Here is a 52,743-nt window from a genome sequence, read left to right as displayed (position 1 = left end):
ATTTTTTTTACATATCTTTTTTATGATTTTCAGGTAATTTACTGCGAGTGATTACTTGGTCGATCAAACCATATTCAAGTGCACGTTCAGCTGTCATAAAGTTATCGCGGTCTGTATCTTTCGCAATAACGTCAATTGGTTGACCAGTACGTTCAGAAAGAATTTGGTTTAACTTCTCACGAAGGTGTAGAATGCGTTTTGCTGCAATCTCAATTTCAGTTGCTTGTCCTTGTGCACCACCAAGAGGTTGGTGAATCATGACTTCAGCATTTGGAAGAGCTAGGCGTTTACCTTTTGTTCCGGCTGCAAGTAAGAAAGCGCCCATTGAAGCGGCCATACCGATACAGATTGTTTGAACATCTGGACGGATAAATTGCATTGTATCGTAAATTGCCATACCGGCTGTGATGCTACCGCCTGGGCTGTTAATATAGATCGAAATATCTTTATCTGGATCTTCTGCTTCTAGGAACAGAAGCTGTGCAACAATTGAGTTCGCAACATTATCGTCAATCGCGCTACCCAGCATAATGACACGGTCTTTTAACAAACGTGAGTAAATATCATAAGCACGCTCGCCTCGGCTAGTTTGTTCAATTACTGTAGGAATTAAGTTCATAGAATAGTTCCTCCTCGATTAAGTGATTTGCAAACATTGCTGAAAGTTCTCTCAGCTGTACTATTATCATACACATCATGGTCAATGAAGGTCAAATCTAACGAATTAAAAAAAGCAGCTTGATTAAGTTACAATATTTTCGTATAATAGAAAAGTCGCGAATAGCGAAAACGCCCTCGTAGTGTAATGGATCACACGTAAGATTCCGGTTCTTAAAATGGAGGTTCGATTCCTTCCGAGGGCATTTTAAAACTAACAGACTCTGCTCACCTAAATAGGTGGACAGAGTCATTTTTGTATAGAAGAACATATGCTGTGATTGTTGTTTACTGCAATAGGCATGGGGAATAGACAGTAAAGTAAAAGCCGAAAGGATGACAACTATGTTTACTTTATATACGCGTGCCAACTGTCCACTTTGTGAGGAAGCTAAATTGATGATTCAACTTGTTAATGAAGATATTCCGCTTTCTTATAAAGAAGTAGATATCGAAAGTGATGAGGTTCTGCATGAAAAGTACATGCTAATGATTCCCGTCTTAGAAAAAGATAAGGAAATATTATTATACGGCAATATCGGTTATATAGAATTAGTGGAAGCGTTAGAAAATTAACGCTTCTTTTTATTTGCAATTAAAAGAAAGATTGGGTAGAATGATTTTAGTGGGACGCAAAATTATTTAGTGGGACGAAAATTGTCCAATTAGAACGGAGTGAAAATATGGATGCATTATCTGTCGCTCAGCAAAAGCTGATGCCGGAAATGTCCGAACTCCTAAAAAAACGTTATCAAATTTTACAAATAATAAGTTTAGAACAGCCAATCGGCAGACGAACATTGTGTGAGGTTGCCGGCGGTACAGAACGTGAAATCAGAAAAGAAACAGACTTGCTGAGGAATCAGCAGTTGATTGAGATGAAGACGGCAGGTATGAAAGTTACTTCGCAAGGATTGGAAGTACTAGACAGACTGAAAGTGTTTATCCGCGAAATTTCTGGACTGACAGACATGGAAGTACAGCTGCAATCGATTTTAGGAATCTCAAAAGTGGTGATCTTGCCGCAAAATTCCGATGAAATTCCAGCTGTAAAATCCCACATCGGCAAAGAAGCAGCCAAATTACTTGAAACTGTATTTGGTCGCTACAAGAAAATTGCCGTAACAGGCGGTAGTACGATGGCCGCCATTTCTAAAGAATTATCGATTGGGAAATCTGATCGAGCGCTTCAATTTATCGCAGCACGTGGTGGACTTGGAGAAGATGTTTTGCACCAAGCCAATACCATCGCAGCAGCATTTGCTGAAAAAACAGGTGGTTCTTTTAAAACACTTTATTTGCCGGATCACTTAAGTGCAGAGGCATTTGAAATGATGATGAAAGAACCTGTCATCAAGGAAATGATGGACTTGTATGATCAAACGGATGTTGTTGTGCACGGAATTGGCGATGCAGAAGAAATGGCGGTTCGCCGTCATTCTTCTTTAGAAGAAGTGAAAATGATTCGTTCAGGCGGAGCGGTGAGTGAGGCTTTCGGCTATTATTTCGATAAAGACGGAAAAATTGTTTATCGCATCCGCACAGCGGGCATTCAGTTAGAGCAGGTGCAAAAAGCAAAAACGGTGTTGGCAGTTGCTGGTGGTGAATCAAAAGCAAGAGCGATTTTGTCTTATGCTAAAAATGCAGCCGGTCCGACAGTGTTGATCACAGACGAGGGTGCTGCACGAAGAATTATCGAACTAACTAAAAAATTGGAGGAATTATAAATGACTTTAAAATTAGCAATTAACGGATTTGGACGTATTGGACGTATTGTATTTCGTCAAGCTTTAACAAATGACGAAGTAGAAGTGGTAGCAGTAAACGATTTAACAGATGCAAAAATGCTTGCACATCTTTTGAAATACGATTCAGTTCACGGAATTTTAGATGCTGAAGTTTCAGTTGACGGAGACAACATTGTTGTTAACGGCAAAACAATCCGCGTATTCTCTGAAAAAGATCCAGCAAACCTTCCTTGGGGCGAGCACGGCGTAGACATCGTTGTTGAATCTACTGGATTCTTCACAGATCCTGCTTCTGCTTCTAAACACATCGAAGCTGGCGCGAAAAAAGTTATCGTATCTGCTCCTGGTAAAAACGGCATGAAGACACTTGTTATGGGTGTAAACCATGAATCTTATGACCCAGCAGAACATGATGTTATTTCTAACGCTTCATGTACTACAAACGGACTTGCAGGAATGGCAAAAGTATTGAATGAACGTTTTGGCATCAAGCACGCTATGATGACAACAATTCATTCTTATACAAATGACCAAATTCTTTTAGACTCTCCGCACAGTGACTTCCGTCGTGCGCGTGCAGCTGCAGAATCAATGATTCCAACAACAACTGGAGCAGCTTTAGCAGTTGCAAAAGTATTGCCTGAATTAGAAGGCAAAATTGATGGGATGGCAATCCGCGTTCCAACACCAAACGTTTCTCTTATCGATTTAGTTGCTCACCTTGAAAAAGATGTAACTGTCGAAGACGTAAACAATGCGTTAAAAGAAGCATCAGAAAACGAATTAAAAGGGTTAATGGATTACAGCGATCTACCGCTTGTTTCTAGAGACTATAACGGCAACACAGCATCAGCTACAATCGATGGCCAGTCTACAATGATGGTTGGCGATAACATGGTTAAAGTTCTTTCTTGGTACGATAACGAGTCTGGTTACTCTAGCCGTTGTGTTGACCTTGCGCTTCATATGTACAAAACGGGATTGTAATCTCGAAATTATAGCTTAATTACCAATGAACCTCTATAATAAAAGAGGGTAATAGGGGCGGGGAACTTACCCCGCTCCTTATTTTTTTGAATACAAATAGGAGGTATTTTCATGCAGCAGAAAATGACCATGAAAGATTTGGATTTAAAAGGGAAACGCGTATTTTGCCGAGTCGATTTCAACGTACCGATGTCAGAAGGTAAAGTCACGGATGATACAAGAATTCGTGCAGCAGTGCCAACAATCGAATACTTAGTCGAACAAGGTGCAAAAGTAATTTTGGCTAGCCATTTAGGTCGTCCAAAGGGTGAAGTCAATGAAGAAATGAGAATTGCTGCAACAGGCGTCCGTTTAGGCGAATTGTTACATAAAGAAGTAAAGAGCCTAAACGAATCGATTGGTGAAGAAGTTGAAAAAGAAATTTCATCGATGCAAGAAGGCGACATTGTCTTACTAGAAAATGTTCGTTTCCATGCAGGCGAAGAAAAAAATGACGAAGAGCTTTCAAAAGCATTTGCATCGTTAGCAGATGTATTTGTCAATGACGCATTTGGTGCAGCTCACCGTGCCCATGCTTCAACAGCAGGCATTGCAAGCCATTTACCGTCCGTGTCAGGCTTATTGCTTGAAAAAGAGTTAGACGTATTAGGTAAAGCATTATCAGAGCCAGATCGTCCGTTTACGGCAATTATCGGTGGGGCGAAAGTTAAAGACAAAATTGGTGTCATTGATCACTTGTTAGACAAAGTGGATAATTTAATCATTGGCGGAGGGTTATCGTATACGTTTATCAAAGCGCAAGGCTATGAAATCGGAGATTCTCTTGTTGAAGAAGACAAGTTAGACTTAGCCAATTCGTTCATCGAAAAAGCAAAACAAAAAGGCGTTAAATTTTATTTGCCGGTAGATGCGACAGTAGCAAATGAATTTTCAAAAGACGCTGAAACAAAAAGCGTGAAAATCACAGAAATCCCAGCAGACTGGATGGGCTTAGACATTGGTCCTGAAACAGTGGCATTGTATTCAGATGTTATTAAAAATTCAAAATTGATCATTTGGAACGGACCAATGGGTGTGTTTGAAATGCCGGCATTTGAAAATGGCACAAAATCAGTGGCAAAAGCGATGGCTGAAACTTCAGGCTACACCGTAATTGGTGGGGGCGATTCTGCAGCAGCTGTTGAAAAATTTGATGTAGCTGAGAAAATGGATCATATCTCTACAGGCGGAGGCGCTTCGCTAGAGTTTATGGAAGGCAAGGATTTACCTGGCGTTAGCGCATTAACCGATAAATAAATCGATCAATTGAAAGGGAGTGCTTTTGTGAGAAAACCAATTATTGCAGGAAACTGGAAAATGTACAAAACAGCAACAGAGGCAAAAGAATTTGTCGAAGAAGTAAACGGCTTAGTGCCGAATGCTGAAAAACTGGATGCCGTTATTTGCGCACCAGCGTTATTTTTAGCGCAACTCGTCATTTCTTCAGAAAATAGCGCGCTTCAAATTGGCGCACAGACAATGTCTGAACAAGACGAAGGTGCTTTTACAGGAGAAATCAGTCCTGTCCAATTAGCGGATATTGGCGTGAAATACGTCATTATTGGTCACTCTGAACGCCGCCAATATTTCAATGAAACAGATGAATCGGTAAACCAAAAAGTCAAAGCGGCGTTTGCTCATGGACTAGTTCCGATCTTATGTGTCGGCGAAACACTTGAACAACGTGAAAATGGCGAAACAGGATCTGTTGTCGAAGCGCAAGTAGAAAAAGGAATATCTGGATTGTCAGAAGAGCAAATTACGCAATTAGTCATTGCCTATGAGCCTATTTGGGCAATCGGAACAGGTAAAACGGCTACTGCTGAAGATGCAAACGAGGTTTGCGGAATTGTACGCAAAAAAGTTGCATCGTTATATGAAGATCAAACAGCTGAACAACTTCGTATTCAATACGGCGGCAGTGTAAAACCTGCAAATGTCGATGAATTGATGGGCATGGAACATATTGACGGAGCATTAGTTGGCGGCGCCAGCTTAGAAGTCGAGTCTTTTGTGAAGTTGTTGGAGGCTGGTTCAAATGCGTAAAACCGAACATCCAGCGGCTCTCATCATTTTAGATGGATTTGGTTGTCGTGAAGAAACTTTCGGAAATGCAGTTGCACAAGCAAACAAGCCAAATTTTGACCGACTTTGGGAAACTTATCCGCATGAAATGCTGACAGCTTCAGGTGAAGCTGTCGGGTTACCAGATGGACAAATGGGAAATTCAGAAGTTGGCCATTTGAACATTGGTGCTGGACGTATTGTTTACCAAAATTTAACACGTATTAACAAAGCAATTCGTGAAGGTGATTTTTTCGAAAATCCTGCATTTCTTGAAGCAATTGCTAATGCTAAAAACAATGGCAAAGCACTTCACATTTTAGGCTTATTATCTGATGGTGGTGTACACAGTCATTACGCTCATCTTTTTGCTTTATTGGAACTTGCAAAACAACAAGGACTAACTGAAGTCTATGTACACGGTTTCCTTGATGGTCGAGATGTAGGACCAAAATCTGCGCTTGAATATGTAGAAGAAACTGAAAAGCAGATGAAAGAAATTGGTATTGGTAAATTTGCGTCAATTAGCGGACGATATTATGCAATGGACCGTGACAAGCGTTGGGAACGTGTAGAGTTAGCGTACCGAGTGTTAGTTGATGGAGTTGGCAAAACAGCAGAATCGGCAACAGCGGGCATTACGTCATCTTATGACGAAGACGTGGTGGATGAATTTGTAGTTCCGTTTGCAATTGAAGAAGACGGCAAACCGGTTGCAACAATTGATTCTGAAGACTCGTTAATTTTCTTCAACTTCCGACCAGATCGTTCAATTCAAATGACTTCGGCGTTTATTCGTGAAGATTTCAACGGATTTTCGTTAAGCGATAAACACCCTGAAAACTTAAGCTATATCACATTTACTTCTTATAGCGAAGAATTACCAACGCGTGTTGCGTTTGATACATTAAACTTAGAAAACACGATTGGTGAAGTTTTATCTTCAAATGGCTTAACTCAGTTGCGTATTGCAGAAACTGAGAAATATCCACACGTAACATTCTTTATGAGCGGCGGGCGCGAAGAAATTTTCCCAGGGGAAGATCGAATTTTAGTCGATTCACCAAAAGTAGCGACTTACGATTTGCAGCCAGAAATGAGTGCTTACGAAGTAACTGATCGTTTAGTTGAGCAAATTGAAGCGGGCGCACATGATGCGATCATCTTGAACTTTGCAAACCCAGACATGGTCGGTCACAGTGGTATGCTCGAACCGACAATGCGGGCTATTGAAGTAGTAGACGAATGTCTAGGTCGCATAGTAGATGCGCTACATGCGCAAGGCGGCTCGGCACTTATTACGGCTGACCATGGCAATGCTGACGAGGTTCGTACATTAGAAGGGCTACCAATGACGGCACATACTACGAACCAAGTACCGGTAATTTTGACGAAGTCAGGTCATGAACTTCGCAAAGGCGGCATTCTTGCCGACTTAGCACCAACTATTTTGAAAATGCTAGATGTTGAACAACCGGTTGAAATGACTGGAAAACCATTATATTAAAGGGAGCTGTTTTAATTGCCAATTATTACACACATTCAAGCACGCGAAATTTTAGATTCACGAGGAAACCCAACAATCGAAGTTGAAGTATTCACAGAAAGCGGCGCTTTTGGTCGCGCAATCGTACCATCAGGTGCGTCTACAGGTGAACACGAAGCAGTAGAACTACGTGATGGCGATAAGAGCCGCTACCTTGGTAAAGGTGTATTAAAAGCAGTAGAACACGTTGACGGTGAAATTGCTGAAGCATTAGAAGAAAAATACTCAGTGCTTGACCAAGTATCAATCGATAAAGCATTAATCGAATTAGATGGTACTGAAAACAAAGGTCGTTTAGGCGCTAACGCAATTCTTGGGGTTTCTCTAGCAGTTGCACACGCAGCAGCTAACTATTTAGATATTCCACTTTACCAATACTTGGGCGGTTTTAACGCTAAACAATTGCCAGTTCCAATGATGAATATCTTGAATGGCGGCGAACACGCTGATAACAACGTAGACATCCAAGAATTTATGGTAATGCCTGTTGGCGCAAAATCATTCCGTGAAGCCGTACAAATGGGCGCGGAAATTTTCCACAACTTAAAAGCTGTACTTAAAGAAAAAGGCTATAACACTTCTGTTGGGGACGAAGGCGGATTTGCTCCGAACTTAGGATCAAACGAAGAAGCATTAACAACAATTATGGAAGCAATCGAAAAAGCTGGATACAAACCAGGTTCAGATATCTTACTAGCAATGGACGTTGCGTCTTCTGAAATCTACGACAAAGAAAAAGGCGTTTACAACTTGCCAGGAGACAACACAGTAAAAACTTCTGCTGAAATGGTTGACTGGTACGAAGAGCTTTGCAACAAATACCCAATCATTTCGATTGAAGATGGCTTGGATGAAAACGACTGGGCTGGACATAAATTGTTAACAGAACGTATCGGCGACCGCGTGCAATTAGTAGGTGATGATTTATTCGTTACAAACACGAAGAAATTGTCTCAAGGAATTGAAGAAGGCGTCGCTAACTCAATCTTGATCAAAGTTAACCAAATCGGTACATTGACTGAAACGTTTGATGCAATCGAAATGGCGAAACGTGCTGGCTATACAGCAGTAATCAGCCACCGTTCAGGTGAGTCTGAAGATGTTACAATTGCAGACATTGCTGTTGCAACAAATGCTGGACAAATTAAAACAGGTGCACCATCTCGTACAGATCGCGTTGCGAAATACAACCAATTATTACGCATCGAAGATCAATTGTTCGAAACTGGCCAGTACCTAGGATTAAAAACTTTCTATAACTTGAAAAAATAAAGTAATTGAAAGTAGAATTTGATTGGGTTAAATAATTAGTAAGTCAAATTCTTTAATTTATCTTTTAGAAAATAGAAGGCAAATGCCTTCTATTTTCTATTTCTGTTGTCACCGGTCGCAATGTTTGGTAAACTTAATTTTGTTGTGAATGTTCGTTTCAGGAGGTGGAATTTATGCATACGTTGTTAATGACATTACTCGTCATCGTATCGCTCGCATTAATCGTAGTCGTTTTATTGCAATCTGGAAAAAGTGCAGGTCTTTCAGGAGCCATCTCCGGTGGAGCAGAGCAACTTTTCGGTAAGCAAAAAGCTCGTGGCTTGGACTTAGTCTTACATCGAGTAACGATTGTACTTGCTGCCTTATTCTTTATTCTGGCTATTGCCGTAACGAAAGTTTAATGTAGATGATTAAATCGCCTGACCATACATGGTTAGGCGTTTTCTTTTAGTATTAGAATGGAGGAGTTTTCATGCGAGTTTCGCAACCAAAACCATTTTTCTTTAAAAAAGGCCCACGGGCAGTAATTCTTTTGCATGGCTTTACAGGAAATTCAGCAGATGTTCGGATGTTGGGACGCTTTCTTGAAACTAATGGATATACAAGCATAGCACCGCATTACGCAGGGCACGGCGTGGCACCAGAAGAATTGGTTGGCACAGGGCCAGCGGATTGGTGGAAAGACGTAGAGCAAGCGTATGACACGTTAATCGAAGAAGGCTACTCTGAAATTGCAGTAGCTGGTTTGTCGCTTGGCGGCGTATTTAGCTTGAAATTAGGGTATACAAAGCCTATCAAGGGCATTGTTTCGATGTGTGCACCAATGAATATGAAATCTACAGATTTAATGTATCAAGGTGTATTGAAATATGCGCGCGATTATAAGAACTATGAAGGAAAAAGCGATGAACTTATCGAAAAAGAAATAGAGGCTTTTCAAGAAAAGCCGATGGAATCATTGGCTGATTTGCGTGCCTTGGTTGCAGATGTAAAAGAGCATGTAGATCACATTTATGCGCCTTTATTCGTTGTTCAAGGTAGATTAGATACCGTAATTGATACAGATTCAGCTAATGTCATTTACGACAATTCAGAATCGACCGATAAACACATAAAATGGTATGAAAATTCGGGTCATGTTATTACGCTCGATAAAGAAAAAAAGCAATTGCACGAAGACATTTTCACATTTCTTGAATCATTAGATTGGAGTGTGTGAACTGTTATAAAGGAGGAGTTAGATTTGGGGAATCCCGAAAAATCATTAGAGCAGCGCTTATTGGTTTTCATGCGTGAAGAAGCTTATAAACCGCTGACTGTACAAGAAATAGAAGAACAATTTGGTTTTGAAGATGCTGATGAATTTACAGAGTTAGTAAAGACGTTAGTAAGACTAGAAGAATCTGGAACACTTATCCGTTCAAGATCTAACCGATATGGCGTGCCAGAACGAATGAATGTTATGCGCGGCAAATTCATCGGACATCCAAAAGGATTTGGCTTTGTTGCACCTGAAGAAGCAGGATTAGACGATGTCTTTATCCCGCCAACTGAAGTGAATGGCGCAATTAATGGAGACACTGTATTAATCCGCATATCCGAAGGTTCTTCAGGAGATCGCCGTGAAGGCGCAATTATTCGGATTATTGAACGTGGAACGACTAAAGCTGTCGGAACGTTCCAAGAAAACAAAGGATTTGGCTTTGTTGTAACAGATGACAAGAAAATGAATATGGATATCTTTATCGCAAAAGACGACACCTTAGGCGCAGTAGATGGTCATAAAGTTGTGGTAGAAATTACTGGATGGCCAGAAGGCAGAATGTCAGCAACCGGCATGGTAACGCAAATTCTTGGGCACAAAAACGATCCAGGTGTTGATATTCTTTCCATTATTCATAAATATGGCATCGAAACGGAATTTCCGCCAGATGTATTAGAACAAGCAAATAATGTGCCAGATCAAATTGATCCGGCAGATTTAAACGACCGTCGCGACTTACGCAACGAACAAATTGTAACAATTGATGGAGCTGACGCTAAAGATTTAGATGATGCCGTTCAAGTTGTAAAATACGAAGACGGTACTTATAAATTAGGCGTTCACATCGCTGACGTTAGTCATTACGTAACGGAAGGCTCTCCAATTGACCGTGAAGCTTATGATCGTGCTACAAGTATTTATTTGACGGATCGCGTGATCCCAATGATTCCACATCGCTTGTCGAATGGGATTTGCTCGTTAAATCCACAAGTAGACCGTTTGACATTGTCTTGTGAAATGATTTTCAATGATCAAGGCGAAGTGCAATCACATGAAATTTTCCAAAGTGTTATTAACACGTCCGCTCGTATGACATACACGGATGTTTACGAAATTTTAGAGCAAGACAATCAAGAACTGAAAGAACAATATAGCGAATTAGTGCCTATGTTTGAATTGATGAAAGAATTAGCAGAAGTTCTTCGCACAAAACGCATGCGCCGCGGAGCTATTGATTTTGACTTTAAAGAGTCGAAAGTATTAGTTGATGAAAACGGTTATCCAGTAGATGTTGTGATTCGCGAACGTACAGTTTCGGAACGTTTAATCGAAGAATTTATGCTAGCTGCCAATGAAACAGTAGCTGAGCATTTTCATAACATGGAAGTTCCAGCAATTTACCGCATTCACGAAGATCCAAAACCAGAAAAATTACAACGCTTTTTCGAATTTGTTACGAACTTTGGAATTGTGGTAAAAGGGTCTGGTACACAAATTCATCCGCGTGCTTTGCAAGAAATTGTTGAATCAATTGCAGGAACACCAGAAGAACCGGTTATTTCCACAATGATGTTGCGTTCAATGCAACAAGCAAAATACTCTGCTGAAAGTTTAGGGCATTTTGGCTTATCAACCGAATTTTATACACATTTCACATCACCGATTCGTCGTTACCCCGATTTAATCGTGCATCGCTTGATCCGCACATATTTAATCGAAAAAGACTTGTCGAAAAAAACAATCGCTTATTGGGATGCCAATATGGATGATATTGCAACGCATACGTCAGAACGTGAACGCCGCGCAGTAGAAGCAGAACGCGACACGGATGCATTGAAAAAATCTCAATTTATGGCTGATAAAATTGGTGAACAGTTTACAGGAATTATTTCTTCAGTGACGAATTTCGGTTTGTTTATCGAACTGCCGAATACGATTGAAGGCTTGGTGCACGTCTCTAATATGACGGACGATTATTACCGTTTTGACGATCGCAGCATGATGATGATAGGTGAACGTTCAAACCGCCAATTCCGTATTGGTGACGAAATAGAAATCAAAGTCATCGGTGTTAAACCTGAGGAATCATCAATTGATTTTGAAATTGTCGGCATGGTGCAAACGCCTCGTCGCACAAGAAAAGATCAACCCAAAGTAATTCGTGCGAACAAAAAAGATGGCGCTGGGAAACCAGGACGCGATGGCAAAAAGCCCGAAGGCGGCGGTCCAACACGCAAGCCGAAAAACAAAAAGAAAAAGTTTTACGAAAATGTAGCAAAACAAGGACGCAAAAAGAAAAAATAAAAAGCGGCGCACATGCCGCTTTTTGAATCTAGTTGAGGTGAAACCACATGGCCAAAGGAGAAGGCAAAGTAATTGCCCAAAACAAGAAAGCCGGTTTCGATTTCTTTATTGAAGAAACAATCGAAGCAGGTATCGTCTTGCAAGGAACCGAGATTAAGTCCGCACGAAACGGCAAAGTCCAATTAAAAGATTCGTTTGTTCGAATTCGTAATGGCGAAGCTTGGATTTCAAATATGCACATCAGCCCTTATGATCAAGGCAATCAGTTTAACCACGACCCTACACGGTCGCGTAAACTGTTATTGCACAAAAAGCAAATTGCGAATTTATTGGCACATTCAAAAGTGCAAGGTTCTGCGATTATTCCACTGAAAATGTACTTGAAGGACGGATTTGCTAAAGTATTGCTTGGTGTCGGTAAGGGTAAGAAAAACTACGACAAACGAGAAGACTTGAAGAAAAAAGACGCAAAACGAGAAATCGACCGTGCGATGAAAGAACGTAACCGCTAAGACTTGATGTCTGACCATTGGTACTTTATAATGGGTTTATAGCACATGAAGCTGTTTATACATCTTCCGTGTCTCTTTTAATGAGGGGACGTTACGGATTCGACAGGGATGATCTGGGCTTGAGTTGCGCGTCGGAGGGTCGTCTTCGTCACAAACGCATTTATAACAACTGGCAAAACAAACCAAAACCTAGCATTCGCAGCGTAAGCTCGGATCTGCTTTATCTATCCATCGCCCATGTGGCTAGGTAAAGCTCAACTTTAGTGGGATACACCGGTTGCTACCATCTGAGGCAACCGGGAGAGATTCTCAGATTAGTGCCCAGGACGCCTGCTTATCGGCAGAATGGCGCATGAAACCTTAATAGATGAGCTACACGCGTAGATGCTTAAGTAGCGGAGTTTCTGGACGCGGGTTCGACTCCCGCCGTCTCCATAGTGAGATAAAAAACGTCAAAACCTTAACTGGTTTTGGCGTTTTTTTGTGGGGTTAAGACTTTTTAATATGCTTGTAGCCATTAATTTTAGTATTCATCGAACCTTTATCAATCATGTACGTCCTATTACCGTATGACTTCGAAAGAGGGTGACCGGATGGGTTTTTGGTATTTCTTAATTTTATTGCTTGGACTATGTTTATTCATTTCTGGGCTATTAATGACAAAGCGACTTCAGGTACCAATTCGGATTGGATTACTGATCGTAGGAACCCTCTTTATAGCACTTTCCTTGTTTATGTTTTCACCCGGAAGTGCTGAAATCATTGCGGATTTATTTAATTTGAATAGATCTTAACAATTCAAAACGTGCTCTTTTTACGAACTAACATAGCAAACTCGTGTAGCTTATTGAAAAACAAGTAAGTACCCCAAAAAGGTTATTGTTTTTACAGCTCCGCACAATGTGCTACAATAACCGACATTATGTTTGAAGGGAGAATAACCCATGATTAAAAAATGGTTTTTAACAATTGTACTTGGAGGATCCATGGTAGCATTAGCTGCTTGTGGTGATGATACAGCTAAAGAAACAGAAGGTGAAGAAACACCGCAAGAAGAGGTTGCAACAGATCAAGAAAGCGGCGAACAACCAGAGATGCCAGAAGCTGATTTAGAAGGTATTCCAGAAGTTGTCGCAGAAGTAAATGGTGAAGAAATCACAAAAGAGGATTTTGAGTCTATTTATACCGGACAGTTTGAACAAATGGCGATGCAATCTCAGCTGTCTGGTCAAGAAGTTGACCAAAGTCAGTTAAAAGAGCAAGTGGCAGATAGCTTAGTTGCGCAGGAATTGCTTGTTCAAGAAACAGAAAAGCAAAAACTGACTGCCTCTGAAGAACAGACGAATACAGCGCTAGAAGAGTTAGCTCAGCAAAATGGTTTGACCTCTTCAGATGAATTATTGGCAGCTTTAAAAGAGCAAGGGATTTCTGAAGAAGAAGTCATGAAACAAATTGAAACGCAAGTGAAGATCGAGCAGTTGATTGCCGCAGAAACTGGTGAAATCAAGTTGACTGATGAAGAACTACAAACTTACTATGATGAAGCAAAAGCTCAGCAAGAAGAAGCTGGCGGCGAAGAAATTCCAGCTTTTGAAGATGTAAAACCGCAAATTGAAGAACAATTGAAAGTACAAAAAGAAAGCGAAGCAACACAAGCTTTAATCGCAAAACTTCGTGAACAAGCAGAAGTTACAATTAACCTCTAAATAAAAAACCAGATTCCTTGTGAATCTGGTTTTTTATTTAGAAGAATATAAAGAGAGAAACATAGATTTAATAGGGTTTCTGTTGTCAAATCCCCAGGGTTTTATAGCCAATTGTCAATGAGTGGATTTGACAGGACCGGAAATTTTCCGTATCCTATAGACTTGTGATAAAGAGAAACTTCAATCAGCGGGGGCTCTTTTTCCTCCGCTGATTTTTAGTTGATCAGTACGGACTTTGGCGGTCAGAAGATTGCTATTTAGAATAATAGGATTTACTGAGCGTTAAAGCAGAAAAAAAAGAGGAGAGATAGTATATGAAGAAAGTAACCAATGTTTTTTGGATTGCTCTTGCACTGGCATTACTGGCCATTGGCTTCGGCGCATTTGCACCCGATAGTTTTGCAGAAGTTACAGGAAATATAAAATCATTCCTAACAACTTCGTTTGGGTGGTATTACCTATTAATCGTTTCAGTGATGGTTTTATTCTGTTTGTTTTTCCTGATCAGTCCGATGGGGCAAATCAAACTGGGGAAAGACTCAGATAAACCCGAATTTTCATTCGGCACATGGATTGCCATGCTGTTTTCAGCAGGAATGGGAATTGGTCTAGTTTTCTGGGGAGCTGCAGAACCGTTATCGCATTTCGCGATTGGTCCAGCAACCGCAGAAGCTGGCACCGCTGAAGCAATGCGCGAATCAATGCGTTTCAGCTTTTTCCACTGGGGAATTCATGCGTGGGCTATTTATGCCGTAGTGGCATTAGCACTCGCATATGCTCAGTTCCGAAAAGGGGAACCTGGATTGATCTCGGCAACTTTAAAGCCGTTGTTTGGCGATAAAATGAAGGGGCCATGGGGTACTTTTGTAGACGTCATCGCTGTTTTTGCAACAGTTGTCGGCGTTGCTACTACTCTTGGATTTGGAGCGATTCAAATCAATGGTGGTCTTGCTTATTTATTTGATAGAATACCAGGAGATAGCTTTGGTGTTCAATTAGTTATCATTGGAGTTGTTACTGTATTATTCATGATCTCTGCTTGGTCTGGATTAAGCAAAGGGATCAAATACCTTTCCAATGCTAACATGGTATTGGCAGTTGCATTACTGGCTGCAATGATTATTTTAGGACCGACTTTACTGATTATGAATATGTTCACCGACACAATCGGCACATACTTCCAAAATTTTGTGGAAATGAGTTTCCGAGCAGCACCTATTGATGGTGAAAATCGTGCTTGGATTGATGGTTGGACAATCTTCTATTGGGCTTGGTGGATTTCATGGGCACCATTTGTTGGTATTTTTATCGCTCGTGTATCTAGAGGACGGACAATCCGTCAGTTCCTTTTAGGCGTCTTGTTACTTCCAACGTTTATCAGCTTCCTTTGGTTTGCTGCTTTTGGAACGACTGCTATTGATGTGCAAAACAGTGGCGTAGACTTAACTAGCTTACTGACAGAAGAAACATTGTTCGCAGTGTTTAATGAGTTGCCGTTTGGTGTCTTGTTATCAGTAATTGCAGTATTCTTGATTACAACGTTCTTCGTTACTTCTGCCGATTCGGCGACATTCGTTCTTGGGATGCAAACTACAGGCGGTTCGTTATATCCACAGAACTCTGTAAAACTGACGTGGGGAGTGGCCCAATCGTCTATCGCTGTAATTCTTTTGTCTACAGGTGGACTGGGTACATTGCAAACGGTATTGATTATAGTAGCGTTCCCATTCTCGGTCATTATGCTGTTAATGATGGCTTCTTTCTATAAGGCATTAAGCATCGAATACAAAGCTATAAAACGTAAACGTTAAAACCGCCGCTTCGGCGGTTTTTTCATTACATAAGCTTTATAATGGAATGTAAGCAATAAAAAGATGGAGGATTTATAGTATGGAAAAACCACATGTATTATTAATAGATGGCATGGCGTTGTTGTTTCGCTCATTTTTCGCGACTTCTGCTGTGAATCAATATTTTAGAACAACTGAAGGCTTGGCCACAAACGGCGTACAAGGATTTACGCGTCACGTTTTAACGGCGAAAACAATGATGAAGCCAACACATATGGCAGTTTGTTGGGACATGGGTTCTAAAACATTCCGCACCGATTTGTTTGATGGCTATAAAGCAAATCGACCAGCTCCTCCAGAAGACATGGTGCATCAGTTTGACTGGGCACAAGAAATTTCAGAGCAGCTTGGCTGGAAAAATTATGGTGAAGCAGGAATTGAAGCAGATGATTTTATCGGCTCATTTACGAAGCAATGGCAAGATCAAGTAGACTTTACCATCATCACGGGGGATAAAGACATGTTGCAATTGTTAACGCCTTCGGTCAATATTGCATTCATGAAAAAAGGGTTTCACGTTTATGACGTTTACACAGAAGCACGGTTTATAGAAGAGTACGGTATTCAACCATCCCAGTTTGCAGACGTAAAAGCGTTTATGGGCGATCCGAGTGATGGTTACCCAGGGGTAAAAGGGATTGGACCGAAAACGGCTCTTCAACTTATTCAAAACTATGGTTCAACAAATGGTGTATTAGAAGCAATTGAAGAATTAAAGCCGGCACAGAAAAAGAAAATTGATGAACACAAGGATATGTTGTTGCTATCAAAAAAACTGGCTGTCATCAAATGTGACATCCAGTTGGACGTGTCGCTAGAAGAAATTACGGTTCCTAACTACACGAATGACCATATTCAATTATGTCGCGACCAACAATTGACTCTGCTCGCTAAACAGCTCGAGAAAAACGTTGGCGCTACAACCGATCCTTGGGTATGATTTTAACAAAAGTTAATACGTTCTGATTTTCTCGATAAGAAACCGTCCGCATTTTACTGGGACGGTTTTTTTGTCCGTTATCATGAATATAAAGAATGAGATCATTTGTCTTTTGTTCAAAGCCAATTAACGGTACCCAGTGATAATTGTATAGCGGTTTTGAAAACCAATGAAACGTGAAATAACGGTCAAATTTCATCGCAAGCGGTCGTTCAGAGAGTAATTCTTCTTTTACTTCTTCAATAGCAGTGATTTTTTTGACTTCATAACGTATACCACCGATTTTATGAAAGTTTTTTACGAGTCTCCAAGTAAACAACCCAATAGGGGTTGAACCTAGTAAACGGTAAACTTGGTTAACAGCAACTTCAAGTTTTTCGTAATGTTGCAAAATAGCTGCTACAGTTACTGGGCCGCATGCAGAAGCTCGGTATTTTTTCGAAATGTGTTTATCGTATTGAGAAAGACCTTGAAAAGCAATCAGTTTTTTCATGGACTTGACCTCCAAATCGTCACTTGCGATTAATCACATCAAATTTTCGGTACTGATTTCTTACTTTCATTCAGTACATGTTCAAGTGCTACTTTAAAAGTTGTATAAACTTCTAATTCAACTTGAATGCCGGCATGGACAATTTCACGAACGAATAGCGGGTTAAAGCCGACATAAATAGCGCGTAAGCCCATTAATCCAAGTGCAGAGTTTAATTGACTAAGTTCACTTGCCAAGCCATTATAGTCAAACTCCATTAAGTCATCGGTAGTTACTCCTGTAAAATCAAAGATAACCCGTTCTGTATCGCGGTATTTTTCTGCATACTCTAATACTGCAGTACGAATCATCTCAAAACGATCCGTAAAAATAAAGCCTGCGATGGGTACTAAAATCGTTTTAGGCACGACCGATGGAATAATCGGGGCCGACATATTTTTTATCAGCTTTTTAAAATAAACTAGCTGTTCTTGTAATTGTTGTATTTCTTGTTGTGGATCCATTCCTATACCTCCGAAAATTGTAATAAGTGTCAATCATATAGCTGTTCACACTATACCATTTTATATATAAATTGTTACTCCTTATAGTATAGCGAAAAAAACGAGTAGGCGGGAGCCTACTCGTTTTGATCGTTTAAAAAGTTTGTAACTGATTCAGGTGATTTAGCGTTTGCGCTATGAAGGTGAGCTGTTTTTTCTCCACCTTTGAAAATTAGCAAACTCGGAATACCCATTACATCATATTTTTCAGCAATGTCTGGAAGTTCGTCGCGATTAACATCCAACCATTGGTATTGGTTATATTCTTCAACGATTGGGTCGATAAACATATCCATTCTTCTGCAGTCTGGGCACCAACCAGCTTGGAATTTTACGATGACAGGTTGTTCACCGTTAATTGCTTCGTTAAATTGTTCAGTTGTAGTAAGTGATTTCATTTCGAGTGCCTCCTTATAGGTTCTCTTCTAGTTTACCGTGCTTTTAGTAAATCGCAAATTATTTGTCTTTGAAAAATCTAGGGAAATTTTAACGATTAAATATTGCGAAAATAAGGAAAATAACTTACACTAAGAGACATAGAAGAACGTTCTATTTTTTTAAACTAAAAATGAATGAGTATTCATTCAAAAATTCAAGGAGGGTTTGCTAGTGGCTTACCAAATTAGAAAAGCGGCTGTACTCGGTTCAGGTGTTATGGGTTCAGGAATTGCAGCGCACCTTGCAAATATAGGGATTCCAGTTATGTTACTTGATATTGTTCCGCGTGAATTGTCGAAAGAAGAACAAGCAAAAGGATTAACGCTTGAAGACAAAGTGGTACGTAATCGTATGGCAACAGGTTCCATTCAAAAGCTACTAAAACAAAAACCAGCTCCATTAACAGCAAAAAAGAATCTTCAATTGATCACACCAGGTAACCTAGAAGATGATTTGGAGAAACTAAAAGATGTGGATTGGATTATAGAAGTCATTGTTGAAAACCTTGATATAAAGAAATCTTTATATGAAAAAATTGATGGAGTAAGAAAAGAAGGAACAATTATTTCTTCAAATACTTCCGGTATTAGCATCAATGCCATGGTTGAAGGACGTTCAGAAGATTTCGGGAAACATTTCTTAGGAACGCATTTCTTTAATCCGCCGCGTTACTTGAAATTGCTAGAAATCATTCCAGCGAAAACGACAGCTCCAGAAGTACTGGAATTTATGTCGACATTCGGAGAAGACCAGTTAGGAAAAGGCGTTGTTGTCGCAAAAGATACACCAAACTTTATCGCTAACCGAATTGGCACTTACGGCTTACTTGTCACGTTACGTGAAATGATGGCACGCAATTATTCAATCGGTGAAGTAGACTCTGTTACTGGACCGCTAATCGGTCGTCCGAAATCAGCTACGTTTAGAACATTAGATGTTGTCGGTCTGGATACATTCATGCATGTTTCTAAAAATGTATACGATCAAACTTCAGGTGAAGAACAGAAAGTGTTTGATGCTCCAGAATTTATGAAAAAGATGGTTGAAAATGGCTGGTTAGGAGCTAAATCTGGTCAAGGTTTCTTCTTGAAAAAAGATAAAGAGATTTTAGAACTTGATCCAGAAACATTGGAATATCGACCAGCCGGCAAATTGAAAACGCCTTCACAAGAAATGGCTAAACAACAAAAAGGCCTCGCAGCCAAAATGAAAAAGCTTGTTTATGCAGAAGATCGTACGGGCGAATTATTGTGGAGTATACTTTCTCCGACATTGCGCTATTCGGCTGAATTGAATGGAGAAATTGCAGACGATATCGTGGCTATTGATAATGCTATGAAATGGGGCTTTGGTTGGCAACAAGGACCATTTGAAACATGGGATGCAATTGGCGTAAAAAAATCAGTAGAAAAAATGACACAAGAAGGCCATGCAGTTCCTGCATTTGTACAAGCTTTAATAGATAGTGGGAATGAAAACTTCTATAAAGAACAAGATGGCGATCTTCATTTCTTTGATGGCACAACCTATCAGCCAGTACCAGCGAATGAAAAAGTCATAGATTTAAAACGCTATAAGAAAAAACACGGGGTCATCAAATCTAATTCAGGTGCCAGCTTAATTGATTTAGGAGACGGGATTGCTTTATTAGAATTCCATTCGCGTTCAAATGCTATTGGGTTAGACATTATGCAAATGATCAATTTCGCAGTAGATGAAGTTGATAAAAATTACAAAGGACTTGTTATTGGTAACCAAGGCAAAAATTTCTGTGTTGGTGCTAACCTAGGTATGATCTTGATGGAAGCACAAGACGATAATATTTTTGAACTTGATTTCACAATCAAAACTTTCCAAAATGCCATGATGAAACTAAAATACAGCAATAAACCAGTTGTTGCAGCACCATTTGGCATGTCTCTTGGCGGAGGTGCAGAAGTTACGTTGCCAGCTGCGCACATACAAGCTTCGATGGAAACATACATGGGTCTTGTCGAAGTCGGTGTTGGGTTAATTCCAGGCGGTGGCGGAAACAAAGAGCTGTATATGAAACAATTGAAAGGTTTGCCAAACGGCGTAACGATAGATTACTTGAATATCGCCACAAAAGTATTTGAATCTATCGCGATGGCGAAAGTGTCAACTTCAGCAGAAGAAGCACGTGAAAACAACTTCTTAAACTTTGTGGATGGCATTAGCGTTAATAGCGACCATCTTCTATACGATGCAAAGCAAGCGGCTCTTTCATTATATGAAAATGGCTACCAAGCGCCGCTACGCGAAAAAGTTCCAGTTCCAGGTGAGCCAGGTTATGCAACGCTTCTTTTAGGTGCGGAAGGCATGTTCATTTCTGGTTATATTAGTGAACACGACTTGAAAATTGCTAAAAAACTAGCGTTTGTTCTAGCAGGCGGCAAAGTTCCATACGGCACAAAAGTAGATGAGCAATACTTGCTTGATCTTGAGCGCCAAGCGTTCTTAAGCCTAGTCGCAGAACCAAAAACCCAGCAACGTATGCAACATATGCTGGTTAAAGGAAAACCATTACGTAATTAATCGTTGATATAAAAGGAGGAAACACATATGCGTGAAGCAGTAATAGTGGCCAGTGCTCGAACACCGGTCGGAAAAGCGACAAAAGGTTCGTTAGCAACTGTGCGACCGGATGATTTCGGTGCATTAGTTGTGCGAGAAGCGCTACAACGAGCAGGTGGCTACGACGGACCCATCGATGATTTAATCATGGGTTGCGCAATGCCAGAAGCAGAACAGGGCATGAACATTGCTCGTAACATTGGAGCACTTGCAGGATTGCCGGATACAGTTCCAGCTGTCACTGTAAACCGTTTTTGTTCATCGGGCCTTCAAACAATCGCTTATGCAGCAGAACGAATTATGGTCGGATCAGCCGAAGCGATTATCGCAGGCGGCGTAGAATCGATGAGCATGGTGCCGATGATGGGGAACGTGATTCGTCCAAATTCTAAACTAGCGGAGACAGCTCCTCAATATTATATGAGTATGGGACATACAGCAGAGCAAGTTGCAACCAAATACGGCGTGAGCCGCGAGGACCAAGATGCATTTGCTGTTCGTTCTCATGAAAAAGCAGCAGCAGCCATAGCAGCTGGGCATTTTGATGATGAAATTGTACCCGTTGAAGTAACAAAACGTTACGTCGATGAAAATAACAAATACCAAGAAAAAACATCGATGTTCACAATGGACGAAGGCGTTCGTCACGGAACAAATTCAGATGGACTTGGCAAATTGCGTCCAGCTTTCTCAGCGCGTGGATCGGTTACGGCTGGAAACTCATCGCAAACTTCTGACGGTGCTGGGGCATTGCTGGTCATGGACCGGGAAAAAGCTGAAGCGCTTGGACTCAAGCCAATCGCGAAATTCCGTTCATTCGCTACAGGTGGCGTTCCACCAGAAATTATGGGGATCGGACCGATTGTCGCAATTCCAAAAGCATTAAAATTAGCTGGACTAACGATTGATGACATCGATGTTTGGGAACTAAACGAAGCATTCGCTTCGCAATCACTAGGTGTTATCCGGGAACTTGGTCTGGATATTGACAAAGTAAACTTTAACGGCGGTGCCATCGCACTCGGTCACCCACTTGGTGCAACAGGCTCAATTTTAACCATTCGCATGATGAGTGAGTTAAAACGCCAAGGCAAACAATTTGGTGTCGTAACAATGTGTATCGGCGGAGGAATGGGCGCAGCAGGCGTCTTTGAAATGCTGTAGAGAATTGAAAAGAAAGAAATCGCTCCAGACGGACGCTTTCCGCGGGCGAAGCGCTGAGCCTCCTCGTCGCAAGCTCCTGCGGGGTCTCATCACTCCGCTTTCCCGCAGGAGTCGCCGCCTTACGCTCTTTCTCAATAGTTAACTATTTGAAAATAAGATGAATGATATAAGCCATTCACTAAGATGTGAAGCAAATCAACGGAGACTCCAGCGGGATAGTGAAGTGTCGAAATCCACTCGGGCGTATAGCCCGAGTTAGTTCGGCGCAAGCCCGCAGGAAAGCGTAGTTGGTTTGCGTAACATCTGAGTAAAAAACAACTCAACCTAAAATACAATCTATATAAGCAAGTAAAAACTAGGAGGAATTCATCATGGAACAAGAAAAAACATTGATCAAAGGCGGAAGTTTTTTAATCGAAGATGCAGATTTGTCACGTGTGTTTACACCAGAAGACTTTACAGAAGAGCAAAAAATGATTGCGAAATCTACTGAGGATTATGTCAACACGGAAGTAATGCCAGTCGTTGAAAAATTAGAAAACCATGAATTTGAGCATTCGGTTCGTTTGTTAAAAACAGCTGGTGAGCTTGGCCTTTTAGGTGCAGACGTTCCTGAACAATACGGTGGTCTTGGGTTAGACAAAATTGCATCAGCTTTAATTGCTGAAAAAATGTCCAAAGCGGGTGGCTTCTCGATTACTCACGGAGCACACGTAGGAATTGGGTCATTGCCAATCGTTTTATTTGGTAACGAAGAACAAAAACAAAGCTATTTACCACGTCTAGCATCTGGTGAAATGATCGCAGCTTATGCCTTAACAGAGCCGAGTTCAGGATCTGACGCATTAGGTGCTAAAACGGTCGCGAAGTTAAACGAAGCAGGAACGCATTACGTATTAAACGGTGAAAAGCAATGGATCACGAATGCTGGCTTTGCGGATGTCTTTGTTGTTTATGCAAAAATTGATGGAGACAAATTCTCTGCCTTTATCGTTGAACGTGAATTCCCAGGCGTTTCGGTTGGACCGGAAGAAAAGAAAATGGGCATTAAATCTTCTTCTACACGTACATTGATTTTAGAAGATGCTGAAGTTCCTGTCGAAAACTTATTAGGCGAAGCAGGACGCGGACACATTATCGCGTTTAATATTTTGAACATTGGTCGTTACAAATTAGGAGTAGGCACAATCGGTGCATCTAAACGTGCGATGGAGTTGACGATTCCGTATACAAACCAACGTCAGCAGTTTAAAACACCAATTTCGTCATTCAACTTAACGCGTGAAAAACTAGCGACAATGGCTTCTAAATTGTACGCAGTAGAAAGTTCTGTTTACCGTACAGTTGGTTTATTCGAAGACCGCATGAGCGGATTTACAGATGAGCAACATGCAGATGGCAAATTAGTAGCGGATGCAATCGCAGAATTTGCGGTAGAATGTTCATTAAATAAATTCTTTGGTACAGAAACGTTAGACTATATCGTCGATGAAGGAGTTCAATTGCATGGTGGTTATGGTTTTATGCAAGAATATGAAATTGAACGCATTTACCGCGATTCACGCATTAACCGTATTTTCGAAGGCACAAACGAAATCAACCGCTTGCTCGTACCAGGTACATTATTGCGTAAAGCAATGAAAGGCGAGTTGCCATTATTGCAACATGCTCAAAAATTGCAAGAAGAGCTATTAATGATGATGCCAGAAGAAGTAGGGACAGATGCGTTAGACCAAGAAAAATACTTGGTGAAAAATGCGAAGAAAATTGCTCTACTGGCTGCTGGACTTGCAGCACAAACGTATGGTTCGAAACTAGAAGCAGAACAAGAAGTTCTTGTGAACATTGCTGATATCGTTAGCAACGTCTTTGCTATGGAGTCTGTTGTTCTTCGGACAGAAAAAGCAATTGCCGCTTCAGGTGAGGAAAAAGCAAAACAAAAACTTCTCTATACACAAATTTATTGCCAAGAAGCATTTGATCAAATTGAACGCGATGCAAAAGAAACATTAATCGCAGCTATCGAAGGAGATAACCAGCGCATGATGTTATCGGCTTTACGCAAGTTAACACGTTCTACGCCATATAATGTAATTGCGAAAAAACGTGAAGCAGCAGTGAAGTTGATCGATGTTGAAAAATACGTCGTATAAAAAAGAATAATCAGGCAATCCCATTTATAGTGGGATTGCCTATTTTTATACATCGACCAACGTTCTTCTTTTTGGTAAGCTAAGAAAAAAGGGAGGTTCTTACTTGATTACTTATTACGCATATCCAAAATGTATGACTTGCCGAAAAGCGAAAAGCTGGCTAGAGAAAAATGGTGTAAAGTACAATGAAATACATATCTCAGAAAACCCGCCTACAAAAGAACAACTTGCGGAAATTCATAAAGCTAGTGGCTTAGAATTAAAGAAGTTTTTCAATACGAGTGGATTGGTTTACCGTTCACTAAGTTTAAAAGACAAGTTATCGACTATGAGCGAAGATCAGCAGTTAGAGCTACTTGCTTCTAATGGGATGTTGATCAAACGTCCATTGGCATGGGATGGCGAAAAAGCACTTCTTGGCTTTAAAGAAGCAGAATATCAAAATACGTGGTTATAAGCGCATAGCGGCAGCTTGTATTTCACTGCTGTTTATGTCAAACTAAATTTGAATGAACTACATAATTTGGAGGGGTCAAGATGAGCACACCGGCAGAACTTCGTTATTCAAAAGAACATGAATGGGTTAAAATCGAAGATGGCAATGCACGTATCGGCATTACTCATTTCGCACAAGCTGAATTGGGAGACATCGTTTTCGTTGAACTTCCGCAAGTTGGAGACGAGCTGAAAAAAGATCAACCTTTTGGTAGCGTTGAATCAGTTAAAACGGTTTCAGAATTGTACGCACCAATTAGCGGTAAAGTGATTGAAGTTAACTCTGAGCTTGAAGACAGCCCGGAATTTGTTAACGAATCGCCATACGAACAGGCTTGGATGGTCGTTATCGAAGCCCCTTCTGAAGAAGAAGTCAATGAATTGATGACTGCAGATCAATACAAAGAAATGACGAACGAGTAATTTTGGAAAAGCGCCAGCATCTTGGCGCTTTTTTTATTGGGTTTCTTTAGCCTTACTTGTTCTGAGCTTGAAAATGGACGAAGCCCTCTAACATTGGTATTTTTAAAGTAAGCAAATTGATAAAGAAGTTTATTTCGCATCAATGGGTCTTGAAGCATTAATATGTGATGACTAGAAAGTCGGACTTATCATATTCTTGATTCGATGGGGTGAGGGTTATGAAGGTGATCGTTGTAGAGGGGATTAGCGATAAGTTAAGAATAGCACCACTCATTGCAGAACCCGTGACGATTCTTTGTACAAATGGTACAGTAAGTGCAACAAGACTTGAAGAACTTTTACTGCCATACGAAGGTCAGGACATCATCATATTGGTAGATGCTGACTCTTCCGGTGAGAAATTGCGCAAATTAGTAAAGCGTGAGTTTCCTGAAGCTAGTCATTTTTATATCGACCGGTGCTATAAAGAAGTCGCCACAACGCCGCTTAGGATATTGAAAGATGTACTCGTTACTGCAAATATTCAAGTTAAAAAGCTATTAATAGAGGGATGAAGAATATGAAAGAATGGACACATAAAGAATGGACAAAAGAAAAAAATACCCAAAATGTAACTGCCTATTATTTATACACGCCGATGTGTGGAACATGCCAAGTAGCATCTAAGATGTTGTCGGTCATCACGGAACTACTACCCGACTTGCCTATGGGCAAAGCAAACTTGAATTACGTTCAAGAAATTGCAGATCTTTATGAAGTGGAAAGTGTACCTTGTCTCTTAATTACAGAAGACGGCAAACTAAAAGAAAAAGTTTATGCATTTCATTCGGTCCCTTATTTATATAATAAGTTAAAAGCTGTTGACGAATACAGTCGGTCATGGTAAATTAGTTTTCTGATAAGAAAGCAAGAGCGCTTATTACAGGTTTAGTTATTAAATAATTTCATATCGAACTCTTATTAAGAGCGGTGGAGGGAAGTGCCCTATGAAGCCCGGCAACCGTCATGAAAATGAAATGGTGCCAAGTCACTCAAAGCGAAAGCTTTGACAGATGAGAGATTGGTTTCCGTATAATATACGTTTGCCCTTCTGCTCATTTATGCGCAGAAGGGCTTTTTATTTTAGGATTTAGGGGTGTTCGAAGAATGATTGAGTTAAAGAAAGTAACAAAGAAATTCGATACGGGTAAAGCAATTCTTACTGCCGTTGACGAAGTAGATTTATCTATTGCCGATGGAGAGGTTTTTGGGATCATTGGATATAGCGGAGCAGGAAAAAGTACATTGATCCGTTTGTTGAATGGGTTAGAAAAACCGACATCAGGAACTGTAGAAATCAACGGTCAAATGATCACCGCAATTAAAGGTGGAGAATTACGCAAAGCTCGCCAAAAAGTCAGTATGATTTTCCAACATTTTAACTTGCTTTGGTCTCGTACTGTAAAAGAAAATATTGAGTTTCCGCTAGAAATTGCCGGAGTAGCTAAATCACAACGAGGAAAACGAGTACAAGAACTCATTGAACTTGTTGGATTAACAGGTCGTGAAAACGCATATCCATCCGAACTGTCTGGTGGACAAAAGCAACGCGTTGGTATTGCTCGTGCGTTAGCAAATGACCCAGAAGTGTTGTTGTGTGATGAAGCAACATCAGCACTTGATCCAGAAACGACAGATGCTATTTTAGATTTACTAGTAGATATCAACAAACGTCTAGGATTAACTATTGTGTTAATCACCCATGAAATGCATGTTATTAGGAAGATATGTCATCGCGTAGCTGTAATGGAAGGCGGTCGAGTGGTTGAACTTGGAGATGTCTTAAATGTTTTCCAATCACCACAAGCTGAAATTACAAAGCGCTTTGTTGCACAAGTAACCGATAACGGAGATTCACAAGAGACCATTAAAAACTTGCGGGAATTATATCCTACAGGTGAATTAGTTAAATTGGTCTTTCTTGGTGAACAAACTGAGAAGCCTCTATTAACAAAATTGATTCGCAGCCATTCGATTGACGTCAATATTGTTCAAGGTAACATTTCACATACACAGCGAGGAGCGTACGGAACATTGATTTTGCAGTTAAAAGGTTCTCCAGCAGAAATTGAAGAAGCGTTGGCATTTCTTCGCGCAGAAGATATTCAAGCGGAGGTGATGCAAAATGATTGAGTCTTTATTTCCAAACGTTGATTGGGAAAGCATGTGGGAAGCAACACTTGAAACCTTATATATGACGACGATATCGACTTTATTTACATTTATTATTGGGTTAGCACTTGGGATTCTATTATTTTTGACAGCGCCAAAGCAGTTATGGGCAAACAAAGTGGTCAATTGGTTGACCGGCGCATTCGTCAACATATTCCGCTCGATTCCATTTATCATCTTGATCATTCTATTAATCCCATTAACATTATTACTTATGGGAACGATTCGTGGACCTAATGCGGCTTTACCGGCATTGATAATCGGTTCTGCTCCATTTTATGCACGAATGGTCTTGATCGCGTTAAAAGAAATCGATAAAGGCGTTATTGAAGCCGCTCGTTCCATGGGCGCAACGACAGGCACAATTATTTGGAAAGTCTTATTACCAGAATCGAAACCAGCTTTAATCTCTGGTATTACAGTTACGGCTATCGCATTAGTTGGCTATACAGCCATGGCAGGAATTATCGGCGCAGGTGGCCTTGGTACACTTGCTTTCCTAGATGGCTTCCAACGTAGTCGTGAAGACGTCACATTGATGGCAACAATCTTAATTTTAATTATTGTCTTTATCATTCAATATATTGGTGATTTAGTAACAATTAAAGCTGACAAACGGTAAAAACGGAATTTCCGTTCTATACACAAACACAACATAAGGGAGAGATTTAGATGAAGAAATTTGTAGTAGGAACAGCGTTAACAGCATTAGTATTAGCAGGATGCGGCAATGGAAATGGTGGAGCTAGCGAAGAAGAATCTGCAACATTACGCGTAGGAGCCTCTAACGTGCCTCACGCTGAAATTTTAGAAAAAGCGAAGCCTATGCTTGAAGAACAAGGAATTGACTTAGAAATCGAAACGTATCAGGATTATATCCTGCCAAATAAAGATTTAGATTCTGGTGAAATTGATGCTAACTATTTCCAAACTGTGCCTTACTTAGAGACTCAAATAGCTGATAATGGTTATGAGTTTGAAAATGCTGGAGGGATTCACATTGAACCAATCGGTGTTTATTCACAAAAATATGCTTCTCTTGATGAACTCCCACAAGATGCAACCATTTTGATGAGCAACTCGGTATCGGAGCAGGGGCGTATTTTATCACTGCTTGAGGTAGAAGGCTTAATCACATTGGCAGAAGGTGTAGATAAAACATCGGCTGAAGTGAGTGATATTGTTGATAACCCGAAAAATTTACAGCTTGAGCCAGACTATGAAGCAGCTTTACTTGTTCAGTTGTATGAATCAGGTGAAGGAGATGCAGTATTAATCAACTCCAACTATGCAATTGATGCTGGCATCAGCCCTCTAGAAGATTCAATTGCAATAGAATCATCTGATTCGCCATATGTAAATATTATTACTGTGCGTGCAGGTGATGAAGATAACGAAAATGTGAAAGCATTAGTTGAAGTGTTAACCTCACAGGAAATTCAAGATTTCATTTTGGAAGAATGGGGTGGCTCAGTAGTACCAGTAGATTGATAAGTAAAAAGCATCCGAAAGGGTGCTTTTTTTATTTTGTCGAAATAATAAAAATATTTCGTGTTTTATTATATGTCTTACAATTCAACAAGGTCTGTGCTACTTTTGAATAATAAAAAAGAAACAATTGTTCATATGAGGGGGACAGGTGGATGAAGTTCAATTTTGGTTTATTGCCGCGTATAGTTGTGGCGATTGTTTTAGGAGTTCTTGTAGGTTTAGTTGCACCAGAATGGTTAGTGCGTGTTTTTGCAACATTCACTTCGATTTTTGGCAATTTCTTAAACTTTGTTGTACCACTAATTATTCTTGGATTTATTGCTCCAGGAATTGCGAAATTAGGAAAAGGATCTGGTAAATTATTAGGAGTCGCTACTGGTATCGCTTATGCGTCAACAGTTACGGCTGGTGTGTTAGCATTTTTTGTAGCGACAACTGTATTGCCTAATTTTATGAAGCAAGGATCGTTGAGCAATTTGGAAGATCCGGAACATGCATTAGCATCTTCATTTATCGCACTTGAGATGACACCTTTATTTGGTGTAATGGCTGCCTTAATTTTGGCTTTTCTATTAGGTATCGGCATGGCATCAACAGGAAGCAAAACCATGGTAGCGTTTTTCGATGAATTCCAAGCAATTATCGAAAAAACAATTTCGTATATCATTATTCCACTTTTACCATTCCATATTTTTGGAATATTCGCCAATATGGCATATGGTGGAGCTGTATTTGAAATCTTGTCGTTATTCGGGATTGTTTTCTTAATGATTATCATTCTTCACTGGACAATGCTAATGCTACAGTATTCAACAGCAGGTGCGTTAAAAGGAAGAAACCCATTCTCAATTTTAAAAACAATGATGCCCGCCTATTTTACGGCATTAGGAACTCAGTCTTCAGCAGCAACGATTCCGGTTACTTTGCGTCAAGCGCGCAAATCTGGAGCTAACGAACGAGTAACGGATTTTACTGTTCCGTTATTTGCGACAATTCATTTATCAGGGAGTACCATCACGTTAGTTTCATGTGCAATTGGTGTTGTGCTATTAACAGGTGGAGTTCCGTCATTCGGTAGCTTCTTTCCATTTATTTTAATGCTAGGGGTTACAATGATTGCAGCACCAGGAGTTCCAGGTGGAGCTGTTATGGCAGCAATCGGTTTGCTACAAAGTATGCTCGGATTTGACGAGACGATGGTAGCGTTAATGATCGCACTGTATTTGGCACAAGACAGCTTTGGTACTGCTGCTAACGTTACAGGTGATGGTGCATTAGCGCATATTGTTGATCGTTTCACAAATGGTCGTAAAAGTTTGCAATAATTAATAAAATCTGATGATTACAACTTTTCCCATATACTGTTCTATTGGTAATTTTTGTGTTATTATAACGATGATAATACACAATAGGGGGAATTAGTATGAAGAAATTGTGGGCAATTGGACTTTCAGCAACATTTTTATTAACCGCTTGTTCTGAAGAAGAAGCAACTGAACCGAAAGAAACAGCTACTAGCACTGACACTTCTGACGACACTTCAGAAGTGAAAAAAGAAATGATGAAATTTTATATGTCTATTCCAAACACAATCAATGCTGTAGATGCAGACTTGAATAAGTTTGAAATGGACCAAGCAGAAGAAGCTTTACCAGAAGGCGAAGAACTGCAACAAATGAAAGATGCAGCAATTTCTGCTAGTAACGAAGCGGTTAATGCAGTTGATTCATTGGAAATTCCAGAAACATTAAAAGATCAAGAAGAACAAATCACTTCAGCATTTGCCTCTATGCGTGAATCATATGAACTAAAAGCTGAAGAATTATCAAAAGAAACACCTTCTTTTGAAGAAGCAAATGAGAAGTTTAATGAGGCAGATGCTCAGTTAAACGAAATACTTGAAGAACTAGGTCTAGCTGCTTCTAGTATTTATAACGAAGTATCACAGTAAACAAGGAACTCTTTGACGAGCAATCGTCAAAGAGCTTTTTTTTTTGAGAACTCTAAGACAATAGTTCTATTTTCAGATTAATTAGTCAATTTAGATGTTTATTTGGTATTAAATGGGGTACAATGATTAATGTAAATATTAAAAACCAAGATTGAAAGGAATGGTTCATTATTGAATCGAACGGAATAGATAAGACAGAGAAAATGGAACAGGCATTTAGAAATGCACATGGCTTTGGAATTGACGAGTACCAAAATGACACAGATAAAATTGTTGAAGTAGAACAGCGCCGCGAACAAGACTATCAGCTAGGCCAAAAAGTAGCCAGCCAGCTCGAACGGCAAATTCACCGAGATTAATTTAGTATATAAGAGTGTAAAACCAGCATCTTTGGATGCTGGTTTTTTATTGATATGAATTCTCAATTAGTATTCTTTTATTGAAAATATAAAAGCATGCGAGTTATAAGGTCTAGCTTTTGTAAATAAGTGAGAAATGCAGTAATCTAAATTGATTTACCTTCATTTTAGATGTGGTTTAATGATTTGCCAGTGAGGTGAATATGGGTTAAGATTAGAATGATACTAATTAAGGATGGTTCGCCATTCCACTATTAACTTTATGGAGGTATATACATGTCAACTTTGGTCATTAAAGATTTACACGTTAAAATCGAAGACAAAGAGATTTTAAAGGGTGTAGACTTAACAATTAATACAGGTGAAATTCACGCAATTATGGGACCTAACGGTACTGGTAAATCTACATTAGCATCAGCTATCATGGGTCATCCTAAATATGAAGTAACTCAAGGAACAATCACGCTAGATGGTGAAGATGTTCTTGAGATGGAAGTTGACGAACGCGCTCGTGCAGGTCTTTTCTTAGGAATGCAATATCCAAGCGAAATTTCTGGCGTAACAAATGCTGACTTTATGCGTTCTGCTATGAATGCTCGTCGCGAAGAAGGCGATGAAGTTTCATTAATGAAATTTATCCGCGAATTAGACAGCAAAATGGAAGTTCTAGATATGGAACAAGAAATGGCACAACGTTACTTGAACGAAGGTTTCTCAGGTGGAGAAAAGAAACGTAACGAAATTTTACAACTAATGATGATCAAACCAAAAATCGCTGTTCTAGACGAAATTGACTCTGGACTTGATATTGATGCATTAAAAGTTGTTTCAGAAGGTATCAACCAAATGAGAAGCGAAAACTTTGGTTGCTTAATCATCACTCATTACCAACGTTTACTAAACTACATCACACCTGACCACGTTCACGTAATGATGCAAGGACGTGTTGTTAAATCAGGCGGAGAAGAACTTTCTCATAAATTAGAAGCAGAAGGCTATGACTGGATCAAAGCTGAACTTGGTATTGAAGACGAGACTGTAGGACAAGCATAATTGAAGGGAGAGACTAGCATGACGGTTGAAACAAATTTAAAAATGACCGAGCAGGACGTGCGCTCCTTTTCAGAAATGAATGGTGAACCTTCATGGTTTACTGAGCTTCGTCTTCGTTCGTTTGGTGAAGCGCAAAGCTTGCCACTACCAAAACCAGATAAAACAAAAATTCTTAGCTGGAACTTTACTGATTTTCCAGTGCATGCGGTTGAAAGTGAAAAGTTCGAATCGCTTGAAGATTTAACAGAAGATGTTAAAGCTATCGTAGATTTAGAACAAAAAAACCTTTATATCCAACATAATAATACACCTGCATTTTCACGCATTTCTGAAGATCTTGCAGCACAAGGTGTTATTTTGACGGATATTTTTACAGCTCTACGTGAACATGGCGATTTAGTCAAAAAATACTTTATGACTAATGGCGTGAAAACAGACGAGCATAAATTGACGGCGCTAAACGCTGCATTGATGAATGGTGGAGCATTCCTTTACGTGCCAAAAAACGTCGTTGTAGAAGAGCCAGTACAAGTTGTCTTTTATCATGACGATGCAGAAGCGTCATTGTTTAACCACGTAATCGTTGTTGCAGATACAAGCAGTAAAGTAACGTATGTAGAAAACTATTATTCTACAGTGCCACATGCAAATGGTTTAGCAAATATCGTTTCAGAAGTTTTTGCTGAAGATAACGCTCAAATTACGTACGGTGCGGTAGACACGCTAGCAGAAGGGTTTATTACGTATGTAAACCGCCGTGGTATTGCTGCACGTGATGCGCGCATTGAATGGGCTCTAGGCATGATGAATGATAGCGATACAATTTCTGAAAACACAACACACTTGATCGGCGATAATTCTTTCGGCGATACGAAAAGTGTTGTCGTTGGACGAGGATCACAAAAACAAAACTTTACAACGCAAGTTGTTCATTGGGGTAAAGATTCAGAAGGATTTATTTTGAAGCATGGTGTTATGAAAGACTCAGCTTCTTCTATCTTTAACGGCATCGGCAAAATCGAACACGGTGCTACAAGATCTAACGCAGTACAAGAATCACGCGTATTGATGTTAAGTGAAAAAGCACGTGGCGATGCAAACCCAATTCTTTTAATCGATGAAGATGATGTAACTGCAGGACATGCAGCATCAGTTGGTCGCGTAGATCCACTTCAATTGTATTATTTGATGAGCCGCGGTATTACAAAACAGGAAGCTGAACGTCTTGTTATTCACGGTTTCTTGGCACCAGTAGTTCGAGTGTTGCCAATCGAAGGCGTTAAAAAGCAATTGACGGAGGTTATCGAAAGGAAAGTCCGCTAATGATCAACAAAGAGATAAAAAGCTATTTTCCAATACTCAACCAAGAAATAAATGGTCACCCACTGGTTTATTTGGATAGTGCGGCTACTTCACAAAAGCCAGTTCAAGTTATTGAGGCCTTAAAATCTTATTATGAATTAGATAATGCCAATGTACACCGAGGCGTTCATACGCTTGGGAATCGTGCTACGGAACATTATGAAGGTGCACGTGAAAAAGTTCGGAAGTTCATTAATGCTAATTCAATGGAAGAAATTATTTTCTTGCGGGGAACGACAACTGCTATGAACCTCGTTGCGCAAAGCTACGGCAGAGCCAATGTTCAAGAAGGTGACGAAATTGTCATTACCTATATGGAACATCATTCTAATATTATTCCATGGCAACAATTGGCAAAAGAACGCGGCGCCATTTTAAAATATGTTGAGCTTGAAAAAGACGGCACGATTTCGTTAGAGCAAGTCCGCGCAGTCGTGACGGAGCGAACAAAAATCGTCTCAATGGTTTATGTCTCGAATGTTCTCGGCACGATGAATCCAGTAAAAGAAGTTGCACAGATTGCGCACGAAAATGGAGCAGTTATGGTAGTTGATGGTGCTCAAGCTGCACCTCACCTTAAAATAGATGTTCAGCAATTAGACTGTGATTTCTTTGCATTTTCTGGCCACAAAATGTGTGGTCCTACTGGCATCGGCGTTCTTTACGGCAAAAAAGAATTATTAAACAATATGGAACCTGTAGAATTTGGTGGAGAAATGATCGATTTCGTTGGTTTATACGATTCGACATGGAAAGAGCTTCCTTGGAAATTTGAAGGCGGTACACCAATTATTGCAGGCGCTGTTGGATTAGGGGCAGCTATAGATTTTCTTAACGAGATCGGTTTAAATGAAATTGAAAAGCATGAACATCAAATGGCTGCTTACGCAATGGAAAAAATGAACTTGATTGAAGGGTTAGATATTTATGGACCAACCGATCCACAAAAACGTGCGGGTATTGTTACGTTCAACTTGAACGACGTTCATCCGCATGATGTCGCGACTGTCTTAGACATGAGCGGGATCGCGGTTCGCGCTGGTCATCATTGTGCGCAACCTTTAATGAAATGGCTGGAAGTTTCAGCTACAGCACGCGCTAGCTTCTATTTATATAATAACGAGTCAGATGTTGACCGTTTAGTAGAAGGATTGCGTTCGGCAAAGGAGTATTTCAACGATGTCTTCTAATAACTTAGACCAATTATACAGACGTGTTATTATGGATCACTATAAGACCCCTCGCAACAAAGGGGCACTTGAAAACAATAGCGTTAATATCGAGATGAACAATCCGACCTGTGGAGACCGCATCCAACTGACTTTGCAGGTCGAAGACGGCATTGTCAAAGATGCGAAGTTTGACGGTGAAGGATGTTCGATTTCAATGGCTTCTGCTTCAATGATGACGCAAGCTGTCAAAGGGCAGGAAGTTGATACGGCATTAAAACTTTCCGGTATCTTTTCAGATATGATGCTTGGCAAAGAGTACGATGATTCGATTGATCTTGGTGATATTGAAGCACTACAAGGCGTCTCTCAATTTCCAGCCCGTATAAAATGTGCGACTTTGGCTTGGAAAGCGATGGAAAAAGGCGTGCAAAACGAAGAAAAATCGTAACATAGAACGGAGGAACGACGATGGCGAAAAAAATGCCGGAAATCGGTGATTATAAATATGGGTTCCACGACAAAGATGTTTCAGTATTTAGATCAAAAAGAGGTTTAACTGAAGACATCGTAAGAGAAATTTCGAAAATTAAAGAAGAGCCTGAATGGATGCTTAAATCTCGTCTAAAAGCATTGAAATTGTTTTATTCAATGCCAATGCCACAATGGGGCGGCGACTTAGCTTCATTGAACTTTGATGAAATTACGTATTACGTAAAACCATCAGAAGCAAGTCAGACTTCATGGGATGAAGTTCCTGAAGAAATCAAACGTACATTTGATAAATTAGGAATTCCAGAAGCAGAGCAAAAATATTTAGCAGGTGTATCAGCTCAGTACGAATCTGAAGTTGTTTACCACAACATGAAACAAGAATTAGAAGACATGGGTATCGTCTTTAAAGATACAGGTGCTGCACTAAATGAAAACGAAGATCTTTTCAAAGAACATTGGCAGTCAGTAATTCCAGCAGCAGACAATAAATTTGCTGCATTGAATACAGCTGTTTGGTCTGGTGGTTCGTTCATTTACGTACCTAAAGGCATTAAAGTGGAGTCACCACTTCAAGCTTACTTCCGTATTAACTCGGAAAACATGGGTCAATTTGAACGTACATTGATTATTGTAGATGAAGGCGCAAGCGTTCATTACGTAGAAGGTTGTACAGCTCCTGTTTACACAACAAATTCACTTCACTCAGCCGTTGTTGAAATTATTGTGAAAAAAGATGCTTACTGCCGTTATACAACAATTCAAAACTGGGCAAATAACGTCTTTAACCTTGTAACGAAACGTGCATTTGTGTACGAAAACGGGACAATGGAATGGATTGATGGCAACATCGGTTCGAAATTAACGATGAAATATCCAGCGGTTTACTTGAAAGGCGAAGGCGCACGTGGCATGACATTGTCAATCGCAATTGCTGGTAAAGGACAACACCAAGATGCTGGTGCGAAAATGATTCACTTGGCTCCAAATACGTCTTCTTCGATTGTTTCGAAATCAATTTCAAAACAAGGCGGGAAAGTATCGTATCGCGGAATCGTTCATTTTGGACGTAAAGCTGACGGCGCACGTTCGAACATCGAATGTGATACGTTGATTATGGATAACCAATCAACTTCTGATACAATTCCATACAACGAAATCTTAAACGATAACGTTTCTTTGGAACACGAAGCGAAAGTTTCAAAAGTATCTGAAGAGCAGTTGTTCTACTTGATGAGCCGTGGCGTTTCTGAGCAAGAAGCTACAGAAATGATCGTTATGGGCTTTATCGAACCATTTACAAAAGAACTTCCAATGGAATATGCGGTAGAAATGAACCGTTTAATCAAGTTCGAAATGGAAGGCTCGATCGGTTAATCGATTTATATGTAACCCTTGGTGTGACATTGTCACACCAAGGGTTATTTTTATGGGCTTGAACGAAATAACAAGTCGTATCTCTAATCATGCAAGTGGAGCGTTTGGGTACTTGCTTAAAGGGTATAAGAGTAACGTATATAAATCCTTAGGAGGTATGCAAAACATGAGTCAAAAATTCGAAGCTTTAAAAGAGAAATTGAACAATGCAGACTTAAGCGAAGCAAAAGAAGTATTGGTGCAAGCTAAAGAAGCTTATGATGATGGTAAAATTGATGAAACTGAAAAGAAAGAATTGATGGATTCTGCTAAATCTTTAATAGCTAAAAAAGGAATTGGCGGGTTATTCTAAAATCCTGAAAGCATTACTTAAAAATAAGCTTAGGTGCACTTCATGTGCACCTAAGCTTATTTTTTAATGTGTTTCAATGCTTCCCGTTTGCTAAGAGGCATTAACTCATGTGTTGAGACAAACGTTTCCACCCATTCAGCATCTTTTTTGGCATATTCACGTAATGTCCAGCCAATAGCTTTTTGCATAAAGAATTCAGGAGATGTAGCATGATGAAGTATAATTTGACTGAGAATGACTGTGTTTGTCAGCTACTTGTATTTTATCTGGTAGAGAATCGCGGCACGATTTGTCCACATATTTTCTGCTTTGGACCATTCAATCATTGAACGTGTACCTTCAACTTGTTCTTTTTGAATAACGTGACCAAGAATTCGGGGAGCAATCGAATCGACACTGTCCCACCAGGACTTTTTTTCAATTAGTTCTTGATCATCCCATACCTTTTTCATGTTTGACTCATCTCCTCGAGTGGAAAATCATATGAAGCGAAGGATAACTATTTTAAAAAAGACGTTCTATTTTTTCTATGTTATCATAAAATAATAACGAAAATGGAGGCGGGATCATGATTTATGTAGGGTTAACGGGTTGGGGAGACCATCCGGATGTCTATAGCCCGGACTCAAAAAAAACAGATAAACTAAGCGATTATAGTGGGCACTTTCCGATAGTTGAATTGGATTCTTCTTTTTATGCGGTTCAACCAGAACGCAATATTCGCAAATGGATTGCGGAAACACCTGCGCAATTTCAATTTGTGGTCAAAGCTTATCAAGGCATGACGGGCCATCTCCGTGGAGAAAATCCGTTTGAATCACGTGATGCCATGTTTGAAGCTTTTAGTAAGTCTATACAGCCTTTGAAAGAAGAAGGTAAATTAGCAATGGTGTTACTGCAATTTCCTCCGTGGTTTGATTGTCAAAAAGACAATGTCGATCAACTTCGAGAAATTATTGAACGTCTTAAAGAATTTGATTTGGCAATCGAGTTTCGCCATCAGTCCTGGTATTCAAATGGAATGAGAAAAAAAACAGTGGATTTTCTTCGGAACAATAACTTGATTCACTCGGTTTGTGATGAGCCACAGGCAGGAGAAGGGTCAATTCCGCTTGTGCCGATATCTACTAGAAAAGATAAAGTGTTGTTGCGCATACATGGTCGCAATGTTCACGGCTGGGTAAATCCTGGAGGTGGACAAAACTGGAGAGAAGTTCGTTATTTATACGATTACAATAAGGAAGAACTCGAGGAAATTAGTAGAGCCGTAAAGTCATTGGCGAACACTACTGAAAATGTGTATGTGATTTTTAATAACAATTCAGGGGGGCATGCAGCAGGTGACGCCAAGCAGTTCCAAAAGATGAATGATTTATCGTTTGATGGACTGTCGCCAAAGCAAATGGACTTGTTTGAAGGAGGATTTTAATGGTTTTTGTCGTTATGGCAGTTGTCGGCATACTGTCCGGTATACTAGGTGCATTAATCGGTTTAGGCGGGGGTGTTATATTAGTACCCGCTTTGCTGTTTATGGGCACTAGCTTTGCATTTTTCCCTGAACTTTCACCACAAAAAATTGTGGGGTTATCGGTCATTATGATGATTTTCACAGGTCTGTCATCGACCTTAGCCTATATGAAAGTTCGGACAGTGGATTACAAAAGTGGATTCATTTTCTTTGTGGGAAGCGCACCGGGGACAATCGTCGGTGCTTTTATTAATAAAAATTTAGATTTGCCTTCTTTTAATTTGTATTTTGGTATCCTCCTTGTATTTCTATCAATTCTTTTACTGTTGCGTGACCATCTCAAAGCAGTTCGGTGGTTTGTGGATAACGGTCGGAAAACGACGTTTACAGATAGAGAAAACAAAGAATATGTTTATGGCTATCCAATTTGGTTTGCTTTACTTTTAACGTTTTTTGTCGGAGTTGCTTCCGGCTTGTTTGGAATCGGCGGAGGGTCTATCATTGTACCAGCGATGATACTGTTGTTCTTATTCCCGCCTCACGTGGCTGTCGGTACATCAATGTTAATGGTTTTTTTATCAGCACTTGTTAACTCTGTTACGCACATTTCATTGGGTAACGTCCCATGGATTTACACACTCGCGGTCGTACCTGGTGCCTATATTGGAGCGAAAATAGGAGCAGCGTTAAACAAACGTCTCAACTCGGAAGTGTTGGTCACCATTTTACGGATTGTGCTACTAGTATTGGGGTTACGCTCAATTTATGAAGGAATATTTAGCAATTAAAGAGGTGTTTTCATGAGCGAAACAATTCATATTTATCATACAAATGATTTACACAGTCATTTTGCAAACTGGCCGCGCATCAAGTCATTTTTAGCTGAGCGAAAAAGGTGGCACGAAGAAGAAGGCGATGTTTGTCTTGTTTTAGATATTGGTGATCATGTAGACCGTTCACACCCTTATACTGAAGGCACTGCAGGAAAAGGCAATATTTTATTGCTTAATGAAGCAGGATACGATGCCGTGACAATTGGTAATAATGAGGGCATCACGCTGTCTAAAGAAGAATTGGATGATTTATATGTTCAAGCTGATTTTGACGTAGTGGTATCGAATTTATTTGATTTTCAAGGCAACCGACCAACATGGGCTAAACCTCATCAAATTATTCGCACGAAAAGTGGCACCCGTATTGGGCTTGTAGGTGCAACAGCTGAATTTACCCCTTTTTATCGCAAGTTAGGCTGGCAAATCACAGATGCAAAAGAGTCGATTAGTCAATCAGTAGAGGCAATTAAAGACGAAACTGATTTGATTGTTTGTTTGTCCCATTTAGGCATAAAAGATGATGAGCTTTTAGCAGAACGTTGTCCACAGATTAATATTATTTTAGGTGCACATACGCATCATGTTTTTCATGATGGGAAATGGCAAGGGGATACATTACTCGGAGCTGCTGGAAAGTTTGGTTTTTATATCGGTCATATCACCGTAGAGAAGGAGTTTAAAAAAACTTCAGCTCGTTTAATAGAAGTATCTCAGCTGTGTGAAGTACAAGAAAATTTTGATGAACATTTAGTAGAACAAGGAAAAATACAAATGAACGAACTCGTCTTTCAAAGCGATAAAAAGTTAAAAGCAGAGTGGTTTAAAGATTCAGAGCTTGCAACCTTATTTGGTGAAGCGATGATTGAATTTACAGGTGCAGATTGTGCATTGTTTAATGCGGGGATATTCATGGAAGACATACATGAAGGCGCGATGACGCGTTATAATTTTCATAAAATGTTGCCTCATCCGATCAACCCATGTGTGGTTGAGTTAAGCGGTGCAGAGTTAAAAGAAATTTATTTGCAGTCTTTGAATTCAGAATGGCCACAACTTGAGTTAAAAGGAATGGGATTTCGCGGTGTGGTGTTTGGCAAGATGATTCATTTGAACATGGAACTTATTGATCGTCGATTTTATATTGGCGGGCGACAGGTTGTACATGATCAAACATATCAACTAGTTACGCTAGACATGCTGACATTTGGTTATTTTTTCCCGAGTTTGAAAAGAGCGACGAAAACGTATTTTATGCCGGAATTTCTTCGTGATGTATTTGGTCAATATTTTCACAACAAAGCGATAAAGTAGCAATGACTGTTAGAATATAAATGCAGTTGATTTTGTAGTGATTTTGGGCTATGCTAAAAAGGAAAGTTATAATGGTGGGTAGAGGCTGCAAAACTAATCAGTAAGGTGCGCGAGTATGACCGCGTTGAACGTACCTGAAAGGAAGTTTTGCCGAAATTTATTTCTTATGGTCATAGGAGGTGGATTGGGGTCATTCTGAACAAGAATGTCACTGTCATTTAAGCGCTAGTTTAAATGGAGGGCTACAGGGTTGTTTGATGTTTTATCGCACAGACGAATTGTAGAAGGCTGACTGAATCCAAGCGGAGAGGTCAGCCTTTTTTGTCTCAATTTCACCCATCAAAAAATAAGGAGGAGTTATTTTGGAGAATACGATTTTTTCGATTTTGCCACCGATCATTGCAATTGTAATGGTCTTATTAACACGCCGTGTTCTATTATCATTAGGTACAGGTATTGTGGCAGCAGCTATTATCCTAACATGGTTTTCACCACTTGATGCCATGCAGGAACTTGCTACATCATTCGCAATTATTTTTTGGGACGGCGGCTTTAACGCTTACAACGTCTTTATCATTTTGTTTCTACTATTGCTGGGAGTTATTACAGCATTTGTTAGTCTTTCAGGAGGAAGTCACGCTTTCGCTGAATGGGCATCAAACCACATTAAATCTCGTCGTGGTGCCAAAGTATTAACGGTCGTTCTTGGAATGGTCATCTTTATCGATGATTATTTTAATGCATTGGCGGTAGGACAAGTAGCACGTCCGATTACAGATAAATACAAAGTTTCACGTGCTAAACTAGCGTACTTTATCGATTCAACAGCGGCACCTGTTTGTGTAGTCTCACCTGTATCAAGTTGGGGTGCAGCGATAATTGGGATTATTGCTACCATTTTAGCTGGTCAAACTTTTGTGGAATATTCTGCACTCGAAGCATTTCTTTGGATGGCACCAATGAACTTTTACGTGGTTGCGTCTCTTGCTATCGTCTTTTTTGTCGCAATTCGCGATGTTGATTTTGGCGAAATGAAAAAACACGAAGTATTGGCAATTTCAAAAGGACAGCTTTTTGATCCTGAGAAAACAATTCCGGGTGAAATGAAAGAAGAATTCCCTTCTCACTCACATGGCCATGTCAGAGATTTACTGCTTCCTATTTTACTATTAATCGTCGGAACAGTATTTGCGATGATTTGGACTGGCTACCAAAATGCAGGTCAAGTATTTGATATTTGGCTAATCTTTGAAAACACAGATGTACCAGCTTCATTATTAATAGGTGGAGTATTAGGTGCTTTAACATCTATTCTTCTTTATACGTTACAAATGAAAACTAACAAAACAGCCAATGTTGGTTGGATCGGCAAAGGAATCTGGGCAGGTATCAAGTCTATGATGGGTGCCGTTTTAATCCTAATATTTGCTTGGTCATTAACTTCTTTAATCGGATCATTAGAAACAGGGGCCTATCTAGCGGGTGTTGTTTCTGACGGCAATGTTCCTACAGCGATCTTGCCAGTTCTATTGTTCGTATTAGCTGGAGTTATGGCTTTCTCTACAGGAACTTCATGGGGCTCTTTCGGTATTCTTTTACCGATTGCTGGAACAATTATGATTGAAGCAGAACCAGCGTTATTATTGCCAGCATTATCAGCAGTTTTAGCAGGTGCTGTATTTGGTGACCATTGTTCACCGATTTCTGATACGACCATCTTGTCCTCAACAGGAGCAGGAAGTAACCATATGGACCATGTCTTAACGCAGATACCGTATGCATTAACAGCTGCGGGTATCGCTGCTATCGGGTATATTGTCATAGGATTTACCGGTTCTCTTCTGATGTCTCTTGGCGCTGTATTAATCGTGTTAGCAGTATTATTCGTTGTTTGGTCACAGCGAACAACTATTATTGAAAAACAACAAAATAATTAACAGAAGTAAGGCAGGGGAGCTTATCCTCTGCCTTTTTACTTTTGCAGCAATAGTTTTTTTCAATTATATTACGAAAGTGTCTTTACATTAAAGCGCTCTCTCGGTATACTAATTTTAGATTAGTTAATAATCTGAAAACAAACAAAATTCCTATTTTTATGTCAAAAGAATGGGAAAACAAAGGGGGAAGAGAGATGGAACGTTCGCAATGGGGTACACGTGCCGGTTTTATCATGGCAGCCGTCGGCTCTGCAGTAGGTTTAGGTAACATTTGGCGTTTTCCATATGTTGCGTATGAAAATGGTGGGGGTGCCTTCTTTATACCATACCTTTTTGCACTACTGACTGCCGGTATACCAATTTTGATTTTAGAGTTCACGATCGGCCATAAGTATAGAGGGTCAGCACCGTTATCATTTTTCCGAATGGGCGGTAGAAAGTTAGAGTGGCTTGGTTGGTGGGCAGTTTTTGTGTCCTTTGTTATATCTGTGTACTATGCCGTTATTATCGCTTGGGCAATGCGCTATACTATATTTTCTTTCAATCAGGCATGGGGTACAGATACACAAGACTTCTTATTTAATGAATTTTTACAACTTACCGTTAGTCCAGGGCAAACAGGTGGGATTGTCTGGGGCGTATTTATTCCTTTAGTGCTTGTTTGGGCTATTACACTTGGAATTTTACTTGCCGGTGTTAAAAAAGGAATTGAGATGGCGAACAGAATTTTTATCCCAACTTTAGTCATCATTTTCCTAGCAGTCGTAATTCGTGCAATTACACTGGATGGCGCGTTGATTGGATTGGAAGCGTTTTTCCAACCTGATTTTACGGCCATTATGAATCCATCAGTATGGGTCGCAGCTTACGGGCATATCTTCTTTAGTTTATCTGTAGCATTTGCGATCATGATTACTTATTCAAGTTACTTACCAAAAAAATCGGATATCACAAATAATGCATTTATTACAGGATTTGCTAACTCAAGCTTTGAATTACTTGCAGGTATCGGTATTTTCGCGGCACTTGGCTTTATGGCAACACAACAAGGAGTTGCAGTTTCAGAGGTAGCTTCAGCAGGTGTAGGCTTAGCCTTTGTTGTATTCCCGCAAATTATTAATGAGTTCCCAAGTTTTAACGGATTGTTTGGATTCTTATTCTTCCTATCCCTAACACTTGCTGGACTAACTTCATTAATGTCAATCACAGAAACATATGTTGCAGGATTCACTGAGAAATTTGGCATTTCGCGCAGAAAAGCTGTTGTATTTGGTGGCGGACTTGCTGCTTTAATTTCAATTTTATTCGCAACTCAAGGTGGATTGTTCTTCCTAGATCTTGCAGATTACTTTATTAACCAATTTGGTGTTGCTGCTGTCGGTTTAGTAGAAGTTGTTCTAGTGGTATGGGTATTCCGTAAAGCAGACTTGCTTAAAGCTCATGCAAACGAAATTTCAGATATCCATCTTGGTGCATGGTGGAAAGTCAGCCTTGGAATCATTACGCCAATTGTTTTGGGCTACATGATGTTTGGACTTCTGAAAATGAACATTCTACAAGAGTTTGACACTGAAACAGGTAACTATGAAGGATATTCTAACATGTTTACTTTATCAGGAGGCGTAGCAGTAGCTTCTGCTGCAATAGTATTCGGGATCTTATTCTCTATTGCTAAATGGCATAAAAATCAAGGGGAATATGACGAGCGTAGTTAAAAGGGGGAGTAGCACATGTCAGCAAGTTCAATTGTAGTTATGATTATTGGGATGGTTTTAGTTTGGGGAGGCTTAGCTGCTAGTATTTTTCACGCAGTTAGCACTGGCAAAAAGAAACGTAACTCAAACGCTGCAAATAACCTATAAAAATAAAAGCCTGGAAACGAAAAGTTTCCGGGCTTTTCTATGGATTTGAAGCACTATGGCAACTTGTGAGGAAGACACCTTTATGATACATTTGGAATTGAATTAGATTCCAATTCAAATCAGATAGACAGGGGAAGATGTGCATGTCAGAAAAAAAAGAACATCTCAGAAAGCCTGATTGGTTAAAAATTAAATTAAACACCAATGAAAACTATACCGATTTAAAGAAAATGATGCGGGAAAACAACTTAAATACAGTATGCGAAGAAGCAAAATGTCCAAATATTCATGAATGTTGGGGAACGCGAAGAACTGCAACTTTCATGATACTAGGAGCAATTTGTACAAGAGCTTGTCGTTTTTGTGCAGTTAAAACAGGATTGCCAAATGAGTTGGATCTACAAGAACCAGAACGTGTAGCGGCCTCTGTAAAAATGATGAATTTAAAACATGCTGTTATCACTGCAGTTGCACGAGACGATCTGAAAGACGGGGGTTCAGCAGTTTTTGCTGAGACAATCCGAGCGATTAAACGTGCGAATCCTTACACAACAATAGAAGTTTTGCCGTCTGATATGGGTGGAGTCTATGAAAATCTAGAACGGCTAATGGATGCAAAACCGGATATATTAAACCATAATATTGAAACCGTACGTCGTCTCACGCCAAGAGTTCGTGCACGTGCTAAATATGACCGGTCTTTAGAATTATTAAAACGTTCAAAAGAAATGCATCCAGAAATTCCGACAAAGTCTTCTTTAATGATTGGTTTGGGCGAAACAAAAGAAGAAATTATTGAAGTAATGGATGACTTGCGTGCGAACGATGTCGATATTATGACAATCGGTCAGTATTTACAACCATCGAAAAAACACTTAAGTGTACAAAAATATTATTCGCCGAAAGAATTCAAGGAATTGTGGGAAATTGCGATGACTAAAGGGTTTTCGCATTGCCAGGCAGGTCCGTTGGTTCGAAGCAGCTATCATGCGGATGAGCAAGTCAATGCAGCTGCTAAAGAGCGTCAGCGTCTCGGCGATATACAAGCAGCTGCTATAAACAGCTAATGGATGGTGAAAATAATGATTACATTGGATCAATGGCAATACGATATACTTATTGACCATCGAGAAGGCTTTAAGGAAGAGGCTATTACTACCCGGTATAGCGAAATTTTATCGAAATATGATTATATATTAGGTGACTGGGGCTATGGACAATTACGATTAAAAGGCTTTTTTGAAGATACAAACCATAAAGCGACTTACGACACGAAAATAAGTACCTTGCAGGACTATCTTTACGAATACTGCAATTTTGGTTGTGCTTATTTTGTTATAAAGAAAGTTGGAAAAGCAGCTCCTCCAACTGAAGAAGTAGTAGAGCAAACTCTCGAAGCGGATAAATAATCCGCTAGAGGGTTTTTTTTATGCAATATGATATGATAAAGAAAGAAAAGATAGATTTTCAAACGCCTATTGGAGGGTATTTTTATGTATTTTATTGACCGCAACAAAATCACTGAAACAATTCAGTATATGAATTCTCTAGTGGAATTTTATGAAGCGCAACAGCAATGGACATCATTTGGCGAGCAGCTCGCGTTAGAGCGTGTAGGTGCAAACATTATCGAATCGATTATCGATGTTGGAAATTCAATGATTGACGGCTTTATTATGCGTGACCCTGGAAGTTACGATGACATTATCGATATCTTAGTTGATGAAAAAGTGATTATGAAAGAGATGGATCAACCGCTTAAAAAAGTAGTGGCTTTACGGAAAATGTTAGTTCGTGAATTTATGAAAGTAGATCAGCAAGCTTTGGTGGAAGCTTTGGATGAAAATATCGAATCTTTAAAAGCCTTTGGCCCAAAAGTTGAATATTATTTAGTTCATGAGCTTGGCCCAGTTTCAGCATTTATACCGGAGACAAAAGATGAAAACTAAAAAAACGTATGGAGCGTATTGCCTTGATTTAGACGGAACAGTTTATCGTGGAACCGAAGTAGTTGAAGAAGCAGCAGAATTTATCGAGCGGCTACAGCAACAAGAAATCGAACCATTTTACATCACCAACAATGCATCAAAAACCCAACAACAACTGCAAGATAAACTGGCTGAGTTTGGCATTGTAGCTAAAAAGGAGCGCATTATGTCTTCTGCCATTGCGGCAGCCAAATACATCAAACGATGGTACCCTGGAAAAAAAGTCTATATGATAGGTTCAGATGGTTTAGACCAAGCTTTGCGTCAAGAAGGACTTGAACGAGTAGAAGAAGAGGCAGATATTGTACTAATCGGACTTGATCGAAGTATTACATACGACAAGCTCGCAACTGCCTGTTTAGAGGTGCGAAAAGGTGCAGTTTTTCTATCTACTAATAAAGATTTAGCCTTTCCATCTGAAAAAGGTTTTTTGCCGGGGAATGGAGCAATCACCCTTCTCGTGTCCGCATCTACTGGAATCGATCCGGTATTTATCGGCAAACCGGAAATTCATATGTTAGAAACGATTCAACATGAAACAGGTTTTGAAAAAAGTGAGATGGTGATGATTGGGGATAATTACGATACCGATATTCAAGCAGGTATTCGTTTTGGAATTGATACGATCCATGTCAATACAGGAGTTAGCAGTACAGAGACAGTGATGGAAAAAGAGCAACCTCCAACTTACACGGTTGAAAACCTTAGTTACTGGGAAATATAAAGACAAAAGCCCAGCAAAATGACTTCACGTCGTTTTGCTGGGCTGCGATGCATTTTGCACATACACACATTTGCGTTGAGCATGGCGTTAAAAACCATTAATGGTTTAAAATAATGGATTTTCATCTATGAATTCATAGACTTTTTTAGTCAATTCATCTGGAGATTCTGCTTCAACGATTTCACCATTGACCAGGGCATATAAAGACTCGGAACATTTTGTGCAATAGCTTAAACAGCCGTATTCCAAAACATCGAGATTTGGATCTCGTTCGAGTTTTTCAAAAGAACCTTGCGCGCCATTAACGATATTGCTAATACAAAATTCTACAATTGGTTTCATTCTAAGTCACCTCGCTACAACGAAATCCTACCTTTTTTAGCGACTAGAGTCAATTAATTGATTTCTAGCGAAAGCATTGTGAAAGTTATCACAATCAGCTATACTCATATGTGAGAAATTGATCAGACAGACGAAATTTAAAGGAGATTTATATGCGAAAACTAGTCTTACTTGGAGGCGGATACGGCAACATGCGAATTTTGCTTCGTTTATTGCCAACCAGCTTACCACAAGATACCGAAATCATTTTGATTGACCGTACCCCTTTCCACAGCATGAAAACAGAATTTTATGCGTTAGCAGCCGGTACAGAATCAGACCAAGAAGTCCGTGTACCTTTTCCGGAGCATGAACGTTTAACACTTGTTAATGGTGAAATATTGGAAATCGGTCTTCAAGAAAAATGCATTTTCATGGAAAATGGTGACCGCATTGCTTACGATGATTTAGTTATTGGGTTAGGTTGCGAAGATAAATACCATAACGTCCCTGGAGCTGATGAGTTTACCTACAGCATTCAAACAATCGGTAAATCACGTGCAACTTACCAAGCTTTGCTTGGTTTGCCTGCAGGCGCTGTAGTAGGTGTCGTAGGAGCCGGTTTAAGTGGGATTGAGTTGGCTAGTGAATTGCGTGAAAGCCGAAAAGACTTAAACATTAAATTGTTTGATCGCAGTCCTCGAATTTTACGTGATTTCCCTGAACGCTTAAGTAATTTTGTGAAAAATTGGTTTGAAAACCATAACGTTGACGTTGTATCGAATTCAAATATTACACAAGTTGAACCGAATATGCTCCACAATCATGAAGAAACGATTCCAGTAGATGCGGTTGTTTGGACTGCGGGCATTCAGCCTGTAAAACCCGTTCGTGATTTAGGTCTTGATTGTGACGCTACTGGACGAGTGAAGATCAACCAATATCATCAATTACCGAACGATGATCATGTTTACGTAGTAGGCGATTGTGCAGCTTTGCCTATGGCTCCTTCTGCTCAGTTAGCAGAGGAACAAGCAGAGCAAATCGTTAAAGTATTAAAAGCAATTTGGAAAGAAGAACCACTACCCGAAACGATGCCAGAAATTAAATTAAAAGGATTCCTTGGGTCGTTAGGTAAAAAGCAAGGATTTGCTTATTTAGCAGATCGTACAGTGACAGGCCGCATTGCACGTTTGATGAAATCCGGCGTATTGTGGATGTACAAATGGCATAATGGCTAATTAAAAGCATGTTGACTGTAGGCAAACTTGATTGATTCGAGTTGTCTACAGTTTTTTTATGAAAGAAAGTAAATAGCAAAAGAAAAAGGTTTTGGAATATGCTTATTCCAAAACCTTTACTTATTTTTTATTCGACTTCTGAAAAACCGTGTTTTTCAAGTTCCCGGTAAACAGGTTTTAACTGCACATAACCTTCTCCCACAACTTCACCTTCAACTAAAACTAATGGATAGAAAAATTCATCGTCCATAATGCGTTGTGCATAATCTTTTTGATGATCAAGCTCGATCGGTTTCTCAATATCGATATAGGTAATTGAAAATGGTTGCTCTTTATATTTTCTTGAGATGGCGGCTTCTAGCCACTCATACGTATCAATTGATGAAGGTGCATTGACACAACTTGCGCAAATAACATCGGTTCCGTAGACTTCTATAGCTAATGGCTTCTTCATAATTTGGACCCCCTGTAAATTCATTAGTGGCTTTTTCCCGCTAATCACATTATAATGATTATAATGAAAGGAGTCGATATAAATGACTGAAGCTTTGCTAGAAGATCAAGTAATGGAAGTCTTAGATAAATTACGTCCATTCCTTTTACGTGACGGGGGAGACTGTGAACTTGTTGATATAGAGGATGGTATCGTAAAACTTCGTCTACTCGGAGCATGCGGAAGCTGCCCTAGTTCGACCATCACATTAAAAGCAGGAATTGAACGCGCATTAGTGGAAGAAGTTCCTGGAATTGTAGAAGTAGAACAAGTATTTTAATGCTAAGAGACCTTTTTAGGTCTCTTTTTCTATAGAAAAGAATGGAAGTTCTTATAGTTAATTCGATTAGACGTTTATTTAAGGTTAACGGCTTGAACAATCATAGAAATGATTGCTATGATAGAAGTAGAGGAAGGTGATCAGATTGACAGAAGTAGTTGAAATTACAGAAGCAGCCTCATTCCAGATTAAAGAAATGATGCGTCACAATGAAGAAGAAGGTTCCTATTTACGTGTTGCCGTTAAAGGTGGCGGATGTAGTGGATTAACATATGGTATGGGGTTTGAAAAAGAAAAAACGGGTGAAGATGATCGTTACGAGCAATTTGGCATTCCGATTTTAATTGCGAAAGAAGATGCTCCGATTTTACAAGGCACTGTAGTCGATTACAAACAGTCTTTAATGGGTGGCGGGTTTACAATTGAAAATCCAAATGCCATTGCATCTTGCGGTTGTGGAACATCATTCCGTACAGCTAAAAAAGAAGGTACTCCTGAAAATTGTTAAAAGTCGGTCACAAACCGGCTTTTTTCTTGTGGATAAGTATAGGTTAAACATATTATTCGGTTGAAATCATCCAGTAATAGGTCTAATATAGAGGATAGATGTTTATCGGTGCGTCAAGGTTTTACGGCTTTGACGATATTCGATTAAAAAATGACTTGAAGGTGGTTGCGATTGTGTTGAAAAGACCGTCAATATTAGTATTAGGTGCAGGTTACGGTGGATTAACTACTGTAGTAAACTTGCAAAAAGTTCTGGGCACAGATGCTGCAGACATTACATTGATTAACAAAAACGAATATCATTACGAAAGCACATGGCTTCACGAAGCAGCTGCAGGTACATTACTTCCTGAGCAAGTGCGTTATGACATTAAAGATGTAATCGATAGTGTCAAAGTTAAATTTGTACAAGCGACTGTTGAAGCAATTGACGTAGTCGGCAAAAAAGTTACAACAGATAATGGCGAATTTACATATGACTATATTGTCATCGCTCTTGGCTTCGAAGGTGAAACTTTCGGAATTGAAGGTCTTGATAAATATGCATTGTCAATTGCTAACGTAAAAGCTGCACGTTACATCCGTGAGCATATTGAATTCCAATTTGCTACTTGGTCAGCAGAGCCAGTTAAAGACGATAGCCGTTTAACGATTATTGTTGGAGGAGCTGGATTTACGGGAATCGAATTCCTTGGAGAATTGGCTAACCGCGTACCTGAACTTTGCAAAGAGTACGATGTACCTCGTGAAAAAGTACGTGTTGTATGTGTAGAAGCGGCACCAATGGTATTGCCAGGATTTGATCCAGAACTAGTAAATTATGCAGTAGGTCATTTAGAATCTAAAGGCATTGAATTCTCGATTGGTACACCAGTTGTTGAAGCAACTCCAGAAGGCGTTAAAATCAAAAAAGGCGATGAAGAATTTGAATTCATCAAAGCTGGTACAGTTGTTTGGGCTGCAGGAATTCGCGGCAACAAATTAATTGAAGCTACACCTATTGAAAATATGCGCGCTCGCGTTAAAGTTGAAAAAGATTTACGTGCTCCAGGTTACGATGATGTATTCATTCTTGGGGACTGTGCGTTAATGATCAACGAAGAAACAAATCGTCCGTACCCACCAACTGCACAGATTGCTATGCAGCAAGGTGAAGTTGTGGCGAAAAACTTAAAAGCATTGATGAGCAATGAAACAACAGTTGAATTTGTTCCAGATCTTAAAGGAACAGTTTGCTCACTTGGTGAAGATGATGCAATCGGTGTTGTTTTCGGCAAAAAAGTAACAGGTAAACGCGCTTCATTTATGAAGAAAATGATTGATAACCGTGCATTGTTCATGATTGGCGGTCCTATGCTGGTGATGAAAAAAGGTAAATTCAACGTTCTATAAGCTAGACGATTAAAAGCTCCCTTTGCGGGGAGCTTTTTTTGTAATTTTGGAGCATCTTCATCGAAGAATTTTTGCAGAAAGAGGGATGTTTGTGGCAACTCATAAGCGTGGAAATGTTTGGCTCGGTGCAGCTGGTCTTGTTGTAAACTCAAAAGGCGAGTGGCTCGTTGTAAAAAAGAGGTATGGTGGCTTGCACGGGAAATGGTCATTGCCAGCAGGGTTTGTGCAAGGTGATGAAACAATTGATCAGGCAGCGTTAAGAGAAGTTAAAGAAGAAACTGGCATTGACTGTGAGATGATCGAATTGATTGGTTTTCGTTCAGGCGTTCTACAAGAAAAAATTAGCGATAATATGGCTATTTTCTTATTATATGCGAAAGATGAGAAACAGCCTGTAATAGCCCAATTATCCGAGTTGTATTCAGCAGATTGGCTATCTCCTACAGAATTAGTTACTTGCGGAGAAGCTTCGGTAATGCTTGTTGAAATGGCTTCCTATTCATTAGAACAAGGGCTAACCCCCATACATCATGTCGACCCTGGAAAAGTTTTTGGTTATTCAGACTACAAATTATTTTTTAGAAAATAGCAGGTAAACGTAAAAAAACAAAAAAAATCAAGAAAATATTGATGATAGCGTTTACATACAAGCTTTATCTATTGCGCTCTGGATAAAGTCGTGCTATATTATCAGAATATTACAAACAAGAATTGAAGGAGGTGTTTCAGATGACAATGTTTAAAAAGGATAAGAATGTCAATAATTGCCCATATTGTTCAGGACAAGGCTATTTTCAATTGCGACTGGGCGGTTCAGAAACGTGCTCCTGCTGTTCGGGTTCAGGGAAAAAATAATCGGTTTAATAATGGCGAACGGAGTGAAAGATTCCGTTCGCTTTTTTGTTTGTAGAAATTTTGCAAAGGAGTTGGCTTCTAAGATGTAGCATAAGTGACAAAGCCATGAACTCTGTTCAGTTGGATTGAAAGCCTTTGTTTTTTCGGTTAAACTGATGAAAGGAATAACGGAGGTTAGAATTCATGAACAGTTCATTTACGATTGTGCAATTGATTATTTCGATGTTGCTTTTTTATGTTATGTTCTTCGGAATTGGTTTTTTATTAAATATGTTGCTTCGGATGACTTGGCTAATGGCTGTCGTTTATCCGGTCGTCATTTTATTGGTTGTGGATGATGTAGGCGTCTTTGATTATTTTACCAATCCAGGTGAGTCTTTCGCCATGCTCGGAGATACCATTACATCTATGACAGGCAGTGACATTGCTGTCTTGCTTGCTGGTTGGGCAGGAGCGATCACATCAGGTTTTGTTATGAAAATATTACGTAAAATGGGTTATCAAATGTTTTAAAAAATCNCA

General features: G+C 39.7%; 56 protein-coding genes, 1 tRNA gene, 1 other RNA gene, 1 pseudogene and 2 riboswitches. Of the genes and pseudogenes, 52 read left to right on the top strand and 7 right to left on the bottom strand.

Annotated features, from left to right (window positions below; all coding sequences use genetic code 11):
* Positions 1-7: 7 nt before the first annotated feature.
* Positions 8-619 (bottom strand): ATP-dependent Clp endopeptidase proteolytic subunit ClpP, encoded by a 612-nt coding sequence (gene clpP / locus GPDM_RS04925; RefSeq protein ID WP_008429555.1) that lies wholly within the window; start codon positions 617-619, stop codon positions 8-10.
* A 172-nt stretch (positions 620-791) separates the two neighbouring features.
* On the opposite strand from clpP, the gene GPDM_RS04920 reads away from it, so the two are divergent.
* From GPDM_RS04920 to GPDM_RS04845, 16 genes are all read left to right on the top strand, one after another.
* Positions 792-863 (top strand) — tRNA-Arg (locus GPDM_RS04920).
* Between the two features lie 139 nt (positions 864-1,002).
* Positions 1,003-1,233 (top strand): glutaredoxin family protein, encoded by a 231-nt coding sequence (locus GPDM_RS04915; RefSeq protein WP_039862889.1) that lies wholly within the window; start codon positions 1,003-1,005, stop codon positions 1,231-1,233.
* Positions 1,234-1,340: 107 nt separating this feature from the next.
* Positions 1,341-2,384 carry a sugar-binding transcriptional regulator gene (locus GPDM_RS04910; RefSeq protein WP_008429552.1) on the top strand — a complete coding sequence of 348 codons (1,044 nt, stop codon included), beginning with the start codon at positions 1,341-1,343 and terminating at the stop codon, positions 2,382-2,384.
* Positions 2,385-3,392, top strand: coding sequence for a type I glyceraldehyde-3-phosphate dehydrogenase (gap, locus tag GPDM_RS04905; protein ID WP_008429550.1), 1,008 nt, complete (start codon positions 2,385-2,387; stop codon positions 3,390-3,392).
* Between the two features lie 111 nt (positions 3,393-3,503).
* Positions 3,504-4,688, top strand: a complete 1,185-nt coding sequence (locus GPDM_RS04900; RefSeq protein WP_008429548.1) for a phosphoglycerate kinase — start codon at positions 3,504-3,506, stop codon at positions 4,686-4,688.
* A 27-nt stretch (positions 4,689-4,715) separates the two neighbouring features.
* Positions 4,716-5,477, top strand: a complete 762-nt coding sequence (tpiA, locus tag GPDM_RS04895; protein WP_008429546.1) for a triose-phosphate isomerase — start codon at positions 4,716-4,718, stop codon at positions 5,475-5,477.
* Positions 5,470-7,002, top strand: a complete 1,533-nt coding sequence (gene gpmI, locus GPDM_RS04890) for a 2,3-bisphosphoglycerate-independent phosphoglycerate mutase (RefSeq protein ID WP_008429544.1) — start codon at positions 5,470-5,472, stop codon at positions 7,000-7,002. The genes tpiA and gpmI overlap by 8 nt, the downstream gene beginning before the upstream one ends.
* Before the next feature lie 15 nt (positions 7,003-7,017).
* Positions 7,018-8,313: a phosphopyruvate hydratase gene (eno, locus tag GPDM_RS04885; RefSeq protein WP_008429542.1), complete on the top strand. Its 1,296-nt coding sequence runs from the start codon at positions 7,018-7,020 to the stop codon at positions 8,311-8,313.
* A 173-nt stretch (positions 8,314-8,486) separates the two neighbouring features.
* Positions 8,487-8,714 carry a preprotein translocase subunit SecG gene (secG, locus tag GPDM_RS04880; RefSeq protein WP_008429540.1) on the top strand — a complete coding sequence of 76 codons (228 nt, stop codon included), beginning with the start codon at positions 8,487-8,489 and terminating at the stop codon, positions 8,712-8,714.
* Positions 8,715-8,785: 71 nt separating this feature from the next.
* Positions 8,786-9,532: an alpha/beta hydrolase gene (locus tag GPDM_RS04875; RefSeq protein WP_008429538.1), complete on the top strand. Its 747-nt coding sequence runs from the start codon at positions 8,786-8,788 to the stop codon at positions 9,530-9,532.
* Between the two features lie 24 nt (positions 9,533-9,556).
* Positions 9,557-11,881 carry a ribonuclease R gene (gene rnr, locus GPDM_RS04870; protein WP_008429536.1) on the top strand — a complete coding sequence of 775 codons (2,325 nt, stop codon included), beginning with the start codon at positions 9,557-9,559 and terminating at the stop codon, positions 11,879-11,881.
* Positions 11,882-11,928: 47 nt separating this feature from the next.
* A complete protein-coding gene (gene smpB / locus GPDM_RS04865; RefSeq protein ID WP_008429534.1) occupies positions 11,929-12,393 on the top strand; it encodes an SsrA-binding protein SmpB in 465 nt (154 codons plus the stop codon).
* Between the two features lie 84 nt (positions 12,394-12,477).
* Positions 12,478-12,831, top strand: a transfer-messenger RNA (tmRNA) gene (gene ssrA, locus GPDM_RS16425).
* A gap of 506 nt (positions 12,832-13,337) precedes the next feature.
* The gene (locus tag GPDM_RS04855) at positions 13,338-14,099 is read left to right on the top strand and encodes a SurA N-terminal domain-containing protein (protein ID WP_008429529.1); all 762 of its coding nucleotides are present in this window, start codon (positions 13,338-13,340) and stop codon (positions 14,097-14,099) included.
* 314 nt (positions 14,100-14,413) lie between these two features.
* Positions 14,414-15,910, top strand: coding sequence for a glycine betaine uptake BCCT transporter (locus GPDM_RS04850; protein ID WP_008429527.1), 1,497 nt, complete (start codon positions 14,414-14,416; stop codon positions 15,908-15,910).
* A 79-nt stretch (positions 15,911-15,989) separates the two neighbouring features.
* Positions 15,990-16,889: a 5'-3' exonuclease gene (locus GPDM_RS04845; protein WP_008429526.1), complete on the top strand. Its 900-nt coding sequence runs from the start codon at positions 15,990-15,992 to the stop codon at positions 16,887-16,889.
* On the opposite strand, the gene GPDM_RS04840 is transcribed toward GPDM_RS04845, so the two are convergent.
* The 3 genes from GPDM_RS04840 to GPDM_RS04830 all read right to left on the bottom strand — a co-directional run bounded on the left by GPDM_RS04840 (position 16,867) and on the right by GPDM_RS04830 (position 18,322).
* On the bottom strand, positions 16,867-17,382 hold the full coding sequence (locus tag GPDM_RS04840; protein WP_008429524.1) for a hypothetical protein: 516 nt from the start codon (positions 17,380-17,382) through the stop codon (positions 16,867-16,869). The two genes, GPDM_RS04845 and GPDM_RS04840, sit on opposite strands and share 23 nt — an antisense overlap.
* Positions 17,383-17,420: 38 nt before the next feature.
* Positions 17,421-17,885, bottom strand: coding sequence for an STAS domain-containing protein (locus GPDM_RS04835; RefSeq protein WP_008429522.1), 465 nt, complete (start codon positions 17,883-17,885; stop codon positions 17,421-17,423).
* Between the two features lie 116 nt (positions 17,886-18,001).
* Positions 18,002-18,322, bottom strand: a complete 321-nt coding sequence (locus GPDM_RS04830) for a thioredoxin family protein (RefSeq protein ID WP_008429521.1) — start codon at positions 18,320-18,322, stop codon at positions 18,002-18,004.
* A 211-nt stretch (positions 18,323-18,533) separates the two neighbouring features.
* On the opposite strand from GPDM_RS04830, the gene GPDM_RS04825 reads away from it, so the two are divergent.
* From GPDM_RS04825 to GPDM_RS04740, 19 genes are all read left to right on the top strand, one after another.
* Positions 18,534-20,918 carry a 3-hydroxyacyl-CoA dehydrogenase/enoyl-CoA hydratase family protein gene (locus tag GPDM_RS04825; RefSeq protein ID WP_008429519.1) on the top strand — a complete coding sequence of 795 codons (2,385 nt, stop codon included), beginning with the start codon at positions 18,534-18,536 and terminating at the stop codon, positions 20,916-20,918.
* A 27-nt stretch (positions 20,919-20,945) separates the two neighbouring features.
* On the top strand, positions 20,946-22,121 hold the full coding sequence (locus GPDM_RS04820) for an acetyl-CoA C-acetyltransferase (protein ID WP_008429517.1): 1,176 nt from the start codon (positions 20,946-20,948) through the stop codon (positions 22,119-22,121).
* A 371-nt stretch (positions 22,122-22,492) separates the two neighbouring features.
* On the top strand, positions 22,493-24,274 hold the full coding sequence (locus tag GPDM_RS04815; RefSeq protein ID WP_008429515.1) for an acyl-CoA dehydrogenase family protein: 1,782 nt from the start codon (positions 22,493-22,495) through the stop codon (positions 24,272-24,274).
* A 103-nt stretch (positions 24,275-24,377) separates the two neighbouring features.
* Complete coding sequence (locus GPDM_RS04810; RefSeq protein ID WP_008429512.1) at positions 24,378-24,731, top strand: arsenate reductase family protein; 354 nt, start codon at positions 24,378-24,380, stop codon at positions 24,729-24,731.
* An 80-nt stretch (positions 24,732-24,811) separates the two neighbouring features.
* Entirely contained in the window at positions 24,812-25,192 is a 381-nt protein-coding gene (gene gcvH, locus GPDM_RS04805; protein WP_008429509.1) for a glycine cleavage system protein GcvH, read from the top strand.
* Positions 25,193-25,410: 218 nt separating this feature from the next.
* Positions 25,411-25,746 carry a toprim domain-containing protein gene (locus GPDM_RS04800; protein WP_008429507.1) on the top strand — a complete coding sequence of 112 codons (336 nt, stop codon included), beginning with the start codon at positions 25,411-25,413 and terminating at the stop codon, positions 25,744-25,746.
* Positions 25,747-25,751: 5 nt separating this feature from the next.
* Positions 25,752-26,078, top strand: a complete 327-nt coding sequence (locus tag GPDM_RS04795; protein WP_008429506.1) for a thioredoxin family protein — start codon at positions 25,752-25,754, stop codon at positions 26,076-26,078.
* A 68-nt stretch (positions 26,079-26,146) separates the two neighbouring features.
* A riboswitch (SAM riboswitch) is annotated at positions 26,147-26,251 on the top strand.
* An 87-nt stretch (positions 26,252-26,338) separates the two neighbouring features.
* On the top strand, positions 26,339-27,364 hold the full coding sequence (locus GPDM_RS04790) for a methionine ABC transporter ATP-binding protein (protein WP_008429505.1): 1,026 nt from the start codon (positions 26,339-26,341) through the stop codon (positions 27,362-27,364).
* Complete coding sequence (locus GPDM_RS04785) at positions 27,357-28,025, top strand: methionine ABC transporter permease (RefSeq protein WP_008429504.1); 669 nt, start codon at positions 27,357-27,359, stop codon at positions 28,023-28,025. Before GPDM_RS04790 ends, GPDM_RS04785 begins: the two co-directional genes overlap by 8 nt.
* A gap of 50 nt (positions 28,026-28,075) precedes the next feature.
* Positions 28,076-28,894, top strand: coding sequence for a MetQ/NlpA family ABC transporter substrate-binding protein (locus tag GPDM_RS04780; RefSeq protein WP_008429503.1), 819 nt, complete (start codon positions 28,076-28,078; stop codon positions 28,892-28,894).
* A 152-nt stretch (positions 28,895-29,046) separates the two neighbouring features.
* The gene (locus tag GPDM_RS04775; protein ID WP_008429502.1) at positions 29,047-30,219 is read left to right on the top strand and encodes a dicarboxylate/amino acid:cation symporter; all 1,173 of its coding nucleotides are present in this window, start codon (positions 29,047-29,049) and stop codon (positions 30,217-30,219) included.
* A gap of 98 nt (positions 30,220-30,317) precedes the next feature.
* Entirely contained in the window at positions 30,318-30,845 is a 528-nt protein-coding gene (locus tag GPDM_RS04770) for a hypothetical protein (RefSeq protein WP_008429501.1), read from the top strand.
* Positions 30,846-31,048: 203 nt separating this feature from the next.
* Positions 31,049-31,204, top strand: a complete 156-nt coding sequence (locus tag GPDM_RS16720; RefSeq protein ID WP_008429500.1) for a YuzK family famiily protein — start codon at positions 31,049-31,051, stop codon at positions 31,202-31,204.
* Positions 31,205-31,474: 270 nt separating this feature from the next.
* Complete coding sequence (sufC, locus tag GPDM_RS04765; RefSeq protein WP_331429111.1) at positions 31,475-32,257, top strand: Fe-S cluster assembly ATPase SufC; 783 nt, start codon at positions 31,475-31,477, stop codon at positions 32,255-32,257.
* 18 nt (positions 32,258-32,275) lie between these two features.
* Complete coding sequence (sufD, locus tag GPDM_RS04760) at positions 32,276-33,580, top strand: Fe-S cluster assembly protein SufD (protein WP_008429498.1); 1,305 nt, start codon at positions 32,276-32,278, stop codon at positions 33,578-33,580.
* Positions 33,580-34,809: a cysteine desulfurase gene (locus tag GPDM_RS04755; RefSeq protein ID WP_008429497.1), complete on the top strand. Its 1,230-nt coding sequence runs from the start codon at positions 33,580-33,582 to the stop codon at positions 34,807-34,809. The genes sufD and GPDM_RS04755 overlap by 1 nt, the downstream gene beginning before the upstream one ends.
* On the top strand, positions 34,799-35,239 hold the full coding sequence (gene sufU, locus GPDM_RS04750) for a Fe-S cluster assembly sulfur transfer protein SufU (RefSeq protein WP_008429496.1): 441 nt from the start codon (positions 34,799-34,801) through the stop codon (positions 35,237-35,239). The genes GPDM_RS04755 and sufU overlap by 11 nt, the downstream gene beginning before the upstream one ends.
* Before the next feature lie 20 nt (positions 35,240-35,259).
* Positions 35,260-36,657: a Fe-S cluster assembly protein SufB gene (gene sufB, locus GPDM_RS04745; protein WP_008429495.1), complete on the top strand. Its 1,398-nt coding sequence runs from the start codon at positions 35,260-35,262 to the stop codon at positions 36,655-36,657.
* A gap of 166 nt (positions 36,658-36,823) precedes the next feature.
* The gene (locus GPDM_RS04740; RefSeq protein WP_008429494.1) at positions 36,824-37,009 is read left to right on the top strand and encodes a hypothetical protein; all 186 of its coding nucleotides are present in this window, start codon (positions 36,824-36,826) and stop codon (positions 37,007-37,009) included.
* A gap of 56 nt (positions 37,010-37,065) precedes the next feature.
* Here the strand turns inward: GPDM_RS04740 and GPDM_RS16715 are convergent.
* Positions 37,066-37,461 (bottom strand): annotated as a pseudogene (locus GPDM_RS16715) (DNA alkylation repair protein).
* A gap of 116 nt (positions 37,462-37,577) precedes the next feature.
* Here GPDM_RS16715 and GPDM_RS04730 point away from each other — a divergent pair.
* From GPDM_RS04730 to GPDM_RS04690, 10 genes are all read left to right on the top strand, one after another.
* Positions 37,578-38,438: a DUF72 domain-containing protein gene (locus tag GPDM_RS04730; protein WP_008429490.1), complete on the top strand. Its 861-nt coding sequence runs from the start codon at positions 37,578-37,580 to the stop codon at positions 38,436-38,438.
* A complete protein-coding gene (locus tag GPDM_RS04725) occupies positions 38,438-39,265 on the top strand; it encodes a sulfite exporter TauE/SafE family protein (RefSeq protein WP_008429488.1) in 828 nt (275 codons plus the stop codon). The genes GPDM_RS04730 and GPDM_RS04725 overlap by 1 nt, the downstream gene beginning before the upstream one ends.
* 12 nt (positions 39,266-39,277) lie before the next feature.
* Entirely contained in the window at positions 39,278-40,621 is a 1,344-nt protein-coding gene (locus GPDM_RS04720) for a bifunctional metallophosphatase/5'-nucleotidase (RefSeq protein WP_008429487.1), read from the top strand.
* Positions 40,622-40,692: 71 nt separating this feature from the next.
* A riboswitch (Lysine riboswitch) is annotated at positions 40,693-40,874 on the top strand.
* 109 nt (positions 40,875-40,983) lie between these two features.
* Positions 40,984-42,558 (top strand): Na+/H+ antiporter NhaC family protein, encoded by a 1,575-nt coding sequence (locus GPDM_RS04715; protein ID WP_008429485.1) that lies wholly within the window; start codon positions 40,984-40,986, stop codon positions 42,556-42,558.
* Positions 42,559-42,752: 194 nt separating this feature from the next.
* Entirely contained in the window at positions 42,753-44,273 is a 1,521-nt protein-coding gene (locus GPDM_RS04710; RefSeq protein WP_008429482.1) for a sodium-dependent transporter, read from the top strand.
* 15 nt (positions 44,274-44,288) lie between these two features.
* A complete protein-coding gene (locus GPDM_RS16580) occupies positions 44,289-44,420 on the top strand; it encodes a MetS family NSS transporter small subunit (RefSeq protein WP_008429480.1) in 132 nt (43 codons plus the stop codon).
* Between the two features lie 143 nt (positions 44,421-44,563).
* Positions 44,564-45,487 carry a lipoyl synthase gene (gene lipA, locus GPDM_RS04705; RefSeq protein WP_008429479.1) on the top strand — a complete coding sequence of 308 codons (924 nt, stop codon included), beginning with the start codon at positions 44,564-44,566 and terminating at the stop codon, positions 45,485-45,487.
* Positions 45,488-45,502: 15 nt separating this feature from the next.
* A complete protein-coding gene (locus GPDM_RS04700) occupies positions 45,503-45,829 on the top strand; it encodes a YutD family protein (RefSeq protein WP_008429477.1) in 327 nt (108 codons plus the stop codon).
* An 84-nt stretch (positions 45,830-45,913) separates the two neighbouring features.
* On the top strand, positions 45,914-46,369 hold the full coding sequence (locus GPDM_RS04695; protein WP_008429476.1) for a DUF86 domain-containing protein: 456 nt from the start codon (positions 45,914-45,916) through the stop codon (positions 46,367-46,369).
* Positions 46,359-47,132, top strand: coding sequence for a TIGR01457 family HAD-type hydrolase (locus GPDM_RS04690; RefSeq protein ID WP_008429474.1), 774 nt, complete (start codon positions 46,359-46,361; stop codon positions 47,130-47,132). The genes GPDM_RS04695 and GPDM_RS04690 overlap by 11 nt, the downstream gene beginning before the upstream one ends.
* Positions 47,133-47,237: 105 nt before the next feature.
* Here the strand turns inward: GPDM_RS04690 and GPDM_RS04685 are convergent, their stop codons facing one another.
* The gene (locus GPDM_RS04685) at positions 47,238-47,474 is read right to left on the bottom strand and encodes a YuzB family protein (protein WP_008429472.1); all 237 of its coding nucleotides are present in this window, start codon (positions 47,472-47,474) and stop codon (positions 47,238-47,240) included.
* Between the two features lie 152 nt (positions 47,475-47,626).
* Between GPDM_RS04685 and GPDM_RS04680 the strand changes: the two genes are divergently transcribed.
* Entirely contained in the window at positions 47,627-48,694 is a 1,068-nt protein-coding gene (locus GPDM_RS04680; RefSeq protein ID WP_008429471.1) for an NAD(P)/FAD-dependent oxidoreductase, read from the top strand.
* A 127-nt stretch (positions 48,695-48,821) separates the two neighbouring features.
* On the opposite strand, the gene GPDM_RS04675 is transcribed toward GPDM_RS04680, so the two are convergent.
* Entirely contained in the window at positions 48,822-49,148 is a 327-nt protein-coding gene (locus GPDM_RS04675) for a YuzD family protein (protein WP_008429469.1), read from the bottom strand.
* An 82-nt stretch (positions 49,149-49,230) separates the two neighbouring features.
* Between GPDM_RS04675 and GPDM_RS04670 the strand changes: the two genes are divergently transcribed.
* The 6 genes from GPDM_RS04670 to GPDM_RS04650 all read left to right on the top strand — a co-directional run bounded on the left by GPDM_RS04670 (position 49,231) and on the right by GPDM_RS04650 (position 52,734).
* Entirely contained in the window at positions 49,231-49,467 is a 237-nt protein-coding gene (locus tag GPDM_RS04670) for a NifU family protein (protein ID WP_008429467.1), read from the top strand.
* 145 nt (positions 49,468-49,612) lie between these two features.
* The gene (locus GPDM_RS04665; RefSeq protein WP_008429465.1) at positions 49,613-49,975 is read left to right on the top strand and encodes a HesB/IscA family protein; all 363 of its coding nucleotides are present in this window, start codon (positions 49,613-49,615) and stop codon (positions 49,973-49,975) included.
* 176 nt (positions 49,976-50,151) lie between these two features.
* Positions 50,152-51,366 (top strand): NAD(P)/FAD-dependent oxidoreductase, encoded by a 1,215-nt coding sequence (locus GPDM_RS04660; RefSeq protein ID WP_008429464.1) that lies wholly within the window; start codon positions 50,152-50,154, stop codon positions 51,364-51,366.
* Between the two features lie 91 nt (positions 51,367-51,457).
* On the top strand, positions 51,458-51,955 hold the full coding sequence (locus GPDM_RS04655) for an NUDIX domain-containing protein (RefSeq protein WP_008429462.1): 498 nt from the start codon (positions 51,458-51,460) through the stop codon (positions 51,953-51,955).
* Between the two features lie 140 nt (positions 51,956-52,095).
* Positions 52,096-52,221 (top strand): YuiA family protein, encoded by a 126-nt coding sequence (locus GPDM_RS16620; protein ID WP_158004627.1) that lies wholly within the window; start codon positions 52,096-52,098, stop codon positions 52,219-52,221.
* A 183-nt stretch (positions 52,222-52,404) separates the two neighbouring features.
* Positions 52,405-52,734 carry a YuiB family protein gene (locus GPDM_RS04650; RefSeq protein WP_008429461.1) on the top strand — a complete coding sequence of 110 codons (330 nt, stop codon included), beginning with the start codon at positions 52,405-52,407 and terminating at the stop codon, positions 52,732-52,734.
* Positions 52,735-52,743: the final 9 nt, after the last annotated feature.

This window comes from Planococcus donghaensis MPA1U2, assembly GCF_000189395.1.
GTDB lineage: Bacteria > Bacillota > Bacilli > Bacillales_A > Planococcaceae > Planococcus > Planococcus donghaensis_B.
This window is presented reverse-complemented; position numbering and strand designations above follow the sequence as displayed.

Coding starts and splice junctions, on each gene's coding strand:
- clpP (WP_008429555.1), bottom strand. CDS start 619: ATGAACTTAATTCCTACAGTAATTGAACAAACTAGCCGAGGCGAGCGT.
- GPDM_RS04915 (WP_039862889.1), top strand. CDS start 1,003: ATGTTTACTTTATATACGCGTGCCAACTGTCCACTTTGTGAGGAAGCT.
- GPDM_RS04910 (WP_008429552.1), top strand. CDS start 1,341: ATGGATGCATTATCTGTCGCTCAGCAAAAGCTGATGCCGGAAATGTCC.
- gap (WP_008429550.1), top strand. CDS start 2,385: ATGACTTTAAAATTAGCAATTAACGGATTTGGACGTATTGGACGTATT.
- GPDM_RS04900 (WP_008429548.1), top strand. CDS start 3,504: ATGCAGCAGAAAATGACCATGAAAGATTTGGATTTAAAAGGGAAACGC.
- gpmI (WP_008429544.1), top strand. CDS start 5,470: ATGCGTAAAACCGAACATCCAGCGGCTCTCATCATTTTAGATGGATTT.
- secG (WP_008429540.1), top strand. CDS start 8,487: ATGCATACGTTGTTAATGACATTACTCGTCATCGTATCGCTCGCATTA.
- GPDM_RS04875 (WP_008429538.1), top strand. CDS start 8,786: ATGCGAGTTTCGCAACCAAAACCATTTTTCTTTAAAAAAGGCCCACGG.
- smpB (WP_008429534.1), top strand. CDS start 11,929: ATGGCCAAAGGAGAAGGCAAAGTAATTGCCCAAAACAAGAAAGCCGGT.
- GPDM_RS04855 (WP_008429529.1), top strand. CDS start 13,338: ATGATTAAAAAATGGTTTTTAACAATTGTACTTGGAGGATCCATGGTA.
- GPDM_RS04850 (WP_008429527.1), top strand. CDS start 14,414: ATGAAGAAAGTAACCAATGTTTTTTGGATTGCTCTTGCACTGGCATTA.
- GPDM_RS04845 (WP_008429526.1), top strand. CDS start 15,990: ATGGAAAAACCACATGTATTATTAATAGATGGCATGGCGTTGTTGTTT.
- GPDM_RS04840 (WP_008429524.1), bottom strand. CDS start 17,382: ATGAAAAAACTGATTGCTTTTCAAGGTCTTTCTCAATACGATAAACAC.
- GPDM_RS04835 (WP_008429522.1), bottom strand. CDS start 17,885: ATGGATCCACAACAAGAAATACAACAATTACAAGAACAGCTAGTTTAT.
- GPDM_RS04830 (WP_008429521.1), bottom strand. CDS start 18,322: ATGAAATCACTTACTACAACTGAACAATTTAACGAAGCAATTAACGGT.
- GPDM_RS04820 (WP_008429517.1), top strand. CDS start 20,946: ATGCGTGAAGCAGTAATAGTGGCCAGTGCTCGAACACCGGTCGGAAAA.
- GPDM_RS04815 (WP_008429515.1), top strand. CDS start 22,493: ATGGAACAAGAAAAAACATTGATCAAAGGCGGAAGTTTTTTAATCGAA.
- gcvH (WP_008429509.1), top strand. CDS start 24,812: ATGAGCACACCGGCAGAACTTCGTTATTCAAAAGAACATGAATGGGTT.
- GPDM_RS04800 (WP_008429507.1), top strand. CDS start 25,411: ATGAAGGTGATCGTTGTAGAGGGGATTAGCGATAAGTTAAGAATAGCA.
- GPDM_RS04795 (WP_008429506.1), top strand. CDS start 25,752: ATGAAAGAATGGACACATAAAGAATGGACAAAAGAAAAAAATACCCAA.
- GPDM_RS04790 (WP_008429505.1), top strand. CDS start 26,339: ATGATTGAGTTAAAGAAAGTAACAAAGAAATTCGATACGGGTAAAGCA.
- GPDM_RS04785 (WP_008429504.1), top strand. CDS start 27,357: ATGATTGAGTCTTTATTTCCAAACGTTGATTGGGAAAGCATGTGGGAA.
- GPDM_RS04780 (WP_008429503.1), top strand. CDS start 28,076: ATGAAGAAATTTGTAGTAGGAACAGCGTTAACAGCATTAGTATTAGCA.
- GPDM_RS04775 (WP_008429502.1), top strand. CDS start 29,047: ATGAAGTTCAATTTTGGTTTATTGCCGCGTATAGTTGTGGCGATTGTT.
- GPDM_RS04770 (WP_008429501.1), top strand. CDS start 30,318: ATGAAGAAATTGTGGGCAATTGGACTTTCAGCAACATTTTTATTAACC.
- GPDM_RS16720 (WP_008429500.1), top strand. CDS start 31,049: ATGGAACAGGCATTTAGAAATGCACATGGCTTTGGAATTGACGAGTAC.
- sufD (WP_008429498.1), top strand. CDS start 32,276: ATGACGGTTGAAACAAATTTAAAAATGACCGAGCAGGACGTGCGCTCC.
- GPDM_RS04755 (WP_008429497.1), top strand. CDS start 33,580: ATGATCAACAAAGAGATAAAAAGCTATTTTCCAATACTCAACCAAGAA.
- sufU (WP_008429496.1), top strand. CDS start 34,799: ATGTCTTCTAATAACTTAGACCAATTATACAGACGTGTTATTATGGAT.
- sufB (WP_008429495.1), top strand. CDS start 35,260: ATGGCGAAAAAAATGCCGGAAATCGGTGATTATAAATATGGGTTCCAC.
- GPDM_RS04740 (WP_008429494.1), top strand. CDS start 36,824: ATGAGTCAAAAATTCGAAGCTTTAAAAGAGAAATTGAACAATGCAGAC.
- GPDM_RS04730 (WP_008429490.1), top strand. CDS start 37,578: ATGATTTATGTAGGGTTAACGGGTTGGGGAGACCATCCGGATGTCTAT.
- GPDM_RS04725 (WP_008429488.1), top strand. CDS start 38,438: ATGGTTTTTGTCGTTATGGCAGTTGTCGGCATACTGTCCGGTATACTA.
- GPDM_RS04720 (WP_008429487.1), top strand. CDS start 39,278: ATGAGCGAAACAATTCATATTTATCATACAAATGATTTACACAGTCAT.
- GPDM_RS04710 (WP_008429482.1), top strand. CDS start 42,753: ATGGAACGTTCGCAATGGGGTACACGTGCCGGTTTTATCATGGCAGCC.
- GPDM_RS16580 (WP_008429480.1), top strand. CDS start 44,289: ATGTCAGCAAGTTCAATTGTAGTTATGATTATTGGGATGGTTTTAGTT.
- lipA (WP_008429479.1), top strand. CDS start 44,564: ATGTCAGAAAAAAAAGAACATCTCAGAAAGCCTGATTGGTTAAAAATT.
- GPDM_RS04700 (WP_008429477.1), top strand. CDS start 45,503: ATGATTACATTGGATCAATGGCAATACGATATACTTATTGACCATCGA.
- GPDM_RS04695 (WP_008429476.1), top strand. CDS start 45,914: ATGTATTTTATTGACCGCAACAAAATCACTGAAACAATTCAGTATATG.
- GPDM_RS04690 (WP_008429474.1), top strand. CDS start 46,359: ATGAAAACTAAAAAAACGTATGGAGCGTATTGCCTTGATTTAGACGGA.
- GPDM_RS04685 (WP_008429472.1), bottom strand. CDS start 47,474: ATGAAACCAATTGTAGAATTTTGTATTAGCAATATCGTTAATGGCGCG.
- GPDM_RS04680 (WP_008429471.1), top strand. CDS start 47,627: ATGCGAAAACTAGTCTTACTTGGAGGCGGATACGGCAACATGCGAATT.
- GPDM_RS04675 (WP_008429469.1), bottom strand. CDS start 49,148: ATGAAGAAGCCATTAGCTATAGAAGTCTACGGAACCGATGTTATTTGC.
- GPDM_RS04670 (WP_008429467.1), top strand. CDS start 49,231: ATGACTGAAGCTTTGCTAGAAGATCAAGTAATGGAAGTCTTAGATAAA.
- GPDM_RS16620 (WP_158004627.1), top strand. CDS start 52,096: ATGACAATGTTTAAAAAGGATAAGAATGTCAATAATTGCCCATATTGT.
- GPDM_RS04650 (WP_008429461.1), top strand. CDS start 52,405: ATGAACAGTTCATTTACGATTGTGCAATTGATTATTTCGATGTTGCTT.